Annotated in this window: 54 protein-coding genes and 2 pseudogenes (2 of these 56 cut by a window edge); 20 read left to right on the forward strand and 36 right to left on the reverse strand. The window is 72.3% G+C overall.

Annotated elements, in window-relative coordinates:
- Window positions 1-14, reverse strand: partial view of a hypothetical protein gene (locus tag IF01_RS51025; RefSeq protein ID WP_279617263.1) — the beginning only. 109 nt of this gene lie to the left of the window's left edge; the window shows 14 of its 123 coding nt (coding positions 1-14); its start codon is at window positions 12-14; its stop codon lies off the left edge, out of view.
- A 332-nt stretch (window positions 15-346) separates the two neighbouring features.
- On the opposite strand from IF01_RS51025, the gene IF01_RS0117500 reads away from it, so the two are divergent.
- The gene (locus tag IF01_RS0117500; protein ID WP_157855259.1) at window positions 347-904 is read left to right on the forward strand and encodes a hypothetical protein; all 558 of its coding nucleotides are present in this window, start codon (window positions 347-349) and stop codon (window positions 902-904) included.
- A gap of 258 nt (window positions 905-1,162) precedes the next feature.
- Here the strand turns inward: IF01_RS0117500 and IF01_RS0117505 are convergent, their stop codons facing one another.
- The 6 genes from IF01_RS0117505 to IF01_RS45575 all read right to left on the reverse strand — a co-directional run bounded on the left by IF01_RS0117505 (window position 1,163) and on the right by IF01_RS45575 (window position 8,774).
- Window positions 1,163-2,887, reverse strand: coding sequence for a thiamine pyrophosphate-dependent enzyme (locus IF01_RS0117505; RefSeq protein WP_030394363.1), 1,725 nt, complete (start codon window positions 2,885-2,887; stop codon window positions 1,163-1,165).
- 19 nt (window positions 2,888-2,906) lie between these two features.
- On the reverse strand, window positions 2,907-4,490 hold the full coding sequence (locus IF01_RS0117510; RefSeq protein WP_051755559.1) for an FMN-binding glutamate synthase family protein: 1,584 nt from the start codon (window positions 4,488-4,490) through the stop codon (window positions 2,907-2,909).
- A gap of 311 nt (window positions 4,491-4,801) precedes the next feature.
- Window positions 4,802-5,899, reverse strand: a complete 1,098-nt coding sequence (locus IF01_RS0117520; protein ID WP_030394365.1) for a carboxylate-amine ligase — start codon at window positions 5,897-5,899, stop codon at window positions 4,802-4,804.
- Window positions 5,900-6,471: 572 nt separating this feature from the next.
- The gene (locus IF01_RS0117525; protein WP_030394366.1) at window positions 6,472-6,690 is read right to left on the reverse strand and encodes a hypothetical protein; all 219 of its coding nucleotides are present in this window, start codon (window positions 6,688-6,690) and stop codon (window positions 6,472-6,474) included.
- A 901-nt stretch (window positions 6,691-7,591) separates the two neighbouring features.
- Entirely contained in the window at window positions 7,592-7,873 is a 282-nt protein-coding gene (locus tag IF01_RS0117530; protein ID WP_051742826.1) for a hypothetical protein, read from the reverse strand.
- Between the two features lie 26 nt (window positions 7,874-7,899).
- A protein-coding gene (locus IF01_RS45575; RefSeq protein ID WP_375340984.1) for an IS5 family transposase occupies window positions 7,900-8,774 on the reverse strand; the annotation gives its coding sequence in 2 pieces (ribosomal slippage) (window positions 7,900-8,382 and window positions 8,385-8,774; 873 coding nt in all).
- A 128-nt stretch (window positions 8,775-8,902) separates the two neighbouring features.
- Here IF01_RS45575 and IF01_RS0117545 point away from each other — a divergent pair.
- Window positions 8,903-9,136, forward strand: a complete 234-nt coding sequence (locus IF01_RS0117545; RefSeq protein ID WP_157855260.1) for a hypothetical protein — start codon at window positions 8,903-8,905, stop codon at window positions 9,134-9,136.
- A 520-nt stretch (window positions 9,137-9,656) separates the two neighbouring features.
- On the opposite strand, the gene IF01_RS0117555 is transcribed toward IF01_RS0117545, so the two are convergent.
- Window positions 9,657-10,361, reverse strand: coding sequence for a metal-dependent hydrolase (locus tag IF01_RS0117555; protein ID WP_037780168.1), 705 nt, complete (start codon window positions 10,359-10,361; stop codon window positions 9,657-9,659).
- A gap of 777 nt (window positions 10,362-11,138) precedes the next feature.
- Window positions 11,139-11,399: a winged helix-turn-helix transcriptional regulator gene (locus IF01_RS51030; RefSeq protein ID WP_078880072.1), complete on the reverse strand. Its 261-nt coding sequence runs from the start codon at window positions 11,397-11,399 to the stop codon at window positions 11,139-11,141.
- A gap of 434 nt (window positions 11,400-11,833) precedes the next feature.
- Here IF01_RS51030 and IF01_RS0117565 point away from each other — a divergent pair, with 434 nt between their 5' ends.
- Window positions 11,834-12,973 carry a methyltransferase gene (locus IF01_RS0117565; protein WP_030394372.1) on the forward strand — a complete coding sequence of 380 codons (1,140 nt, stop codon included), beginning with the start codon at window positions 11,834-11,836 and terminating at the stop codon, window positions 12,971-12,973.
- Here IF01_RS0117565 and IF01_RS48320 read toward each other — a convergent pair.
- A complete protein-coding gene (locus tag IF01_RS48320; RefSeq protein ID WP_157855261.1) occupies window positions 12,964-13,185 on the reverse strand; it encodes a Tn3 family transposase in 222 nt (73 codons plus the stop codon). The two genes, IF01_RS0117565 and IF01_RS48320, sit on opposite strands and share 10 nt — an antisense overlap.
- 10 nt (window positions 13,186-13,195) lie before the next feature.
- Between IF01_RS48320 and IF01_RS0117570 the strand changes: the two genes are divergently transcribed.
- Window positions 13,196-13,834: a hypothetical protein gene (locus IF01_RS0117570; RefSeq protein WP_157855262.1), complete on the forward strand. Its 639-nt coding sequence runs from the start codon at window positions 13,196-13,198 to the stop codon at window positions 13,832-13,834.
- Window positions 13,835-14,441: 607 nt separating this feature from the next.
- Here IF01_RS0117570 and IF01_RS0117575 read toward each other — a convergent pair.
- Entirely contained in the window at window positions 14,442-14,741 is a 300-nt protein-coding gene (locus tag IF01_RS0117575; protein ID WP_030394374.1) for a hypothetical protein, read from the reverse strand.
- A gap of 659 nt (window positions 14,742-15,400) precedes the next feature.
- Between IF01_RS0117575 and IF01_RS0117585 the strand changes: the two genes are divergently transcribed.
- Window positions 15,401-16,918, forward strand: coding sequence for a S1 family serine peptidase (locus IF01_RS0117585; protein WP_244215540.1), 1,518 nt, complete (start codon window positions 15,401-15,403; stop codon window positions 16,916-16,918).
- A 99-nt stretch (window positions 16,919-17,017) separates the two neighbouring features.
- Here the strand turns inward: IF01_RS0117585 and IF01_RS51555 are convergent.
- Window positions 17,018-17,326, reverse strand: a pseudogene (locus IF01_RS51555) (PIN domain-containing protein); the annotation flags it as partial.
- A 101-nt stretch (window positions 17,327-17,427) separates the two neighbouring features.
- Complete coding sequence (locus IF01_RS0117590) at window positions 17,428-18,369, reverse strand: DMT family transporter (protein ID WP_030394376.1); 942 nt, start codon at window positions 18,367-18,369, stop codon at window positions 17,428-17,430.
- Window positions 18,370-18,742: 373 nt separating this feature from the next.
- Between IF01_RS0117590 and IF01_RS0117595 the strand changes: the two genes are divergently transcribed.
- Entirely contained in the window at window positions 18,743-19,036 is a 294-nt protein-coding gene (locus IF01_RS0117595; protein WP_157855263.1) for an alpha-amylase inhibitor, read from the forward strand.
- A 67-nt stretch (window positions 19,037-19,103) separates the two neighbouring features.
- Here the strand turns inward: IF01_RS0117595 and IF01_RS0117600 are convergent, their stop codons facing one another.
- Window positions 19,104-22,220 carry an AfsR/SARP family transcriptional regulator gene (locus IF01_RS0117600; RefSeq protein ID WP_078880049.1) on the reverse strand — a complete coding sequence of 1,039 codons (3,117 nt, stop codon included), beginning with the start codon at window positions 22,218-22,220 and terminating at the stop codon, window positions 19,104-19,106.
- Between the two features lie 247 nt (window positions 22,221-22,467).
- On the opposite strand from IF01_RS0117600, the gene IF01_RS41905 reads away from it, so the two are divergent.
- The gene (locus tag IF01_RS41905; RefSeq protein ID WP_051755564.1) at window positions 22,468-23,118 is read left to right on the forward strand and encodes a DUF6192 family protein; all 651 of its coding nucleotides are present in this window, start codon (window positions 22,468-22,470) and stop codon (window positions 23,116-23,118) included.
- A 735-nt stretch (window positions 23,119-23,853) separates the two neighbouring features.
- Here the strand turns inward: IF01_RS41905 and IF01_RS0117620 are convergent.
- The 6 genes from IF01_RS0117620 to IF01_RS0117650 form a co-directional block, all read right to left on the reverse strand.
- A complete protein-coding gene (locus tag IF01_RS0117620) occupies window positions 23,854-24,324 on the reverse strand; it encodes a protease inhibitor I42 family protein (protein WP_030394381.1) in 471 nt (156 codons plus the stop codon).
- Window positions 24,321-24,710, reverse strand: a complete 390-nt coding sequence (locus IF01_RS0117625) for a hypothetical protein (RefSeq protein ID WP_244215541.1) — start codon at window positions 24,708-24,710, stop codon at window positions 24,321-24,323. The genes IF01_RS0117620 and IF01_RS0117625 overlap by 4 nt, the downstream gene beginning before the upstream one ends.
- A gap of 8 nt (window positions 24,711-24,718) precedes the next feature.
- Complete coding sequence (locus tag IF01_RS0117630; protein WP_051755566.1) at window positions 24,719-26,281, reverse strand: hypothetical protein; 1,563 nt, start codon at window positions 26,279-26,281, stop codon at window positions 24,719-24,721.
- Between the two features lie 2 nt (window positions 26,282-26,283).
- Entirely contained in the window at window positions 26,284-26,598 is a 315-nt protein-coding gene (locus tag IF01_RS0117635; RefSeq protein WP_030394384.1) for a WXG100 family type VII secretion target, read from the reverse strand.
- A 1,382-nt stretch (window positions 26,599-27,980) separates the two neighbouring features.
- Window positions 27,981-28,244, reverse strand: a complete 264-nt coding sequence (locus tag IF01_RS0117645; protein ID WP_030394385.1) for a hypothetical protein — start codon at window positions 28,242-28,244, stop codon at window positions 27,981-27,983.
- The gene (locus IF01_RS0117650) at window positions 28,241-28,495 is read right to left on the reverse strand and encodes a hypothetical protein (protein ID WP_149030630.1); all 255 of its coding nucleotides are present in this window, start codon (window positions 28,493-28,495) and stop codon (window positions 28,241-28,243) included. The genes IF01_RS0117645 and IF01_RS0117650 overlap by 4 nt, the downstream gene beginning before the upstream one ends.
- 160 nt (window positions 28,496-28,655) lie before the next feature.
- Here IF01_RS0117650 and IF01_RS0117655 point away from each other — a divergent pair, with 160 nt between their 5' ends.
- Window positions 28,656-29,240, forward strand: coding sequence for a P-loop NTPase family protein (locus tag IF01_RS0117655; RefSeq protein ID WP_051755568.1), 585 nt, complete (start codon window positions 28,656-28,658; stop codon window positions 29,238-29,240).
- Window positions 29,241-29,498: 258 nt separating this feature from the next.
- On the opposite strand, the gene IF01_RS0117660 is transcribed toward IF01_RS0117655, so the two are convergent.
- Complete coding sequence (locus tag IF01_RS0117660; protein ID WP_030394388.1) at window positions 29,499-30,137, reverse strand: dihydrofolate reductase family protein; 639 nt, start codon at window positions 30,135-30,137, stop codon at window positions 29,499-29,501.
- Between the two features lie 75 nt (window positions 30,138-30,212).
- Window positions 30,213-31,055, reverse strand: a complete 843-nt coding sequence (locus IF01_RS0117665) for a helix-turn-helix domain-containing protein (protein ID WP_030394389.1) — start codon at window positions 31,053-31,055, stop codon at window positions 30,213-30,215.
- A gap of 731 nt (window positions 31,056-31,786) precedes the next feature.
- Between IF01_RS0117665 and IF01_RS48975 the strand changes: the two genes are divergently transcribed.
- Window positions 31,787-32,551, forward strand: coding sequence for a hypothetical protein (locus IF01_RS48975; RefSeq protein WP_030394390.1), 765 nt, complete (start codon window positions 31,787-31,789; stop codon window positions 32,549-32,551).
- Window positions 32,508-32,948: an NAD(+)--rifampin ADP-ribosyltransferase gene (gene arr / locus IF01_RS0117675; RefSeq protein ID WP_279617264.1), complete on the forward strand. Its 441-nt coding sequence runs from the start codon at window positions 32,508-32,510 to the stop codon at window positions 32,946-32,948. Before IF01_RS48975 ends, arr begins: the two co-directional genes overlap by 44 nt.
- 26 nt (window positions 32,949-32,974) lie before the next feature.
- Here the strand turns inward: arr and IF01_RS0117680 are convergent, their stop codons facing one another.
- Together IF01_RS0117680 and IF01_RS0117685 are read right to left on the reverse strand one after the other, a co-directional pair.
- A complete protein-coding gene (locus IF01_RS0117680; RefSeq protein ID WP_030394392.1) occupies window positions 32,975-33,154 on the reverse strand; it encodes a hypothetical protein in 180 nt (59 codons plus the stop codon).
- Between the two features lie 37 nt (window positions 33,155-33,191).
- Window positions 33,192-33,806: a YdeI/OmpD-associated family protein gene (locus IF01_RS0117685; protein WP_030394393.1), complete on the reverse strand. Its 615-nt coding sequence runs from the start codon at window positions 33,804-33,806 to the stop codon at window positions 33,192-33,194.
- A 527-nt stretch (window positions 33,807-34,333) separates the two neighbouring features.
- On the opposite strand from IF01_RS0117685, the gene IF01_RS0117690 reads away from it, so the two are divergent.
- Window positions 34,334-34,885: a YceI family protein gene (locus tag IF01_RS0117690; protein WP_030394394.1), complete on the forward strand. Its 552-nt coding sequence runs from the start codon at window positions 34,334-34,336 to the stop codon at window positions 34,883-34,885.
- A 510-nt stretch (window positions 34,886-35,395) separates the two neighbouring features.
- The gene (locus IF01_RS0117695) at window positions 35,396-35,605 is read left to right on the forward strand and encodes a hypothetical protein (RefSeq protein WP_030394395.1); all 210 of its coding nucleotides are present in this window, start codon (window positions 35,396-35,398) and stop codon (window positions 35,603-35,605) included.
- Window positions 35,606-35,804: 199 nt separating this feature from the next.
- Here IF01_RS0117695 and IF01_RS0117700 read toward each other — a convergent pair whose 3' ends face one another.
- Together IF01_RS0117700 and IF01_RS0117705 are read right to left on the reverse strand one after the other, a co-directional pair.
- Complete coding sequence (locus IF01_RS0117700; protein WP_030394396.1) at window positions 35,805-36,386, reverse strand: TetR/AcrR family transcriptional regulator; 582 nt, start codon at window positions 36,384-36,386, stop codon at window positions 35,805-35,807.
- A gap of 69 nt (window positions 36,387-36,455) precedes the next feature.
- The gene (locus IF01_RS0117705; protein ID WP_037780107.1) at window positions 36,456-37,346 is read right to left on the reverse strand and encodes an SDR family NAD(P)-dependent oxidoreductase; all 891 of its coding nucleotides are present in this window, start codon (window positions 37,344-37,346) and stop codon (window positions 36,456-36,458) included.
- A 326-nt stretch (window positions 37,347-37,672) separates the two neighbouring features.
- On the opposite strand from IF01_RS0117705, the gene IF01_RS0117710 reads away from it, so the two are divergent.
- The 3 genes from IF01_RS0117710 (at window position 37,673) to IF01_RS0117720 (ending at window position 40,651) form a co-directional block, all read left to right on the forward strand.
- Window positions 37,673-38,314 (forward strand): DedA family protein, encoded by a 642-nt coding sequence (locus IF01_RS0117710; protein ID WP_030394398.1) that lies wholly within the window; start codon window positions 37,673-37,675, stop codon window positions 38,312-38,314.
- A 119-nt stretch (window positions 38,315-38,433) separates the two neighbouring features.
- Window positions 38,434-40,104, forward strand: coding sequence for an immunity 49 family protein (locus IF01_RS0117715; RefSeq protein WP_030394399.1), 1,671 nt, complete (start codon window positions 38,434-38,436; stop codon window positions 40,102-40,104).
- A gap of 199 nt (window positions 40,105-40,303) precedes the next feature.
- Complete coding sequence (locus IF01_RS0117720) at window positions 40,304-40,651, forward strand: hypothetical protein (RefSeq protein WP_030394400.1); 348 nt, start codon at window positions 40,304-40,306, stop codon at window positions 40,649-40,651.
- Window positions 40,652-40,732: 81 nt separating this feature from the next.
- Here the strand turns inward: IF01_RS0117720 and IF01_RS0117725 are convergent, their stop codons facing one another.
- The 4 genes from IF01_RS0117725 to IF01_RS0117740 all read right to left on the reverse strand — a co-directional run bounded on the left by IF01_RS0117725 (window position 40,733) and on the right by IF01_RS0117740 (window position 44,634).
- Window positions 40,733-41,266 (reverse strand): DUF4383 domain-containing protein, encoded by a 534-nt coding sequence (locus IF01_RS0117725; RefSeq protein WP_030394401.1) that lies wholly within the window; start codon window positions 41,264-41,266, stop codon window positions 40,733-40,735.
- A 205-nt stretch (window positions 41,267-41,471) separates the two neighbouring features.
- Window positions 41,472-42,224, reverse strand: coding sequence for a hypothetical protein (locus tag IF01_RS0117730; protein WP_037780110.1), 753 nt, complete (start codon window positions 42,222-42,224; stop codon window positions 41,472-41,474).
- Window positions 42,225-42,453: 229 nt separating this feature from the next.
- Window positions 42,454-43,254, reverse strand: coding sequence for a maleylpyruvate isomerase family mycothiol-dependent enzyme (locus IF01_RS0117735; protein WP_051755570.1), 801 nt, complete (start codon window positions 43,252-43,254; stop codon window positions 42,454-42,456).
- 51 nt (window positions 43,255-43,305) lie between these two features.
- A complete protein-coding gene (locus tag IF01_RS0117740; protein ID WP_030394404.1) occupies window positions 43,306-44,634 on the reverse strand; it encodes an aldehyde dehydrogenase family protein in 1,329 nt (442 codons plus the stop codon).
- A 116-nt stretch (window positions 44,635-44,750) separates the two neighbouring features.
- Here IF01_RS0117740 and IF01_RS0117745 point away from each other — a divergent pair, with 116 nt between their 5' ends.
- From IF01_RS0117745 to IF01_RS0117765, 4 genes are all read left to right on the forward strand, one after another.
- Window positions 44,751-45,218 carry a MarR family winged helix-turn-helix transcriptional regulator gene (locus IF01_RS0117745; protein WP_037780113.1) on the forward strand — a complete coding sequence of 156 codons (468 nt, stop codon included), beginning with the start codon at window positions 44,751-44,753 and terminating at the stop codon, window positions 45,216-45,218.
- A gap of 165 nt (window positions 45,219-45,383) precedes the next feature.
- Window positions 45,384-46,310, forward strand: coding sequence for an NADP-dependent oxidoreductase (locus IF01_RS0117750; protein ID WP_030394406.1), 927 nt, complete (start codon window positions 45,384-45,386; stop codon window positions 46,308-46,310).
- Window positions 46,311-46,372: 62 nt separating this feature from the next.
- The gene (locus tag IF01_RS0117755; protein WP_030394407.1) at window positions 46,373-46,660 is read left to right on the forward strand and encodes an antibiotic biosynthesis monooxygenase family protein; all 288 of its coding nucleotides are present in this window, start codon (window positions 46,373-46,375) and stop codon (window positions 46,658-46,660) included.
- Between the two features lie 1,209 nt (window positions 46,661-47,869).
- Window positions 47,870-49,678 (forward strand): glycoside hydrolase family 6 protein, encoded by a 1,809-nt coding sequence (locus tag IF01_RS0117765; RefSeq protein WP_051755573.1) that lies wholly within the window; start codon window positions 47,870-47,872, stop codon window positions 49,676-49,678.
- A gap of 145 nt (window positions 49,679-49,823) precedes the next feature.
- On the opposite strand, the gene IF01_RS0117770 is transcribed toward IF01_RS0117765, so the two are convergent.
- Both IF01_RS0117770 and xylB read right to left on the reverse strand, forming a co-directional pair.
- Complete coding sequence (locus tag IF01_RS0117770) at window positions 49,824-50,993, reverse strand: ROK family transcriptional regulator (protein WP_030394410.1); 1,170 nt, start codon at window positions 50,991-50,993, stop codon at window positions 49,824-49,826.
- A 75-nt stretch (window positions 50,994-51,068) separates the two neighbouring features.
- Window positions 51,069-52,499, reverse strand: coding sequence for a xylulokinase (gene xylB, locus IF01_RS0117775; RefSeq protein WP_030394411.1), 1,431 nt, complete (start codon window positions 52,497-52,499; stop codon window positions 51,069-51,071).
- Window positions 52,500-52,593: 94 nt separating this feature from the next.
- On the opposite strand from xylB, the gene xylA reads away from it, so the two are divergent.
- Window positions 52,594-53,766, forward strand: a complete 1,173-nt coding sequence (gene xylA / locus IF01_RS0117780) for a xylose isomerase (RefSeq protein WP_030394412.1) — start codon at window positions 52,594-52,596, stop codon at window positions 53,764-53,766.
- Window positions 53,767-53,854: 88 nt separating this feature from the next.
- Here the strand turns inward: xylA and IF01_RS0117785 are convergent.
- The 4 genes and pseudogenes from IF01_RS0117785 to IF01_RS0117800 form a co-directional block, all read right to left on the reverse strand.
- Window positions 53,855-54,175, reverse strand: a pseudogene (locus IF01_RS0117785) (gfo/Idh/MocA family oxidoreductase); the annotation flags it as partial.
- Between the two features lie 176 nt (window positions 54,176-54,351).
- Window positions 54,352-55,323 (reverse strand): galactofuranose ABC transporter, permease protein YjfF, encoded by a 972-nt coding sequence (gene yjfF / locus IF01_RS0117790; RefSeq protein WP_063764234.1) that lies wholly within the window; start codon window positions 55,321-55,323, stop codon window positions 54,352-54,354.
- Window positions 55,320-56,402, reverse strand: coding sequence for an ABC transporter permease (locus tag IF01_RS0117795; protein WP_030394415.1), 1,083 nt, complete (start codon window positions 56,400-56,402; stop codon window positions 55,320-55,322). Before IF01_RS0117795 ends, yjfF begins: the two co-directional genes overlap by 4 nt.
- Window positions 56,399-56,459 carry the 3' end of a sugar ABC transporter ATP-binding protein gene (locus IF01_RS0117800; RefSeq protein WP_030394416.1) on the reverse strand. Its footprint extends 1,463 nt past the window's final position, so 61 of the gene's 1,524 nt are visible here — the last part of the coding sequence; the start codon falls outside the window, past its right edge — the gene reads right to left on this strand; it ends in the stop codon at window positions 56,399-56,401. The genes IF01_RS0117795 and IF01_RS0117800 overlap by 4 nt, the downstream gene beginning before the upstream one ends.

Below are 56,459 nucleotides of genomic sequence, written 5' to 3' on the forward strand. Positions count from 1 at the left end.
TTGGTGCGGTCCACCCACACCGCCGCGCTCCCCGCGCCGGTCCCGCCCGCCGGCGCCCGTACCCAGCGTGCGCGAGAGCAGGAATCGGCGACGCCGAAGCAGCCCAGGAGACAGGAGGTCCGGGCTGGTGCGGCTCGTCGCATCGCTTGACGGAGGACCCGACTCGGCCATCGTCCGCGGGCCGCACCGCTTCCGCCCTCAGATCTCGACGTCGCCGTAACCGACCTCGCCAAGCATCAGCTGCGAGCACCTGTCACTCGGGGCCTCGTCCGTACGGGAACGACCATGGCCGGTTTCCCGGTCGCGGGGCAGACGGCGCGGGGATCGATCCGTACGCTGGGCGTTCATGTCGATCACAGCCTCGGCGATGGGGCGTGCGCGCCTCCTCCCGGTCCTGACGCTTCTCACGCTCCTTCTCACCCTGACGGGTACCGGCGGGCGGGCCTTCGCCGCCGACCCCGCTCAGCCGCACTTCACGGCGACCGTTGACGACACCACTCTGACAGCCGGCCAGATCGGCAGACTCAGTGTGACGTTCACCAACCGCCAGGACCAGCCGGTGACCTTCCTCTACGCGACGGTCGACACCGTCGACGTGAACGCGTCGTGGCTCACGGTCCGGCACGAGTTCGCGGGCTGCGCGGGCGGCGCCGGCTGGTGCAGTGCCGTGCCTGACAGCGCGAGCTTCAACCTGACGTACCCGCAGGTGCCGATCCTGCCGGGCGAGAGCCGCACCGTGGCCTTCGACTACCGCTTCACCGCGGACTCGGACTGCACCACCGGCGCCCAGTTCGGCTTCGGGGTGCAGTACTTCTACTACGAGTACGGCACGAGCACCTACCAGTCCTCCCAGAGCCTGACCCCGCCCACCATCATCACCCTGGTCTGTCCGACCGCGGCGTAACCCCTCGGACTACCGTCCGGAAGCGGACGGAAGCGGACGGCAGCGGTCCCGGGGTTCTCCAGGACGTCGGACTCCGCCATGACCCGAACCACCTCGGTGGGCCGGTTGCGCAACGGGCACCGGCGGCGACACCCCGGCGAGGGCTCCCGAATCCGCAACCGGGCCGGGCCGGGGTGTCGCCGCCGGCCCGGGGGGTCCGGGGCCGGGATTCCGGTGGGGCGTCGGTGCTGCGGACAGCAGGGCTGTCCGCGCGGTGGATCAGTCGCTGCTGGCGAGTGTCTCCTTGATCCTCGCGATCGCGAAGCCCCATCCCTGTTGGACGGTCGGCTTGCCGGGGACAGCCAGTTCCTGGGGGTTGGTCAGGACGTCGAGGAGTACCGGCCCCGGCGTGTCGAAGGCCCGCTGGACACCGTCGCGCAGTTCGGAGGGTCGGGTGATACGGATGCCGGTCAGACCGAGAGCGGTGGCGACTGCGGCGAAGTCCGGGTTGTCGAGCTCGGTGCCGAACTCCGGGAGTCCGGCCTGTTCCTGTTCGAGTTTGACCATGCCGAGGCGGCGGTTGTCGAAGACCACGAGCTTCACCGGCAGCCGGTAGGTCTTGATGGTCATCAGGTCGCCGAGCAGCATGCTGAGGCCGCCGTCGCCACAGAACGCGACGACCTGTCGGTCGGGAGCCCAGAGTTGGGCGCCGATGGCCTGGGGCATGGCGTTGGCCATGGAGCCGAGGTTGTAGGAGCCCAGCAGCTGCCGGCGCCCGTGCATGGTCACGAAGCGGGACAGCCAGACGGTGGCCATGCCGGTGTCGGAGGTGAAGACCGCGTCGTCGCTCGCGCAGGCGTTCACCGCTGCGGCCAGCGCCTCGGGGCGCACGTCGTGGTCGCGATTGTCCAGGACGCTGCGCAGGCGGCCGAGCAGGCGGTGGTCGTGGTCGGGGTCGGCCAGGCGCTGCTGGTCGGCGGTCCACCGTTCGAAGCGGTCCCGGGCGGACTCGAGGTGCGAACGGTCCCCCGCCGGCACGAGATGCGGGAGAAGTGCGCGCAGGGTGGCTGCGGTGTCACCGGCCAGGCCCACGTCGACGGGCGTCCGGCGGCCGAGGTGGCGTTCCAGGAGGTCGATCTGGAGGACCTTGCAGTCGGTGGGGTACCAGTCGCGGTAGGGGAAGTCCGTGCCGAGCATGATCAGGGTGTCGCAGGCGTCCAGTGCCTCGACGGCGGCGGGGTTGCCGATGAGGCCGGTCTGTCCGACCTGGTAGGGGTTGTCGTCCTCGAAGCCCTCCTTGGCCTTGAGGGTGAGGACCATCGGTGCGGACAGGCGCTCGGCGAGTTCCAGCACCTGTGCACGGGCGTCGCGGGCGCCTTGGCCGACCAGCAGGGTGACCCGGTCGGCGGCGTTGACAAGGTCGGCGGCCTCCCGGATTCCGGCGTCGTCGGGCCGGGTGACGGGACGGGCACGAGGGAAGCGGGCGGGCCGGTCGTCGGCCAGTTCCCGGTCACCGAGGTCCCCGGGGACGGTGAGGACCGCCACCCCGCGTTCGCTGACCGCGGAGCGCACGGCGCTCTCCAGCATCCTCGGCAGCTGGTCCACCGAGGTGACCGTGGCCCGGAAGACCGCGACGTCCCGGAACAGCATGTCGTTGTCGACTTCCTGGAAGTAGTCGCTGCCCATCTCGGCGGAGGGGACCTGTCCGGCGATGGCGAGTACCGGGGTGCGGCTCTTGGCCGCGTCGTAGAGGCCGTTGAGCAGGTGCACCGATCCAGGGCCGACGGTGCCCATGCACACACCGAGGGTTCCGGACAGCTGGGACTGGGCACCGGCCGCGAACGCGGCGGCCTCCTCGTGACGGCAGCCTACCCAGTCGAGACCGTCGGTGGTGCGGATGGCATCGGTCAGCGGGTTCAAGGCGTCGCCGACGACGCCGAAGACGTGGCGCACGCCCAGCTCCTGCAGGGCATCGACGATCACGCGGGCGACGGTACGTGCCACGGGAAATCCCTTCGAAGTGTCAGACAGTGAATCGGTCGGGGTCGGCGCTGTTCCAGTCACGCGCCCACGATGCGGGCACGTCCTGCAGCAGCTGCCCCGGGTCCAGCCAGGGGTGGAGGTCCGCGTAGGAGCGGATGGTCTGCGGATCGAGACGACGCCGGAGCATGTGCGGATGCAACTGGGACGGGCTGTCGACTCCCATGGCGGCCATGATCTGCAGAGCGCTCCTGACGGTGGCCTCCTGGTAGCGGCACACGCGCTGGGCCTTGTCGCCCACGTTCAGGGCGCGGGCCCGGCGCGGGTCCTGGGTGGCCACGCCGACCGGGCAGGTGTTGGTGTGGCAGCGCTGGGCCTGGATGCAGCCGACGGCGAACATCATGGCCCGGGCGGCGTTGGTGTAGTCGGCCCCTTGGACCAGCCGCTTCACCAGATCGCTCCCGGTGGCGACCTTGCCGCTGGCACCGATCTTGATCCGGTCCCGCAGACCGGTGCCCACCAGAGCGTTGTGGACCGTCATCAGGCCCTCGGTCAGCGGCATCCCGACGTGGTCGGCGAACTCCAGCGGGGCCGCTCCGGTCCCGCCCTCCGCGCCGTCGACGACGATGAAGTCCGGCGTCACCCCTTCTGCCAGCATGGCCTTGCAGACCGCGAGGAACTGGCTGCGGGAGCCGACGCACAGCTTGAAGCCGGTCGGCTTGCCGTCCGCGAGCGCACGCATCCGGCCGATGAACCGCACCAGTTCACGCGGGGTGGAGAACACCCGATGGTAGGGCGGGGAAACAACGGTCTTGCCCTGCGGGACACCGCGGACCCTCGCGATCTCCGCGTTGACCTTCGGCCCCGGCAGAACGCCGCCGATCCCCGGTTTGGCGCCCTGGCTGAGCTTCAGCGACACGCACTTCACCTGCGGGTGCGCCGCCTTCTCGGTGAACAGGGCGGAGTCGAAGCCCCCGTCCTCGGTGCGGCAGCCGAAGTAGCCGGTGCCGATCTCCCACACCAGATCTCCCCCGGGCCGCAGGTGGTACTCGGACAGCCCGCCCTCGCCCGTGTCGTGGGCGAATCCGCCCAGCGCGGCGCCCTTGTTCAGAGCGAGGACCGCGTTGGCCGACAGGGAGCCGAAACTCATCGCCGAGACGTTGAGCAGCGCCATGTCGTACGGCCGGGTGCAGTGCGGCCCGCCCACCCGGACCAGCGGGGCCCGCGTGGGCACGGCGACCGGAGCCATGGACGGTACGAGGAATTCGCGGCCGCTCTCGTAGAGGTCGAGTTCGGTGCCGAACGGCTCCTCCGCATCAGTGCCCTTGGCCCGCTCGTAGACGATGCTGCGGGTGTCGCGGTCGAAGGGGCGCCCGTCCACGTTGCGCTCGACGAAGTACTGCTGGACCTCGGGCCGGATGCCCTCCAGTGCGAACCGCAGGTGGCCCAGCACCGGGTAGTTGCGCAGCACCGAATGGCGGGTCTGCAGCACATCAGCCACCGCGAGGACCGTCAACGCCAGCACGGGAACGGCCGCCCACCACCACCAGGGTGACACCACGAACGCCGCCGCCACGACGACGGCCGACCCGCACACCGATCCGGCGATCCACAGAAGTCTCAGCACGAGATGCCGTCTAACCCGGAGCCCCGCTTTCAACCCCGCGCAGACGGGACCTCCGTCGGCCGCCCGCTCTCCCTGCCCACGCCGACACCGGCGCACCCGGTGACGCGACCGGATCCTGCCGGAGCAGCGCGGGCCCGGGCAGCGGGGCATCGGCTCCGGCCGCTGAACGCTCCGCCCACGGCCCCGGTGCACCGTACGGTGCTCGGACGGTCACGACGTCGGCGGGTCCGCCGGTTCGGCCCGCTGCGGGTGGAGCGTCTCGTGCCGGGACAGCATCGCGACGAACTCGGCGATCACTGAGACCGGGACCGTCACGCACCGGTGGTCTGGTCGGTGATCATCTTCACGAGTCCGTCGCGGCCCTCGGCGCGGAGCCGGCGCAGCTGGCGGGCGGCGCCGTTGCCGTCCCGCTGCATGCGTTCCAGCACAGGGACGATGTGCCGCTCGTCCGCGCTGTCCCCGATCACCGGGGCGAGGTGGTCCAGCAGGGCGGCCACCGCGTCACCGACCGTGGACAGCCCGCCGGACAGCGGGTCGAAGGCCGTGCTCGCGCAGCCGTGCCGGGCGCTGTGCCACACGGCGGCCGCTAGCATCTCCTGCTCGACGGCCGGGTGCGGCGGTCCGGCTTCCGCGTCGGTGAGCACCCGGGTGGCGAGTGCGCGGACGACTCCGGCGAGCATCACCGCTTCGTCGGGCCGCAGCTGGACGTCCATGGCGCGGATCTCGACGGTGGGAAAGTGCTCGGACAGGCGAATGTGCCAGTAGACCTGTTGAATGTCGCGAATCAGCCCGCCCTCGACCAGGGCCCGGGTACGCCGGTCGTAGGCGTCGGCGCCGTGGAAGTGCGGCGGCGGCCCGCTGACGGGCCAGCGACCGAAAACGAGGGTGCGCCAGCTCGCGAAGCCGGTGTCGGTGTTCTGCCACAGCGGGGAATTCGCAGCGAGCGCCACCAGCAGCGGCAGCCAGGGGCGCAGCCCGTTCATCACGGTGACGCGCGCGTCGCGGTCGTGGATGCCGAGGTGGACGTGCATGCCCGCGATCAATTGCTGGTCGGTGAGCAGCCGGGTGTCGCTCCGCATCGCGCGGTAGCGGGCGGTGTCCGTGACGGGGACCGGCAGACGATCGGTGAACGGCGCCGCACCGCACGCGGCCAGGCGGCAGCCTTCCTGCCGGGCGGCCTCGCCGAGAGCCAGGCGCATCCGCAGCAGGTGCCCGCCGGCTTCCTCCAGGTCGTGGCAGACGGGGGTGGCGACCTCCAGTTGTGCCTGGAGCAGTTCTCGCTGGACCTCGCCGCGATCCAGGGCCGGCTGGAGGCGGGCGGCCTCGCGCACCTGGGCGGCGCGGGCCACCGGGAGCCCGGTGGCGGGGTCGAGCAGGAGGTACTCCTCTTCGATGCCGAGCGTCAGCATGTGGAGCGTGTACCCGGGAGCGGAACACCCATGCGGGGCGGCCACAACAGGGGGCGGGGTCGGGGAATCAGCATGAGTACGGCGGGGCGGACGCAGGACGGGCCGGAGGGCCGGGTGGTCGCGGCGGCATCCGGTGCTGTCAGGCGCGCAGCGGACCACCGGCAGGCCCTGCCCGTGCTGCGACCGCGTCCCTTTGGTGGCCCGCTGCCTGGGGGGCGGTGAGGAGTGGACCGGTGGGTCGGGGCGGTCGGGTTCGCGCGTGTGCCGGGAGTGGGCGGGGCTGGGGTGGCTGTCGTCGGGGTCGGTCGTCAGCGGCAGGTCCCGGCGGGTGGGTCGCAGCGTCGGACGTCGGTGACGCCCGGCAGGTCGGTGATCAGGCGGCGCAGGACGGCGAGTTCGGCGTCGGGGGTGCGGGGGTCGAGGACGACGAGAAGTCGTACGGTGTCGGGCTCCCGCCTGGAGACCCGGGTGGCGCCGTGGCCGAGGCCCGGGCCGTCGTGGAGGAGTTCCGGGTGGGGGCCGGTCCCCCGGAGGGGGCTGTCCGTCCGGACGGTGGCGGCGAACGCGTCCGGTTACTGGGACCAGGGGGCGGTCCAGGTGGTGCCGATGTCCCAGCCGGCGAAGCCGAGGGTGGTGGCGGACACCAGGGTGCCGATCAGGAGCGGCAGGCGCCCGGGTTCGGGGCGTGTGCAGCTCGCCGCGGTGAGGAGGACGATGCCCGCGGGTGCCAGCGTGAACATCCTGTACGGGAGGACGAGGACCGAGAAGGCCAGCAGTCCGCAGCCGAACACCAGGCAGGCCGGAAATCGGTGCTGTCCCGTGCGAGAAGCGGTACGGCGGCGGAGAGTGAACCGAGGATCATCGGCATTCCGACCACCGTTTCGAAGGATTGGACCCCCCAGATCACGGCCGGCGCGGCACACAGCGCCGCCGCCACCGCCAGGACCCGCCCCGCCCGCGGAATCGGCGGGTATACGCGCACGGTGTCGATGACTTCCCCCATTGTTGAACATGTTCAAACTCGGTGGGGGCACACTACCAGGCAGTCCCGGCTCCACGTCCACCGAACCATCGGCCCCCACCCGACCCCGGTCCGCACGGTCCCCGGCCGCGTGGCCGACCTCCGCGATCGCGGCGCGGACGTAAGGTCGACCCCGTCCGCGCGCCGGGCGCCCGGGCCGGCCGGTTCGAGGGCGCCCTCCCGGCGAGGGCGAGCACGGCAGCGGCACCGAAGCCGCATCCGCGGCATCCCCGCGCCGACCGGGCGCGGCGACCGCCTGCCGTCGAAGACGTGGTGGGCCGCGCGATCGGGCACCGTCCACAAGGCCACCGACCAGCTCTTCGAAGCACCGGAATCCAGCCCTGCCCGACCATCCCGACGCGGGAACCTGCCAAGTGCCGGGACGGCGCCGCCGCTCTACAGGCGGTGTTCTTCCTCGGCCGCTACGCCTGCCCCAACCGCTGGCGCACGGGGGTCTCACGGCGGGAGACCGACTTGTTCGCCGAGCTTCAGCCCGTCCGCCGCGCGGCCGGAAGATCTGTTCCAGGGGCAGTGGCAGAACCGCAGGACCAAACTCGACGACTTCAAGGCCCACCTGCACGAGCGATGGGCCGAAGGCTGCACGAACGCCTGGACCCTCACGAACTCGGCTAGGATCTGTTGCGAAAGTGGATCAAGGTCGCCCGCGTGGCTCACAGACCACGAATGGCTTCGGCCAGGTCAGGGCCGTAGGACGCCCAGCAGATGATTGAGCCGTCGGCGGCGAGCTGTCCCATGAACCACTCGTCGTCAGCTCGGGCGAGGCACAGTTCATGGAACGACACGATGACGTCAGGCTGGAGGACGTCGTAGTCTGCGGAGCCGGGCTGTTCAACAACGACGAGCCGTTCAAGCGAGAGCAGATCCGCTTCGGCGTCGCCGGAGACGGATCGGACCCGCTCGATCGTCCATCCGTCGGGGAGATCTGCGTTCACTACCGCATGGTCGCACCCAGGGCGCCTCACAGCCATTCGTTTATGGCGGCGACCAGCACCGTCGCGTGATGGCGGACGGCGAGCTTGTCGTACCTCGTGGCGACCGCGCGGTGACGCTTGAGCCGGTTGATCCCGCACTCGACCGCGTGCCGCTGCTCGCAGTCGCCCTTGTCGAACTGGGGCGGGCGGGCGCCTCGGGAGCCGAGCTTCCGCCGGTTGCGGATCTGGTCCGCCTTCTCCGGGATGGTGCACTTCACGCCGCGTCGGCGCAGGTAGGAGCGGGCCGCGCGGGAGCCGTACGCCCTGTCCGCGCGGACCCTGTCCGGCTTCGTGCGGGGCCGACCGGGGCCGGTCCTGGGCACTCGGATGGCGTTCAAGACTGGCTGGAACTGGGGACTGTCGTGCCGCTGGCCGGCGGTGACGAGCAGGGACAGCGGCTTCTGTCCCTGCTCAACCGCCAGGTGCAGCTTGGTGGTCAGCCCGCCGCGCGAGCGTCCGAGTCCGTGATCATCGGGCTCAGTGTCGACGCCGCCGGGAGGCTCCTTCTGTAGATCCCCTTTTTACGCGCTCCAGCGGCATGCTGGTGGGCGCGCGCGATAGTCGAGTCCACGCTCACGTCCCACGTGATCAGGCCTTTTGCGTCGGCATCGGCCTGCAACTGCTCGAAGATGCGCTTCCAGGTGCCGTCGCGTTGCCACCGCCGGAACAGGTCGTAGGCCCGGTCCCACGGCCCGTACCGCTCAGGCAGGTCACGCCACGGCGCCCCGGTCCGAGTCCGCCACCGGATGCCATCGATCAACTGCCGACGAGTCCACGTCCGCGGGCGGCCCGGCTTCTTGCCCACCGGCAGCAACGGCTCCAGACGCTCCCACTGGCCGTTCGCCAGGTCACCACGTCCCACAGACCGTGATCATCTACGACCTGGATCCACTTTCGCAACAGACCCTCGTCCTCGGGACCGCTGCGGCATCCGCCCTCGCCGGGGTCGGGCAGCTTCGCAGGGGACGCAGCCGCGGGAGCCTGAGGACCGTGGCCACCGTCGCGAACTGGCTCTCCATGCTCTGGGCGGGACTGTCCGTCTACGCCGTCACCTACTTCGTGCTGGACCGCGGAATGGGCGCCTTCATAGGTCTCGGCAGTTTCCACAGGACCCTGCTGGCGGGCGGGTGGACGTACATCATCGCGAACGCCCTGATCCTGGCCGCAGGCTGCACCGCAATCGGACGGAAGAACCCGAGGACCAGGAGACCGAAGCACAACTGACCGAACCCGTCGCTGACGGTTCCGGGTTGCTCCCTGCGCGCGGGAGCCGGGACCGGTTGCTGATCGTGGTGCCTCGATGCCGTCCTCGTGTGGCCTCGGCGCAGGCGGCGCCGATGGTGATCAACTGCGCGACCTGGAAGGACGACAGCACGTTCGGTGTGTCCCGCAGGCGGTTCGTGCGGACGCTGAGCCGGCCGTAGCGGTGGACCCGCTGGGTGAACAGCGGACCCGTCTCGAACGGCTTCGCGCCGCGAGGAGATCCGCGTCAAGGCCGGGCAAGGCTGGGCGGGGAGCTGCTCGCAGGCCACGCGGGCGGTGCAGTGTCCAGGCGGATCCCGTCGTCGCATGCCGTGTGGAGACAGCAAGTCTTCTGCGGCGGGCCCTTGATGAGCAGCCGGACGAGCGGGTCGGTCACCAGGGCGCCGCCGTCCGTCCGCTTCCTCCCGACCGATCTCGGGCAGGCGGCCGCCCGCGCGCCCGCCGATCACCTCCTCCGCGCCCGGTTCGCCCCGTCCCGGCCTCAACTCACGGCCAGCAGCGGGGAGAACACCGTGCACCACAGGGCCGCGACGGTCGCGACGGTCATTACGGGCACGAACACCCGGGTTTCCAGTTTTCCCCCGGTCCGCCGGACCAGCACCAGTTCGAACCGACGCCGCCACGGCCAGAACAGGGGCACGCCGCGACGGGTGAGGAAGTCGCCGAGCACGTGGGTGAGAGCTCCCAGGCCCACCGTGTAGGGCAGCCAGGCGGCGATGCCGGGGACCCAGGCCGCCACCGACGCCGTGCCGATCCCGGCCAGGCCGACGGAGGTCAACCACGCGGTCGGCCCGTGGCCGGGCGGATGCAGGTGCAGGGCCCGCCCCGCGAGGAAGAGCAGGACGAACGTGAGCGCGTGGGTGAAGCCGTCACCGAGCCGGGTCACACCCGCCCAAGTGCCCGAGCCGGCGAGCGCGACGAACAGCAACGAGTGCGTGGCATGGCGGTGGCCTCCGCACAGCCTGCCCACCAGCCGGCACAGCGCCCTGGACACCGGACCCAACAGGTGGGCGGGGGTCGCGTCCTGGTGGTCGACGTCAGGGAGCAGCGCGGCGCCCGCGCACAGGAGCGTCCCCACCAGGATCTCGCTCGGCCCGGGCACCGTGCCGAACACCTTCTCCGGGAGGAACGACGCCGTCGCCGCGTACACCAGGGCTCCGCTGATCGCGTGCGACTGACCCATCATCGACGCCCCCGCCTTCCTGTCCGTCCACGCGACCACCACCCTGCCGGTGGCACCGGACCGGACGGAGATCGTTCTGCTACCCCCCGCCGCGCCCCGTACTCCACCCGAGCGTGACACCGGCCCGCCCCCGGCCGACGAGACGTTCCGGGCGGGGGGCGACAGGCAGCGGAGCGCCGGTGCCCGTCGAGCGTGGCCCGGCGTGCACCCGCCCCCGACCGTCGCGTCAGGCCTCAGGACACCGGCGGCGGCGTTGGTCGGAACGGTGCGCCGCAGGGTCGGGAAGAACAGCAGCAGGGGGACGGCGGCAGCCGACGTGCCTGCCATCCGGGTAGTCGCGCAGCAGGCTGGAGTCGCCTCCGCCGCCGCTGGCGACCCCGGCCCGCCGTCGAAGAGGCGACCGGCGCTTCCCGTCCACCCGCCGGGCACGCTGCCGCTCGCGCCGTACGAGGTCGGTGTCCCGTGCCCGTGGCGAGCGGCGCCGAGGGCTTGCGGCAATCGGCCGTTCGGCGCGTCCTTGCCGCCCGACTGCCGTGTCCGCGGGCGTCGCCACGGCATCCGGGATCGACTGGAGGGATCTCGGATGAGACGCTGCCCCTGAACCTGGGTGAGGAGCTGCTGGAGCAGTTCCTCACCGCCGGACGAACCCTCGACCCGAAGGACGCGCCCCGCATCGCCGAGCAGTACACCCGCGCACTCGGTCTCGGATCGCGCGTCGACACCGGCCTCGCCGTAGCGGTGGTTCCCCGCTCCGCAGCCGGCGTTCGCCCCAGCCAGTGCTCACCTGGCCCGGTTGCTGTGCTCCGTGGAGGCCGCCCGGTCGTGGGCGGTGCGGTGGCGGTGGATCTCGACGGCGTGGGTTTTCGCCCAAGCCCGGACCGCGAGGAACGGCTCGATCAGGCTGCCGCCCAGCGGGGTGAGGCTGTACTCGGTGCGGGGCGGGACTTCGGCGTAGACGGTGCGGGCAGGCGCTGCCCTCTCGGAGGCCTGGCGTCCGGTGCGTTGCGTCCGCAGCTGAACCTCGGCCCCCGCGCCTGGCAGACCCTCTCATAGAGGCACGGTCTGGTCGAGCTGGTTCTCGGTGGCCCGGGCGGTGACGGCGAGCAGGTCCAACGTCATTGACCGACTCGGCGCTCGGGTCGCGTCGGGAGCGACGGCGAGCGCCGCTCGGACCGCAAGGACACCGCCGACGAGAAGTGAACCGCGGTGGGCCGGGACAGCCCTCCCCGACTCAGCCCATTGGCTGGGTTGCCTGCGGACAGCGGGCTGTGCGAGCCTCTTACCTCATCTCTCTGAAAGGGCTGGTCGTGACGCTCGGCATGGTTCTCGGCGACTCCTCCTCTCGCGCTTCGACGCGGGAGCGGTAGCCCCACCTGCCCTGACACACGCGCCCGTGCTGCAGCACGGGTCGTTTGCCCTGCTCCTCGTCGAAGTGCTCTTCGTGCCCCTGCACGTTCGACCACGAGGAGTACGTGGTGTCCACGATCCACTGGACCGAGATGAACACCCCCCGTTCCGCCCACTGGCATTCCGAGAGCGCGACACCGCCTCCCAGCCGGGTCATCGGCGCGGACGACCGTACGAAAGCCGACACTGCGTACCGCCTGGCCTGTGAGGGAGGCGCCTTGTTGTGGCGGGGCGACTTCCACAACGCACGTCAACTCCTGCAAGCCCTGGGCCGTCGCATCGACCGGAAACCTTCTCGGCAGGGCGGCAGCCCAGCAGAGTCCTTCCACCTGCACCGCAGGGCCCGCGGCCACCGTGCCCGTGTGCTCGGCAAGCTTCTCGTCCTGTTGGATGGCGACTACGTCCTGAACCTGCGCAGGGCCCCCGATGTGCGCCACGCATGCGCCGAGGCGTACGGTCCGCCGGCCGAGCCGATGGCCGTCTCGCTCACAGAACTACTGGGCGTGATCGGAGCTCATCAGTGGCGTACGAAGGGCGTGGAGGTACCAGCCCTCGGTGCCCGCATTCACCCGCACTACGGCGTGTTCTCCCCGGTCAGGGGCGAATACGTCGACCTCGTTGCACAAGCACCGTTCCCCGCGCTGGTGGCCCGTCGCGCGGGTCGCCTTACCGCATTCGACCTCGGGACGGGGACGGGAGTGCTCGCCGCCGTCCTGGCCCATCGGGGGATCGACCATGTCGTGGCCACCGACATCAGCCCGCGTGCCCTGGCCTGCGCACACGAGAACATCCGCCGACTGCACTTCACCCGGCACATCGACATCGTGGGCCCCGGCCTTTTCCCCGAAGGCCGGGCGGACCTTGTCGTCTGCAACCCGCCCTGGATTCCAGCCCTCCCCACGTCCGCCGTAGAACAAGGGGTCTACGACTCGGGAAGCAGCATGCTCCGCGACTTCCTGCACGGACTCACCGCGCATCTCGAACCGGGAGGCGAAGGATGGCTGATCCTCTCGGACTTGGCCGAGCGCCTAGGACTCAGGACGCGCAGCGAACTTCTGGACGACATCAAGGCAGCGGGCCTGCACGTGGTGGACAGGACTGACATCCGGCCGCGGCATCCACGAGCCCGGGACACAGCAGATCCCCTCCACTCCGCCCGCTCCTCGGAGGTCACTTCGCTTTGGCGCCTGGCCAGCACTCAACGGTGAGCGTCGGCCGTCGCCGGGGCGAGCAGGCTTGTGGCCCCGGCGATCGCCTCCGGGGAAGGGGGAGAGCATTTCCGCACGTTCTCCGGGCGGAAGATCTTCCGGGCGAGCGCGTGACGGCCCTCCTGCAGATTGGCCAGCGTTCTGATCTGCCGCCGGTAGCCGGGCTCGTCGGCCAGACGCAGAATGCGCGCGGCAACGGATGTGTCGCTCAACCTGGACCGGTTGCTGGACTCCGACCAGCACCGACGCACCGGCGCGCTCGACTTCCTGCACCACGTGGTGCACCACCAGAACACGCTCTACGAGGCGACGGTGCCGGCCGCCCTGTACGTGGTGGGGATCCTGTCCGACCCGCGCACCCTGCGTCCGATCGACCGTTCCCGCAAGGATCTGCCGGGACCGATGCGGGCCGCACTCCTCGGCTGGCTCGGCGCGGTGGCATCCGAGGCGAACGACGCGGCAGCGGATGCCTTCCGGCGGCACGGTTTCAGACCCGAGGACCACCTCCCCTTCGTACAGACGAACCGGCTGCTTCCGCTGCTCCTCGGCCCGGTTGCAGCGCACACCCGGGACCCCGACCTGTCGGTCCGGGAGGCCGCCGTCGCCGCCTGCATCCCCCTGGTCGACGACGCCCGGCTGCGGCACCATCGCACCGCGCTGATGCCCTCGGTGCGTCAGGTTCTCGCGGCGAGCGCCCAATGGCAGTACCGGGAGCGCGCGATCAACGCCTTGGAGGAATGGGGCGAGGACACCGCAGGCCTCGTCGGCCGGGACCCGTGGGCGTTCATCGACGCGGACCTCCCCCGCCGTGCACCCCGCCCGGGCCGGCCCGTCGAACCGTCGGAAGAACCGCCGTTCTGAGACCAGGCGTTCTGTCGCCGGAGACGACGTTCCTCCGCGACCGCCGAGCGCGGCGAGCCCCAGGCACCACCCGCGCCCGGGCCCTGCACAGCACGCACGCGTCGACACCGGCCTCGCCATAGCGGTGGATCGGTGCTCCGCAGCCGGCGCCCACCCAAGCCAGTGCTCACACGGCCCGGTCGCTGTGCTCTGTGGAGGCTGCCTGGTCGTGGGCGGTGCGGTGGCGGTGGATCTCGACGGCGTGGATTTACGCCCGAGCCCGGATCGCGGGGAACGGCTCGATCAGGCTGAGGTGGCCGGTTCGGAAACCAGTTGCTGCAGAACGCCCTTGCAGGATCCTGCGGGGCAATCAGGCAACCGACCCGCGAGACGGCCGGCAGCGGCGCACCGTCATCTGCCCCAAACCGGACCGGACGGATCGTCGCCCGCCTTGTCCAGCCGAGGCCCGCGAGCAAAGGGTCAACCTGCGTCGACAGCGTCGGACGCCCTCCCCGCGCCCGCGGGGCGTAGCGGCCCGGCAGCCGATCGGCGTCCTGGTCGCCGTGGTCGCCGACCTCGCGGAGCGCCTCACCGACCACCCGGGCCGCCTCGAGCTGCTGCCAGCGGTTCATCCACTGCTCCAGTCAGGTACCTGGAGCTGGAGCAGGACCTGGTGGATCTCGGCACTCACCGTCAGTGTGGGCAGGCCGGAACTCTTGTTCGTCGGGTTGGCCAGTCGCTGGGGGACGTCCCCGACGTACTGCCCTCTCTCGGAGGCCTGGCGTCCGGTGCGTTGCCTCCGCAGCGGGCCGGTGCTGCTCGGGTCCGTCCAGGACGTGAGCCGCTGCACGGCCGCGAGCGGCGACTTCCAGCCGGTGGTCGCCTCGACCGCGAGGCCGTCGTCCCGCCCTCGGGCCTGCCCGACCACCGCACGCCGTCCGTGGCCACCGGGAGTGCGGAAGCCTACGGGGACCTCGGCAAGGTCCCCGGCTGCGGCGTACCGGTCTCCGCCGACCGGCGCAGCGCCACGATCCCGCTGCCGCAGACCGACCGGGCGAAGGCCTGGTACCTCACCGCCCGGGGCGCGGCAGTGGCGGCGCCGGCACGAAGGGCCGGGGCCTGCCCGCCTTGCCGCGCATGCCCCGCACCGGCGAATTCGGGTCGGTGATGGCCGCCACCTCGGCAGCGTGGCCCGCGCCGTCCTCGCGGACCCCGTGGACTATCACGCCGCCGGCCGTGTCGGCCATCGCTCGCGCCGGCAACCGCGGCGTCCCCCACCGGCACCCCCGCCCGCGCACGGCGCAGAAAGGGCCGCCCCCGACCGGGGCGTCCCCTTCCACTGGCTCCCTGTCAGGCTTCCGGCCGACCCTCGCCGAAACACGTTCGCGCGGTGGCCGCAGTGCGCCTGAAGCACGGGTGAAGTCCTCCCGATACCGCCCGCGTTCAGGATCGTGGCCATGCGGAACGGCCCGGCGCCGTTCCTCCGTACATGCCCGCCCGGCCTCGTGCCCGGCGGCGGACGAACGGGAGTCACACATGCGCACGTGGACGAGCCGAAGGACGGCCGCCGTCCTGACGACGGGGGCCGTGGCGATCACGAGCCTGGCCACCGCCCTGCCGGCGCAGGCCATCGTCGGGGGGACCGAGTCCACCCGGCCCTACTCGTTCATGGCCTCGCTCCAGTACGACGCTCCCCGCCCGGACGGACACCGGTGCGGGGCCGTGCTCGTCGCCCCGCAGTGGGCACTGACCGCAGGGCACTGCGCCAACACCCCAACGGGCCAGAAGACGGGCGTCCCCCGCGGTTGGAAGGTCCGCGTCGGATCACTGGACGTCACCGACGGCGGCGAGGTCGCCGAGGTCGACAGGTTCTACCGGCGTACAGCCAAGTACGACCCCCCGGGCGAGGACATCGCCCTGCTGCACCTGCGCACCCCGGTGCGGGCCCAGCCCGTACGGCTGTCCGAAACCACGCCCCCCGCAGGGACACCCGCCCGCATCCTCGGCTGGGGCCCGTCCTCGGCCGACTGCGACGACTTCGCCGACCCCACGTGCTTCTCCAGCCGACTGCGCGAGGCCGACACCGAGGTCGCGCCGCTCGGGGTGTGCTGGGACAAGTCCGACGCCACTGCGCCCCTGTGCATCGGGCGCCTCGACCCTGCGGTCGGGCCGGGGACGACGGACTCCGGCGGGCCCGCCCTGGTGCGCGCCGGCGACGAGTGGGTACTGGCGGGAACGGTCGTCGGCGCCGGCAACAAGGACGCCAGCTTCCCCGGCCTGTACACCGATGCCGCGAAGAACTCCGCCTGGATCAACGGCATCGTGAGCGGAACCGACGTGCCGCCGATCGACCCGATCCCGAACGTGGAGGGCGCGGCCAAGGTCGGCAACTGCCTGGGGTCCGTGGTGCGTCCCCCCACCGCGCGCCCCAACGACCCGGCGCTGGTGCTGACCAACGGCCACTGCGTGCCCAGCGGCCGGCCCGCGCCCGGAACGGCACTGGTGGACCGGCCCGCCGATCTGAGGAACCCGGTCACCGTCAACGACTCCGCCGGCTACACCCGCACCACCGCCCGCGCGACCCGCCTGGTCTACGCGACGATGTCGGGCACCGACATCGCGCTGTACCGGCTGGACAAGACCTACGCGCAGCTGGCCGCGGAGGGCGCGAAGGTCTTCCGCCTGTCCACCACCCCGATGCGCAAGGGCGACCGGCTGTCCATGGCCTACAGCTTCAACCGTCCGGCGTGCACGGTGGAGGCCGTGGTGCCGCACCTGCGCGAGGGCGGCCACCAACAGGACCACGCGGTGCGCTACGCCACCAGCGACAACTGCGTCAGCATGCCCGGTCACTCCGGCAGCGCACTGCTGGCCTCCGACGGGGAGACCGTCGTGGGCATCAACAACACCCACAACCGCGACGGCGAGCAGTGCACAGAGAACAACCCCTGCGAGGTCGGCCGGGACGGATCCGTGACCGCGGTGCAGGGCCGCAGCTACGGCCAGCAGGTCCATCGCATCGCCGCCTGCCTCACCGCGGGCTCGCGCCTGGACCTGCACCGCCCGGGCTGCGCGCTGCCCCGTGCCGCAGCAGGACCTCGCTGACACTCGCGGCAGAGTCCGCTCCGGGGCAGGGTACAGGTCGGTGTGGTGCGGCCTGCCGCTTCCGTCCGGCCAGCGGGGGACGATCCCGTCCAGTTCGGCGGCGCAGCGGAGGATCTCCCGATCCGGCTCGGCGCGGCGGTGTCCGGGGGAATCGAGGCGGACCTCCAGGGTGACGCCTTCGCGCAGCTTCACCGCTTCTGCGGGGGCGGCGCCGTCGAGCTTGCGCTCGAGACGGCGGATCGCGGTGGCGGCCTTGGCGGCGAGGAGACCGTTCCCGTACTTCTGCCGGTCGAGCTCGTCGATCACCACCAGCGGCACGACCAGGCGGGCGTGCTTGCCGTCCAGCCCCTCCCCGGCGAGCAGCGTCTTCCAGTCGATGTTCTCCGGCTGCTGCCAGTGGTTGAGCATGTTGGTGTCGAACGGCGCAGCCTTGCGACCGGCTGGTCAGCCGACCCGACGTGGCTGGCCGGCCCGAGGGAACGAGCACGCCGACCAGCCACGTCGCTTCGTCAGTCTGTCGCGTTCGGCCGGGACTCCGCGACAGCGAGGCCGGCGATGGCGGCGAGCATCAACGCCGTGCCGATGACCGTGGCCGCGGTGAGCCGCTCGCCCAGGAACAGTACGGCGAGCAGTGCCGCGCCGACCGGCTCGATGAGCATGACCACCGACGCGGTCGCTGCCCTGACGGCACCCGCTCCGGCGAAGTACAGCGGGTAGGCGAGTGCCGTGGTCACGGTGGTGACGTAGAGCATCAGCAGCACTACACGGCCCGGGTCGGCGGTGTGCGGCACAAGACCCTCGCCCCAGGCGAGCGGCAACACGACGGCCGCGCCGACGGCGAAGGAACCCATCGTGAGGGTGTACGGGTCCTCCCCGGCGCTGTGCCGTCCGGTCCACCGGCCCAGGAGGTTGGAGGCGGCGTACCCTGCGGCGGACAACAGCGCCATCGCCACCCCGCCGGGGTGGACGACACCTTGCTGGTTGCCCAGCACCAGGATCGCCAGGCCGGTCAGCGCGCCACAGATCGCCAGCAGGGCGCCGTGTCCGACGCGCTCGCCCAGGAACACGCGGCCGCCGCCAGCGGTGAACACCGGGGTCGCCCCCAGGGTGACGATGGTGCCCACGGCCAGCCCCGTGTCCTGCACGGAGGCGAAGTAGGCGGTCTGGAAGACCGCCAGGCCTACGCCGGTGCCCGCGAACAGCAGCACACGTCGGCCGATCGGCCGCGGCGTCCTGGACAACTTGCGGGCCGGGCGGACGACGCTTGCTGCGAGCAGCAGTGCCGCGCCGGTCAGGAAGCGCCAGAACGAGAGGGCCGTCGGCCCGAAGTCGCTGGACCGGTAGATGATCTCCACGGCGGCGCCGGTGGTGCCCCAGGTGGTGGCGGCGAATGCCAGGTAGGCGAGGCCGCGGCGCACGGATCGGGGCGCCGTCACGGGGGCAGGGGTCATGGCAACAGCAGTTTTCGACACGGAAGGGGTCTCCAGACGGAGCAGGTGGTCGTGGACTCGCGTCTGCGGGCACAACCACCGGGCGCGTCGCGGCCCGTGGCCTACCTACGCGCTGGTGTCGATGGCGACCCGCCTCAGAGGGCGGGAGGCGCGAGAACTGCTGCACACATGAGGGCACTGTACGACATTGCGCACGGCGCATGTGCCCGAGAAGCGGCCGCCAACCAGCCAAGAACCGTGCAAGCTCTTTGCAAGGCACGCCCTGGAGAGTTCTGTCATCCGGTGCGGGCAAGCCGGGCAGTCGAAGGGCCGGGCTGTGGGCCTGCCCGCCATCCTCGTACGAATTACGGAAGGGACCCGTACCATGCCGAAGATGTCCAAGGCCTGGCCGGCCGCCATCGCCGTGGCGGCGATGATCGGCGGAGGCGCTCCGCTCGTCCTCGCCGGCACGGCGTCGGCCGCCGGCGGCACCGCGCCGGCCTGCGTCGAGAGGATCGTGCGCACGTACCCCGGCGGGGGAACGGTCGACCTGACCAACAACTGCGGTAGGACCATGCGGGTGCAGGTCGTCTACCAGAACAGCGTGGGCACCTGCTACGCCCTGGCGTCCGGGCAGCACAAGGGGCTCAGCTACGAAGGGGTGTACGTCCGCACCGCCGTGTGCTGACGGGCCGGGCTCCTGGCCGGTCCAGCTGACCGGACCCGCCGCAGGGGAACAGGGCGCTCCCGCGGCGCTACGGAGCCAGGCCGTCGAACATCGCCCGGGTCTGCCGGGCGTGGCCCTCGCCGTCCTCGGTCCGTCCGAGGGCGGTGAGGGCCCGGGCGATGCCCGAGCGGGCCCGGGCCTGTTCGTACGGATCCTGGGCGCGTTCGGCATGGCGCAGCCCGTCCCGGTAGTGGGTCAGTGCCTGCGCGGGGCGTCCGGCGGCGCGGTAGCCGTCTGCCCGGCCGTTGCCGAGCCGGCTCAGCTGCCCGGGGTCGGTCAGGCCCGTGGCCACCTGCGCCGCCTGGTCGTGGGAGTCGATGGCCGCCGTGTGGTCGGCACGCGCGGTGTGGAGCAGTCCCAGTGCGCAGAGGGCGTCGGCCTCGAGTGCGCGGTGCCCGAGCGCGCGGACGGCCGCGAGGCCCAGCAGGCCGTGGTCGAGCGCGTCCTGGTGAGCGCCGAGGGCAGTGTTGACGAGGCACAGGTTGATCGAGGAACTGGCTTCGCCGTGGCGGTCCCCAGTCTCCTCGAAGAGTGACCGGGCGCGGTGGCAGGTGTCCAGGCACTCGCGATGGCGTCCGAGACGGAGCAGGATCCCGCCGAGAACGGTCAGGGCGGCCGCCTCGCCGTGCCGGTCGCCCTGTTGTCGTTTGATCTCCAGAGCACTCCGGCCGGTCTCCAGGGCGTCGTCGTAGCGGCCGGTCAGGAAGCTCACCACGGCGAGGTTGCTCAGCGTAGCGGCCAACGCCGTGGGATCGCTGTCGTACCTGCGCAGGCGTTCCGCGTGCCGGAGCGCGTCAATTGCCTCCGGGTAGCGGCCGGCCTGCCAGTAGGCGGTGCCGAGATTGTGCTGGGTGTCGCCCTCCGCCTTCGGGTCCGCGAGCTGGCGGGCGCAGGCAAGAGCGGTGCGGTGGGTGTCGATCCACTCGTCGTGGTAGCCGCGGATGTAGAAGAACATCCAGAGCAGATGGGCGAGTTGGGTCGCGCACCGGTGGGATCCCACGGCGTGGGCGAGCTGGACCGCCACGGACAGGTTCTCCCGCTCGCTCTCCAGCCACTCGAGCGCCCCGTCGTAGTCGGCGAAGTCCATCCCGGCGGGATCCGTGCCGCTCCGGGGCGCGGACCGGGCACGGTGCGGGCTGAGGAGGGCGTTCGCCCTTCCGGTGGTCGCCACGTACCACTCCAGGAGCCGGTGTTGGGCTTCGTCGGCACAGGACGGGGCGAGCGCCGAAGCCTCCTCGGCGGCGTAGGTCCGGAGCAGGTCGTGGAACCGGTAGCGGCCGCAGCCCGGCGACTCCAGGAGGAAGCTGTCCACCAAGGTCTCCAGCGCCCGCTCCGCGGTGCCCTCGGCACAACCGAGGAGGGCGGCGGCGGCCGGGAGCGCGAGAGTGGGACCGGGCCAGATTCCGAGCACGCCGAACGCGTTCGCCGGGTCTCCCGCGCCTGCCACCCTCGGGAGGCTGCGCTTGGAGACCGCCAGACCGGCCCGCACCTCGAGGTCGCCCAGGGCCAGCTGGTCGAGGCGGCCGTGCTCGTCGGCCAGACGGCGGGCGAGGTCCCGGACCTTCCAGGAAGGACGCGCGGCGAGCCGGGCCGCGGCAATGCGGATGGCCAGCGGCAGCCCTGCGCACACCCGCAGCACGTCCGTGGTCGCCTCCGGTTCGGCTGCGGTCCTTCGCTCCCCGACGATGCGCCCGAAGAGGCCGGCCGACTCCTCGCCGCTCATGTAGTCCAAGTACAGGGCCCGGCCGCTCTCGAGGTCGTTCAGTCGACGGCGGGAGGTGATCAGCACGCCGCACCCCGGGTCACCCGGCAGGAGCGGGCGGACCTGCGCGGCGTCGGCCGCGTTGTCGAGAACCAGCATGATGCGCCGGCCGGCGAGCGCGGAGCGGTAGCACGCCGCACGCTCGGCGAGCCCGGGAGCCACACCCTTGGTGTCGAACCCGAGGTCGCGCAGCAAGCGGGCGAGCACCTCGGCCGGAGGAAGCGGCCGCTCCTGGCCACCGTGGAGGTCGACATACAGCTGGCCGTCCGGAAAGCGATCCAGGACCCCGTGCGCGACCTGCACGGCCAGCGCCGTCTTGCCGACGCCGGCACCGCCCGACACGATGCAGACACCGTCGCCGCCGGAGGTCAGAATGTCGCGGACCGCCTTCAGCTGGGCTGCGCGGCCTGTGAAATCCCCAGCACCTCGCGGCAGTTGCGCGAGCGGCCGCACAGGTCCCGGCGTCACGGGAACCTCGGTGTTCGGCGTGGAGCGGTCGCGGCCCGGCCCGGAGGTCGCCTCGGACGACACCTTGGCACCAGGGACCTCTACGGGCGGGTGGGACACCGTCGCGGGCTCGCGCGGAGCCCGCGACAGGCCAGGGTCGCTCCCCAGGATCCGCTCGTGCAGCAAGCGCAGGTCGGGCCCCGGCTCCACGCCCAGCTCCGCACGAATGTCCCGGCGCACACGGTCGAAACAGGAGAGCGCCTCGGAGGCCCGACCACTTCGGTACAACGCCAGCATCAACTGGGCTGCCTGCTTCTCGGCCAGCGGATTCTCCGCCAACAGCTTGGCGAGCTCAGCGGCAGCCTCCACGTGGTGGCCCAGAGCCAGTTCCGTCTCGTAGAGCCCTCCCAGCAGTCCCAGCCGCTCCTGCGCGAGTGTGGCCCGTACCCGGTTCGCCCAGTCACCGCCGACACCGGCCAACGGCTCGCCCTGCCACGCCGCGGCAGCCTCCCGGTAGAGGTCCCTGGCCCGGAGGTGCTCCGAGCGTCCGACCTCACCCGCCGCGCTCACGGCGATTCGGCGCACCCGATGCACATCGACAAGATCCGCTTCGACCTCGAGAACGTAGCCGCCGGCACGGCCGACGAGCACCGCGAGCGGAACGGCGGTGCCCGAGCGATGCAGCAGTTTTCGCAGGCGGGTGACATAGCTGTACAGACTTGAACGCGCCGCAGGCGGGGGTCGGTCTCCCCAGATCCGATCCACCAGAAGGTCCGTGCTGACCGGCTGGTTCGCGTGCAGGGCGAGCACGGACAGTGCACACGCCTGTTTCGCCGACCCGGCCGACACCGCCCCGCACTCCGCCGACGCCAGCTCGACCCTTCCGAGCAGGCGGACGACCGGCCGCCGTCCCTCGTCGCTCTGTGCACCCTTCATCAGGATCCATCTGAGCGCAGACTCCCTTATTGTGCAACCCCGACTTGGTGGAACAACTTTGACGGACCGTCCGATCGGCAACGACGACACTGCTCACCGCGTCTCGAGATGGCGGCCGGCACCACTGCGGTCAAGTTCGCACGGGAGGCGTCCGGCGGCCTTGTCGCCGCCCTGCACGCGCACCTGGTCCTCACCGGCACGAGGCAGGTCACGGCCGGTCCCCCACCGGAAGGCGTCGCTGGCCAGGATGGCCGACGATCTCGGGCTGACCTACTCACTGGTCAAACGGGCGAGGTGGGCCGCTTCAAGGTGGCCGAAGGAGCGCCGGCAGAGCGGGGTCTCCTTCACGGTCCACGAGGTTCTGGCGAGCGTCACGGACGAGGCGGAGCGGTTCGAGGTGATCCTCGCCCCGCCCAGGCCCCGGGGCAGGTGGACGCCGGACGAGGCCAAGCGCAGGGTCCGCCGGCAGGTCGAGCGCCCGGTCTCGCCGGAGGAGAAGGTCCGCGCGATCCACACTCTGGCCGCGTCGGAGGAGGTCTCCGCGAAGGTGACCGGCGGCCTGCTTCGGCAGCCCGGGGTGATGGCGAACGTCGAGCCGAAGAACAAGGTCCGGGCGGTCGAGGAGCTGACCCGCGACAACCGGCTTGCGGACGACCGTGAGCCACAGGAGTGCCGCTACGTCATGCGGTTCTGGTGGCAGCTGGTCGTGTCGTACACGGAGGTGTCAATGGACGAACTCGCCCTGAACGTCGGCGGGTCGAAACTGGAGGCCATCGAGGAGCTGATCGGGGCCATCAGGTCTTCCCACGACGCGATCGATGCATGGATTGCCGCCACTCAGCAAGCCTTCCCCGTGGTCCAAGACCGTGGCTGGACAGCCTCGGAAAGCGACGGCTGACCCGTCTGCGCGGGGATTCATGGGCGCGGCCGGGTGACAGGCATGCCGAGGTCGGTGACGCCACGACCTTTGCCGCGGGTCCGTTCCAGGCTTCGGTCGAGGGTAGTGAGCTTCTCCCGGGCTTTGGTCAGGCTGACCTGGAGGCCAAGGAGGCCCACGGCAGGCCCCCGTTCTCGCGCCCGCCCGAAGGGCTGCCGCCCCTGCGGCGAGGTGGCGGGACACCGTGGGCATGCACGTACCGGACAGTGTGGAGCTGCGGACAGCCGGAGCGTTCAGCTCTTCTCGGGCTCGCCGAGGGTCCAGCCGCTGACCGCGGCAACCGGGCCGCGCCAGAAGGGCAGGAGGTGGCTGGCCCGACCGTCGCGGTAGGTGACGTCCCACAGGTGAAGGAAGCGGGCGTCGGCTCCAGCCGCCGGCCCTTGTCCCGGTTCTCCTCGATCCGGTCGCGGGCGACCCCGCCAGCTCGGCGCAGGTCGTGGTCGTCCAACCCCCGGACGAACTTCTCCTCCCAGGCCGCAACCGGGACGAGGGTGCCGGTGACGAGCCCGCCGGGCACGATCAGAGTCACCACCACCTCGGCCTCGATGTGCCCGCTCGCGGCCCCCAGACGCAGCAGCTCCAGAGACGGGTCGCTGGGGACCGCGGCCGAGCAGGCGCACGTGATCCTGCGTTGAGCGCCGGCAGCGGGTTGGTACGGGGCGGGCGTCGAGAGTGGTGCCCGCCCCGACCGACGGCTCAGCGGACGTCGACGGTGAACTGGCGCTTGGTCTCGTTAGGCCCGCCGGGGAAGGACCCACCGAGTTCGTCACGGTAGGGGACGTGCACGGTGATGGTGGTGCGGCCGGGGCCCTGGGCGCGGAAGGTGAAGTAGTAGTGGCCGCCCGTGCCGAGGTTTCCGGTCCCGCCGAAGCCGAGCAGGTCCTTGAGGCCGGCGTTGCCGACGTATTCGTCGCCGGCGGCGCGGGCGACGGCCGGATCGGGATCGGGGACGGCCATGGTCCAGTTGTCGCCCGCTCCCCGGTAGCCGAACACCTCGATCGAGAAGAGCTCACCGGACTTGACCACCAGGTCGCCCGAGGTCTGTGAGAACACCGTGCCGTGATCGAGCTTGCCGGTGGTCTTCCGGTGGATCGCCACCGCGCCGCCGGCGACCACCAGGAGCACCGCGGTTGCCCCCAGCAGGATCCGACGCCACCGCCTGCTCATGGGGTTGCCTCGCGGTGGGTGACCCGCAGTGCCAGGAGGGCGGCGACCGCATCGAGCCAGCGGGCGACCAACTGGTCGCCCTGCGGACCCTGTACGACCGTTGAGGCTGCCTCCAGCCAGCCACGGGCCGCGGCGGCGGCCGGGCCGGGCAGCGGCTCGGGCAGTGCGGCCGCGAAGCGGGTGCCGCCGGCCCGGACGACTTCGCCCAGGAAGGTCAGGGCGCGCGGCACGACGCCGAGCCGGTCGACGGTGATCGCGGCGGCCACCGCGCCGTCGCCGAACAGCGTGGAGCGGTGCGGTCCCGGGTTCGGCAGGCCGAACCGCAGAAGGATCTCGATGTCCAGCTCGGCCAGCCGGCTGTCGCTCCGGGGTTGTGGGGTGTTCACCTGGGACCTCATTTGGGCAGCCGGATGCTCTCGACGTTGGGGAGGCTGGCGTCGGAGGCGCCGCCCATGTGGTTGTTGACGAAATCCGCCTCGCTGACCCAGACGGTGTAGCCCCAGGGGTTGTAGATCTCCAGTTGGTCGCCCCGGTGCCCGATGATCATCATCTGGTGGCCTCCGTCCCCGCGGACCGACACCGGGACCGGCTTGCCCTCGTCGATCACCCGCTCGATCTCGGTCAGCGCGCTCTGGCGCTTGTCGCGGCTGTCGAGATCCACATTGCGGTACTCCGCACCGGTGTGCTTGCCGATCTCGTCGTCGGCGATGTCGTCGGACTCCCAGTTCCACATCCCGCCCTTGCCGAAATGCCACCAGGCGCGGGTGTCGTAGACCCGCCTGGTCTCCTCGCCCCACCGCGCCTTCGCGGCATCGCCGTTGTCGTAGGCCGGGTCACCGGGGCGGCCACCGGTGGTGAGCTGGAAGGCGAACAGCGGGTCGACCATCGCCCGGGCGGTCACCGTCGACGCCGCCACGCAGGTCGGGTACTGGCCCTGGCTCCAGTTGACACCCTTGTAGCCCGTCGACGCCTTCTGGTCGGAAGTCGCGTCGAGCTGCACCGGGGAGATCCGCTCGCCGAGCCAGCCGGGGTCGTCGGCATGCTCATGGATCAGGTCGTCGAAGCTCTTGACCTCGTCGTAGCTGTGCCCGGCGGCCAAGGCCTTCATCAGGTAGGCGCGTTCCTCCGGGGACTTGCAGCCGGCCAGCAACTGGTCGAAGCGGACCCTGTCGGCCTCGCTCATCCTGTCCATGGCCTGGCCGGCACGGGTGACGTCGTTGGCCGTCAGGATGCTGCCGTACACCTGCTTGCCGTCGAGAGCGGCATCGACGAGGACCAGCTTGTCCGCAGCGCCCAGCCCCTTGTTCTTGAACCTGCCGGCCAACGCCTTGCTCGCCAGCGCGTTCAGCTCGCGGACGGCGGCCCGACCTGCGGTCTCGGCCTTCACCGCGGCATCGACGATCGGCTTGATGCCCTCCTGCGCCCGCGCCTTGGCGGTGTGCATCTTGTCGTCGTCCCAGTGGAACGGGTCCGGCGCGCCCGCAACGGTGATCTCGTGCAACAGCGCCAGCGCCTCGGCGAGCGGTGCGTGGCCCCGGCCGTGCAGTGCCTGCGCCTCGCTCAGGGCACCGGCCAGCGCCGTGAGCTGGCCGGCGCCCTTGCCGAGCATGTCGCGACAGCGGGTCAGGTCGTCGGCGGACGCCTTGACGACCTCGGCCGCCTTCTCGCCGACCTGCCCGGTCCAGGCATTGGGCAAGCTCTCGGAGGCGACCTTCTCCACCTTCATCTGGGCCTGGTCCAACCGGCTGCTCGCCGTGTTGTAGGCCGCGGCGAGTTCGCCGAGCCTGCCCGGGTCGCCCTGCGGGGCAGGAAGCCGCAGGGCATCGTGGACCGCGTACTTGAGGTCGCCTGCGCCCCACATGCCGTGGGACTCGTCAATGACTTTCTTCAGCTTCTCGGCCTGCTGGCGCTGACTGCCCGCCAGCAGGGTGGCCAGGTCCGTGCTGTGGTCCGCCACGGTCAGGCCCCCTGCTGGTACTGCTGCTGCACACCGTGGTCCGTGGCGGAGTAGTTGGCCGCCGTGGTGTGCACCTTCCCCCCGAGGTCCGAGAGCGCGTCGATGTTCACCTGGAGCTCGTCCTGCCAGGCCTGCCAGAACGCCTTCGCCGCGTCACCCGCGTACTCACCGAGAACCGCAGCATCCGACATGTTCAACCGGTCCAGGACCGCTTTGACGCCGCCCACGTCCCCACCGGCCGCGATCAGCCGATCGGCCGCGTCCCCCAACTTCGCCGGGTCCGCACTGAACCCCGTCCCCACCCCGCCGATCCCCATGGCCCCACTCCCCAGCCCCCGAAACGGTCCGTAGACAGCCCATCACCATAGCATCGACCAGACCGACCCCGACGGCGCTTGGCCCCACCAAGGCCACCAGGTGCCGTCGGCCGCCCGCACAACGCCTGTCCTCTGCCCGGCGCGCCGGAAGGCGAGGCCCCGGCAGCACCCGGCCGATCGCCCGGTACGGCGACGGCCCCGCACGCGCCCGGGCCGCAGTCGGCACCTGGTGAACTCGGTGGGCGTCATCCGGCAAGGCGGCCGGAGCGAAGGCCAAGGCCGCGACCGAGGCGGCAACCGAGCGGCAGCACCTGCAAGAGGTGGAGCGGGCCGAGAAGGCATTGGGCCGGGCAGAACAAGCCCGGCCCAACGCGACCCGCCGGACCGAGACCGCCGGGCGCGCGCTCGAGGAGGCCGAGGCAGGGCAGCGGGACGCGGAGGTGGAAGCCGAGCGCGCCCGGGCCGCACTACCCACTCCGGCGGGTCCAGGAGGCGGGGCTCGTCGGCGGTTGCTTCGAGGTGGGTGAAGAGCACGGGGCCGGCCCGCAGGAGACCGGTGTGCCAGATCCGGGGTGCGCGAAGGGTGGGAGGAGCCAGGAGCGCCGGTTCGACGACCCAGGTGGCGTACGGGGACGGCGAGGCGGGTGCGTCGAGGAAGAGGCTTGCCGGCCGTGGCAGGTCGGGGTGGTGGACGGCCATGACCGTCCGGTCGTGGCCGGATGCGCGGCCGAAGACGCAGACGACGATCTGAACGCCGTGGTCGGTGTCGGCGAGCACGGTCGGGAAGGCGAGGGTCGCGTCGCGGCGCCCGGGTCGTGCGAGATGGACGAGCCAGGCCGGGGCCGCGCCGGCCGGGGGTGCCACGGGCCGGCGCTCCAGGACGAGGACGGTGACCAGGCCGGCCGGTGTGTCCAGGAGGCCGCCGTGGGACAGGCGGCCGGCGCGGTCGTCCAGCAGGGTCTCGGGGCCCCGCAGGACGCGCAGTCCGTCGCCCGTGGTGATCGTCTCGCCCATGCCGTGACGGTAGCCCTGCGGTGGTGCGGCTGCCAGCTGCCGCACCACCGCGTCGGCAAGTCAGCGGCCGTGCACGGCGCGGAGGCGCTACCCGGCTCACCCGCGTGCAGTCCTCGCCGAACGGGCTGCGGACCGGGCCGGCGACGGAGGTGTAACGCCGGGCGCACAGCGCTCCGTCACAGGTGACCTTCTCCAGCGTCGCCGCCTTACTGCCAGTCCCCTCCGCGGGGCACGGCGACCCGCCACCGCGTGCCTCCGCCAGCTCGGGCCCGGCAACGGCCTGCTGCGGCGGGCCGAAGGAGTTCTCCCTGATCCGGCAGGCCGAAGGCGGGCCGAGCCGCAGCACTGATGGCCGGCCCTGCGCGGGGCTACAGCACGGTGAGTGTGATCACCCACAAATGCGGAACGGGCGGGTCGGGCAGGATCACGTAGTGGGCGACCAGGTCGGGCAGGACGATCTGCCGGATGCTGTCGTCGAGGTCGTCGCCGTCACTGGCCGGCCAGGACCACGGATCGGCCATCGCCCGCTCCAGACCGTCCTGGAGCTGCTTGACCTGGTCGTCGGTCAGGGCAGTGCGCACCAGGGCGGCGGCCTCGGCGGACAGCCGGGCCCGGTAGGGGTGGGCGGTCACCGCAGGAAGAGGTCGTCGAAGTCGACGCCGTCGTCCTCGGGGCGGCCGGCGCGGTTCCAGTCGTGGACGGCGGCGGCGGCCAGCGCGGTGGCGCGGGCGATCCGCTCCTCGCGGGTGCCGCTGGCGGCCAGGTGGTCCGCGGTCAGGACGCGGCCGATCAGCGTGTCGACGTCGATGCCCGCACTCGCGGCCCGCTCCCTCAGGTCGCGGACCAGCTCATCGTCCAGCCGGGTCGTCAGCTCTACGGTCATGAGCCGATGGTAGAGCCCGCCCGCGCCCCGGCGCAGGGGGCCGGGGAAGCCGCGCAGTCCGCCGGCGCCCCGGCGAGGCATGCGACGGTCGATAGCCGCTTCAAGTGTGAACGACCGGCCCGGCCGAGTCGCTCCCCCTGTCGTGGGTAAGGACGGCGGTATGGACAACGGCACGGAGAAGCCCCCCGCCGTGAGGGCCGGAACGGGTAGCACCGACACCGTACTGGTGGTGGTACGCGGACCGAGCGGCGCCGGGAAGTCGAGCACCGCCGCCCGGATCCGCTCCGCCTACGGCCGCGGCCTGGCCGTCGTCGGACAGGATCTGCTGCGCCGTGAGGTGCTGCGCGAGCGGGACGTCGCCGACGGCGCGAACATCGGCCTGATCGGCCTGATCGGCCTGGTCGCCCGGCACGCCCTCGACAGCGGCTTCCACACCGTCGTCGAGGGCATTCTCGACGCCGGCCGGTACGGCGCGATGCTCACCGACCTGGTGGCCGGCCACCGCGGGCGCAGCTTCCTCTACTACCTCGACGTCGGCTTCGCCGAGACGGTGCGTCGCCACGCGACCCGGCCGCTGTCCGCCGAGGTGAGCGCCGAGCAGATGGCCGACTGGTACCGGCCGCTGGATCTCCTGCCCGGCGGCCTCGAACACGTCATCGGCGAGGACAGCACCCTCGACGACACGGTCACGCGGATCCTGACCGACAGCACGCTCACCCCGCCGGGCTGGACACCGCCCCCCTGAACGGGACGGACCAGCCGAACCCGCCGGGCACCTGAAAAGCAGCCTCACGGCGCTGGGGCTGTGGGCGTCAGTGTCACGGGAGGGTTCTCGGCGGGAGGACCGCTCGGTCGGAAGCGGGTGGCCCGGGCGGGGGTTCGCGAGGTCATTGGTTCCTACGTGCCGCGGCGCTCGACGAGGCGCCGACGAGATCGTCCGGTGTGACGCCACGCGTTTCGGGCCGGGCATCAGCATCCGGGCCCACCGGATTGCGGCGCGGCTTCACTGACGGCGCACCCTGAACCTCAGGTGCAGCACCCGGTTGCCCTGGATGACCACGTGGGGATCCTCCAGCAGCTGCTGCCCGTCGAAGCTACCGAAGAAGCGCTTGCCCGACCCGAACACCACCGGCACCACGTCCATCGCCACCTCGTCCACGAGGCCGGCGGCGAGGATCTGGCCGCCTGCTTCACCGGCGCTCACGGCGACGACCCGGTCGCCGACGAGCTCCTGGGCCTTCTCGATCGCGGCCTTCACACCGTCGACGAAGTGGTAAGGAGCCCCGGGGTGCCAGCCCTCGGGCTTGGGCCGGTGGGACACCACGACCACGTGGTCACCCGCGGGCGGCCGGCCCTCCCAGCCGTTCACCAGGTCGAACTGGTGGCGGCCCATCACGATCACACCGATCGAGTCCCACACCGACTGGACGTACGCCGCCGAGACACGTGAGAGCTTGAAGCCGCCTCCACCCTCGGAGTGGTCGTAACCCCCGTCCCCGTCCCCGTCCCCGGCGCCGGCGCCGGTTTCCGTGAGCTGGGTGTCTCCGCTGAAGTACCAGTCGTGGAGCGGCCCGACTCCGTCGTTCTTGTCGGCGATGAAGCCGTCCACCGACACGACGTTGTGCATGATCACTGAGCCCATGAGAGTCTCCCTGAATCCTCGGGAACGGTCACCTCCGATTGTGTGGTCCTCCGGACGGGCTGCGCTTGTAGAAAATCAAAGAGCAGGCATCGGACCCTCGTCCGGCGGGAACTCCCGCTCGGGAGGGATCCGGCGTCTCAGCGCCAGGTACTCCGTCGGGGTGTGACCGGTGAAGTCCTTGAACTCCTTGCCGAAGTGAGCCTGGTCGAAGTAGCCCGCGACGAGAGCGAGCTCCGACCAATCGACCGGGCGCACGGCGTCCACGGACCTGATCAGCTGGGCGAAGCGGTACATCCGCGCCACCTTCTTCGGGGTGACCCCGACGTTCGCCTTGAACTGCGCGGCCAGAGTGGTGCTGCTGACTCCGGCGGCGTCGCTCAGCGCACCGACGGGGACCGCGCCGTGGGAGGTCTCCAGCCATCCGCCGGTGTGCTGGACCAGGTCGAGCCCGCGCGACGGCGCCTCGATCAGGCGCGAGCGCAGCTCCTCCTCCAGGATCCGCAGCGTCGCGGCGGTGGACGTGGCCTCGCCGACCCGGTTGCGGATCCGATCCACGGACCCTCGCCAAACGGCGTCGACGGGCACCCATCGGTCCCGCAGCTCGGTCGCCGGCATGTCGACGAACGCCGCCATCCCCCAGGGCTTGAAGTGCACCCCGACGAGCCTTACCCGTGTGGGGTACTCATAGAGGAAACGCCTGGTCCACAGACCCACGAACCACCCGTCCGACACCACTTCCGAAGGCACCGAAGGGTCGGAGTCCCACAGGCGGGCAGGCTCGCCCAGGTTGATGACCAGGTGCGCCGACGGCATCGGCGGAACGACCATGCGGCGGTGACCCGGCACACCGGTGAGGCAGTAGATGTCGTCGATGAACCGGTCGAGCGGCGGGGCGGGCACCCGGCCGACGTACTCCATGGACCCAGTATCGCCGACGACGGTTCGGCCCGCCCCGGGCGATCTGCACTCGCGCCAGGCATCGACGATCACGGGTGGCATTCGCCGCCGGCGAGGGGCCCGGCTGCCGTCCGACAACCGCACGTCGCAGGGCACCGTGATGACCGTCGCCGGGACGACCGCCCGTACGGGCGGTACGACGTCCTCCCACGCGGCGGACGCCCGACGGGACCGGCAACGGGTGATCCTCACGGACGCGTGCAGGTCATGGGTCGCGGTCCACGAATACCGGCTGGTCGAGCAGCCGTCAGGGGCTTGATCCACTCGACGACCGCACCCTCGACCGCCCGTGACCGGACGGGCGCTCGCTGGCCCGGCCCCGGATGCCCCGCGCGGGGGCGGGTCCGGGGCCGGGATCGCGACGGGGTGTCAGTGCTGCAGGATCTCTCCCATGTAGCCGTGCACCGCTCCGCGACGGTCCTCTCCGAGGCGGCCGGCGGGATGGACCTGCCGACCTGGGCGACCGTCGAGGCATTCCTGGAAGCCTGCGGCGAGTGCGACCCCGCGCCGTGGCGCGACCACTGGGAACGGGCCCGCGACGCCCTGGACGAGCCCTCACCCCCGGCCGACAGCCCCGCGCACGAACCCGCACCCGCACGCACGCCCTGCTGGTGGTTCTCGCGCTCCGCCGCCGCGACGGCCGCCCTGCTCGTCGGCCTCGCCGCAGGCCTGCTGGCGGGCCGTCAACTCCCATGCACCGGAACGGCCACGTCCTCACCCCAGCCCACCACCCCTCCCGCACGCTGTCGACCGTCGTGGTCGTCCCGGCACCCGTGCCGCCGCCCTGGCCGGCGGCCGGGTCCGGCTGCGACGCCCGCACCCACTGGGTGTACCAGTACGACCACGCGTACCAGGGGCAGGTCTACGCCCTGCTCGCCCGCCCCGACGCCACGCCCACCGACACCACCGTCACCCTGACCTGGGGCGCCTGGCGATGGCGGCACCCGGTGACGGTGCAGCCCGGCACCCCGGAGCGCACCACCGGCGGCACCCTTCTGCTCTACGCCAAGCTGGACACCAGCCTGCGCGACCCCCTGGTCACCCTCGACACCCCCGACCCCGTCTGTGCCGCCTTCGGCACCGCCGGCCCCACCTCCGTGGCACCGCTGTCCACCGTCGACGCCAACCAGGGGTGGACCGGCGCCGACCGATGGCCGTCCGCGGGGCCCGCCCACCGGTTCGTCCTACGGGTGGGGCGAGGGGAAGTCGGTGTCGCGGCCGGCACGAACATTGCCGGCGAACCGGTGGAACCGCGCGCACGGCCCGTCCAGGCGCCCCGCTGCTCCTCACGCCGTCAGCGGCGTGCGGAACTTCGGACGATCACGGCGGCCCAGCGTGAGGGCAATGCCCGGCCTGCCCGGGGTCGACCGGGGCTCCGTGCTGGAATGGTCGCAGTCGCAGGTCCGTCGAGTGGTGAGGGAGTGCATCGTGAACGCGCCGATCCGGTGGGGCAGTGAGGATCCCGGGCCGTTCTTCCACGGCACGAAGGCCGAGGTCGCGGTGGGTGCCCTCCTGGAGCCGGGGTACAGCTCGAACTACGGCGAGGGCGCCACGGCGAACTTCGTCTACCTGACCGCCACCCTGAACGCCGCCGTCTGGGGCGCCGAACTCGCGGCAGGAGCGGGGCGCGAGCGAATCTACCTGGTCGAGCCCACCGGACCGTTCGAGGACGACCCGAACCTCACCGACAAGCGGTTCCCCGGCAACCCGACCCGCTCCTACCGCACCCGTGACCCTCTGCGGGTCCTCGCGGAAGTCCGGGACTGGCAGGGGCACTCCCCCGAGGAACTGCAGCACATGCGCAACCACCTCGAAGAGCTGAGGGCCCGGGGCGTCGAAGCCATCAACGACTGAGCCCCGAGGCCCGCCCGGCTCCATGATCACTTCTGACTGGTGCCTCCGCGGTACTGGTGACTCCGCGGCACCACCGCCGTCGCGCCCTTGCCCTCGCCCTGGCGGGTATCGCGGTCGAAGGGACGCCCGTCCACGTTGCGCTCGATGAAGTACTGCTCGGCCTCGGACCGGATGCCCTCCAGTGCGAACCGCAGGTGCCCCAGCACGGGGTGGTCGCGCAGCGCGGCGCGGCGGGTCGGGCGGTCACGACGTCAACGGGTCCGCCGGTTTGGCCCGCTGCGGATGGGGCGTCTCGTGCCGGGCCAGCATCGCGACGAACTCGGAGATCTTCCTGGTGCGCGTCTCGGCCCGCTTGACAGCGTTGACCCGGTTGACCAGGGCGAAGCGGTTGGTCCTGGTGAGCACCTCGAACATCGCCTGCGCGGACGGGACTTCGGCGATCGCGGCCAGCAGGTCGGCCGGCACCTCCGCTTCCGACGACGGCGCGTAGGCCGCCGTCCAGCGCCCGTCGGCCTTCGCGGCGTCCACCGCGGCGCGGCCCGCGGGCAGCATCAGGCCGGCCGCCTCCAACCGGGCCACGTTGTCGACGTTGCGCCGGGACCAGACGCTGCGGGGCCGGCGCGGGGTCAACCGCCTCCAGGAACTCTCCTCGTCGCGCTTGCGGGCCTGGCCGTCGATCCAGCCGAAGCACAGCGCCTCGTCGACCGCCTGCTGCCAGGTCAGCGCGGTGACGGAGCCGCCCTTCCTGGTCAGGGCGAGCCACACTCCGGGAGAGGCGGCGTGGTTGTCCAGCAGCCACGCGCGCAGCGCCGCGCCGTCGGCGACGATCAGCTCGTCCAGCTCGGTTCCGGTCACCAGCACAGGTTAGTGCCACAACCCGGTGCCGCGACCGGGCTCCCGACTGCGGACACGGATCCGTTCGACGCCGGCCGCGAAGACCGGTCACGGCACAGGCCTGGACGCCATCGGTCAGCACTTCGCGGAGGCCGCCGATGTCAGCCGAGTACACGGCGCGCCCGCTCACCAGCACGGTGATGGCCGTCCGCACCCGCGAGGGGGCGGCGAGGATCCGGTCGACCGGTACCCACAGGGGTCGACTACGGTCGTGCGGCCGCAGAGCGGCGGCCAGGAGCCCGAAGGCCGGGACAAGAGGATCCCGGGGAGTTCGGAGGAGACGGCCAGGACGGCGGTGGTGCCGTCGCGCAGGACGGCGATGCGGTCGGCGAGTTGGAAGGTCTCTTCAACGTTGCGCAAGGAAAGTCAGCCATTCGGCTCCGGCACCGCCCGCGCGTTCAGCCGAGCCCAGAACCGCTTGCGCCCTAGCGTGGCTCGGGAACGATCCGGGCACATCGCCGCCCGGATCCCCAATTCTTGTGGAGTCAGCCTTGACCCTCACCCTTGCCGAGCTCACCGGGGACTACGTGCTCGACCCCGCCCACACCCGGATCGGCTTCATCGCCCGCCACGCCATGGTGACGAAAGTCCGCGGCGCGTTCCATCAGTTCGAGGGCACCGCCCATCTGGACGGCGCCGATCCGTCCAGCTCCAGCGGCCAGGTGGTGATCAAGACCGAGAGCATCGACACCGGCGTCGAGCAGCGTGACCAGCACCTGCGCACGAACGACTTCCTCGACGCACCCACCTTCCCCGACATCACCTTCCGTACCACTGCGGTCGAACAGAAGTCCGACACCGACTACCGCGTCACCGGCGACCTCACCGTCAAGGACACGACCAAGCCGGTGACGATCGACTTCGAATACACCGGCAACGCCGTCGACCCGTACGGCAACCTGCGAGTCGGCTTGGAAGGCTCGGTGACCATCTCCCGGAAGGAGTTCGGCGTGACCTGGAACGCGGCTCTGGAGGGCGGCGGGGTGCTGGTCGGCGACAAGGTCGTCCTGGAGTTCGACATCTCCGCGATCAAGCAGAGCTGACAACGCCTGTCGACCGACTCGCCCGCGGCGCGGATCCGGCAGGAAGCGATCGTACGGCGGGCACCTCGGCGTCCGGGCGTGTGCCCACTGCCGGCGCGCACTGTGCGCCGGGCACTGTGCGCCGGGCACGGGCGGCCGGGAGAACGCATCGCGCCGGCCGGACCCGGATCGGCTGCGCACGCACGTCGGCCCGGACCGGCCGGGCCGGTGCGAAAGCTGCAGTCGGCGTGCCGGGTGCCAGGCATCCCGCCGCCCGGCGCCCGCCTGGTTCGCGACGTCGAAGTCTCCAACGGAAGCCCTTCAGATACTGGACGGTGAATCCACGGGCGCGCCGCCGCCGGGTCTCCGGGATCGGCATCGCCGTCGACAGGCCCGGCGGCATCGTGATGGGCACGCCGTGCGAAGCCGCACCCGACCCGCTTCGGTCGGGCCGCAACATCGAGGTGGACTTCCCGCCACGCGCCGCACGCCGAGTGGCGAACCCTCCCCGGATCCAGGAACAGTCGATGCATGACACAAACCACATGGACCGAAGCCAGAATTGAGCTCCCCGCCACCGAGGGCGGCCACGCCGCGGACACGGGCCTGGCCCTCATCGGCCCGGACGGCTGGGTGCACGTCAAGCCGGACAGCAGCGGCGGCGGGGGCTTCAGGTCCTACCCGCCCCAGACGGTCTTCAAGATCACCTGGAAGACCGATCCGTGGTCGGCGGACCAATAGCGCAGGCGGCAGGGACCGGGGTACGGGCACCTGAGCCGGCGCCCGGGTCGGCCCCGGCCCGCCACGGACCCTCCCCCGCTCGGCGACGGGGAGGGGAATCCGCACGCCCCTCGGTCCTCCGACCGAGGGGATCACGGTCCGCCTCGACTCGACGCCGGCTACGACTCGGCCGGTTCCGGGCTGGGGCCCAGGGGGGATCTCACGCCGCCGTCGGCGCGGCCCACAGGCCGCCGAGCAGTGCCGTCAGGTAGCGGTGCGCGGTGTCGATCCGGTCCGCGGAAGCGCCGCCGCGTATGTCCACGGCGTAGGCGATCCCGCACATGAGCGGGACCAGATCGGCCGCGGCCAGATCGGGACGGACCGCGCCGGCCGCGCGGGCCCGGTCGAGGAGGGTGGCGCCGGTCGACCACAGAGTCTCCTTGAGTTCCGTCGTCCGCGGCAGGGCGTCGGCCGAAGCGGCGGCCACCGGCGCCAGGGAGGCGTCGGTGACCTGCGCCTCGATGGTGCAGGTCAGGAAGCCCTCCAGTGCCCGCCGGGGGTCGGTGTCGGCCAGCGCCCGCCTGCCGTGGGCGGCCAGGTCCTCCAGGCAGGGGGTGGCGAGGGCCTCCAGGAGCGCCTCGGGTGTCGCGAAGTGGCGGTAGACGGTGCCGACTCCGAGCCCGGTGCGGCGGGCGACGTCGTTGAGCTGCAACGGCGTGCCTCGGTCGACGAGCTCGCGGGCGACGGCCACGATCCGGTCCCAGTTGCGGGCCGCGTCCTTGCGCAGTGGTGTCGACGTCATGGGGACATCGTAATCGGATAGCCCATCCGGATGACCCGGCCGCCCCCGCCAGGCCGGGTACGGCCCGACTCAGGGTGCCACCAGGGGTGCGTGCTGCCGGCTGAGTCGGCGCACGGCATCGGCGACACGGGGGTCGGCGGCCGCGCGCAACGGCGTCACCGGCTGCGCCGCGGCACCGATGACGATGCCGGTCCGGCCCGCCAAGGACTCGTCGGTGGCGGCGACGACGGAGGGCCTCGCAGCCTCGGACGCCGGGCCCGCGGTGGAGCGTTCGAACTTGCGGCGCACCAGCGGCCACAGCAGCCGCAGGGCCGGCGAGACGATCCTCGGGTCGGTCAGGGTGCCGGCGGTCATCTCGGTCGCGGCGCCTCCGGGGTCGGCGGCGAGGACCGAAACGCCCGTGCCGCGCAGGCGCGACGCCAGGTCGAGGGTGTAGGCGAGGTTCGCGAGCTTGGCGCGGCCGTACCAGTGGAAGCCGTAGTAGCCACCGGGCGGCTCCACGGCGTCGAACACCCGCTTGGCGACACCGACCGCGCCCGAGGTCACGTTCACGATCCTGCTCGGCGCACCGGCCGTGAGCGTGGGCAGCAGCAGTTCCGTCAGCAGGTACGGCGAAAGGTGGTTGACGACGAACGACGCCTCGATGCCGTCCAGCTCCCGCCGATCCGCGAACATCGCCCCGACGTTGTTCACCAGCACGGTCAGCGGTTCGCCTGAGGTGGCGTGGTCGCCGGCTATCCGGCCGGCGAGCGCGCGCACACCGTCGAGCGAGCCGAGGTCGGCGGAGAGGAACCGGGCGGGGCGCGCCGGGTTCACCGCGTCGATCCGCTCCACCGCTCGAGCACCCCGCTCGGCGCTGCGTCCGATCACGGTGACGGAGAATCCGGCGGCAGCCAGGCCCAGAGCTGTCTCCAGGCCGATACCGGCGGTCCCGGCCGTGACCACAGCCGTCTTTCCCATGCGCTCCTCCAGCCAGTGATTCGGATAGGTCATCCGCTTGATGCGTGACGGTAGCACAAGCGGATGACTCATCCGTTTGCAGTGAGGGCGGAGGAGCGACTTCCTCGCCACCGTCCCGACCACCCCGCAGGCCGACCGTTACGGAGAGCCGAACACCCGCGGCTCGCGATCCTGGGCGCCCGGCGCGAAGGCACCCGCCTGCTGATCCAGGCCCTCGAACCCGAGCCCCTTCCACGGGGCCGCGTGCCTCCCGCAGCGCGGGGCGACGCGCGAGGAAAGCACTACATTTGGGCAGAAGGGACACCGTCGCGATGGGGTGTGGGCCGATGCACTCGATCACCGACTGGCTGCGCGGCCTTTCCGGTTCCGTGGTGTACGCCGTTGTCGGTGGCATGGTCCTCGTCGAGGACGCCCTGTTCTTCAGTTTCTTCGTCCCGGGCGAGACCGCTGCCGTACTCGGTGGCTTCCTCGCCCACCAGGGCAGGGTCTCCCTCGGCTGGATGGTCGTGGTCGTGGTCTGCGCGGCCGTCCTCGGTGACTCCGCCGGTTACGAGATCGGCCGCCACCTCGGTCCGGCGATCCTGCGCACCCGCCCGTTGCGGCGCCACGCGAAGCGGGTCGGCACGGCGCAGGACCTGGTCCGCCGACGGGGGCCGGCCGCCGTTTTCGTCGGACGGTTCATCGCCTTCTTCCGCCCGCTGGTGCCTTCGCTGGCCGGGATGTCGCGGATGCCGTACCGCCGGTTCCTGCTCTACAACACCCTCGGCGGGGTCGCCTGGGGCGTCGGATTCACCCTGCTCGGCTACTTCGCCGGAGCCGCCTACAGCAGGGTGGAGAGCACGGTCGGCCGGTTCACCGCGATCGCGATCGGCGCGGTCGTCGCCCTCGCGCTGCTGGTCCGGTACCTGCGGCGGCACCGCTCGCGCGGCCGGGGCCGGTCGGACCGCGACAGCGGCCAGGAGCCCTGAACCGACCCGGCAGCGGTCCGCCGGCGGTACCGGGAGCGGCCCCGGTGTCGGACCCGCGAACCCAGGTGTCGGACCCGCTGCCTAGGCTGGGGGCAGCCGATGATCAAGGGAGCAGGACTGTGCGGATCGAACGTCACCAGGTGGACGGGGCGCGGGTGGCGGAAGCCCGCGAGGACTTCGTGAACCGGATCGGGAGGCAGGTCCACTCCTACTCCCGCGCCGGTCTGATGACCACCACCGAGTGGCAGCTGATCTCCGACTCCTTCCTCGACTACCTCGGCGCCCTCTCCACCACCCGGCCCGACCTGCACTCCGCCGAGGCCAGGGCGGTCCTCAGGGACGCCGCCGCGGCCGCCGCCGGCGCCGTTTCCTTCGCCGCCTACTACCCGGTCGACAGCTTCCACGTCTTCCTCGACTACCCGAACTTCGGGATGAGCTACGACCGCGAGCACGGGCAGGAGCGCGACCCCCACCACCGGGTCACCGCACGGGACTGGCTCGACGCCTTCTGCCTCGCCATCGTCTCCGACCAGGTCTCCGTCCACGGTGAGGCCTTCGGCTGGGCCCGGCAGCTGATGCCCGACGGACCGGCCACGCCGACCCTCGAACTCGTCGACGGCCTCCTGACCCACTTCTTCGAGGCCGACGGCGTCCCGGCCGCCGGCACCACCCCCGTCGCCGAACTGCAGCCCGGCCTGCGCGCCCTGCGCGCTCTCGGCACCGGGGACCGCGAGGTCTTCGACGCCGCCCTGCTCGCCCTGCTCCAGGACGGGCCGCACGGTACCGGCCCGGCGAGCCTCCTGCCGCTGGTCCCGATAGCCCTCGCCGCCCTCGCGTACCGCACCCACGGCTGGACTCCGGCAGTGGACACCGACTACCTCCCGCACGCCCTGGTCACCGGTTTCGAGACGGCCGGCCCGCGCGTCCACGCCTTCGGCCGCGACCCGCGCCCCGACGCCGTGGCCGCGCTCGCCGCCGGGCCCGTCCACGTCGAGCGGACCAGCACGGACCGCCCGTACAGCCCGGAGAGCGAGGCGCGGTTCGAGCGGCGCACCCTGGAGGCCGTCACGGCCGCCGAGGGCGAGCCGCTGGACGCGTGGGAGCTCACGGGCGCCCTGCGCTACCAGACCTACCTGCTCGCGGCGCGCGCCTCGGAGTGCGACGACGCCACCGACGCCGTGATCGCCACCCTGCGGCGCGGCTCCCAGCTGGGGGCCGCCGTGTTCCGGGCCGCCCTCGCCGAGCCGGGTACCGAGGCCGAGGCGACGATCGACGGCCGCGCCCTGCGCTTCCCCGCCCGCCGGGACCGGGACTTCGGTCCGGCCTTCTGGCAGACCGCCCTGTCCTTCGCCCTGATCACCGGCTCCCCCGAGGACCTCGAACCGCTTGTCCTGGCCGGCCCCACGATCGCCGCCGAGGACCGCTCCCCGTCCGCCTCGTACCGCGCCGCCCTGCACGACCACCTCCGCGGCGCCGACCCGCGCCCGGCCACCGAGCGGGCACTGAAGGAGGCGGAGCGCATCCGGGAGGGCTGGCTCCCGGCTCCGGCCGTCCTCCTCTCGCAGCTGATCGGGGGCGACGCGACCGGTTTCGACCTCGCCCTCCTCGACGCCCTGGAAGCCCATCGCGACCACCACAGCGTCGCCGACCGCGACACCGACGCAGCTGCCCCGCTCAGCCTCGACGTGCTCGCCCTCGCCTGCCACGCCCGCCGTACCCGCGGCTGGGTCACCCGCGTCCGCTCGCCCTACCTCCCGCCCCGCCTCCTCGAAGCCGCCGGCCGGCCCTGACCCCGCCCGACCCGGTCCGCCGCGGCCACCTGCGCGGTCGGAGCGGCAGCGGCCGGGGCGGCCGCGTCCGAGGTTGCCCGGACCCGGGCGGCGCGGTGCCGGAAGCGGTCCCCGGACGGCACGGGGTTCGCATGCTCCGGTCCGATCGGGGAAGTCGACCGTCGCACCACGCAGACCGGCGACCGCGCAGGAGGCACCCGTGAACAGCGGACTGTGGGACTACAGCAACGCCGAGGGCTACGGCGCGACACTGGACCTGACGGGCTACCGGGTCGAGGCGGAGGACGGACCCGTCGGGAAGGTCGACCGGCACAGCCAGGACGTCGACTTCGCGCACCTCGTGGTCGACACCGGCCCGTGGATCTTCGGCCGAGAGATCCTCCTGCCCGCCGGAACGGTCCGGCGGGTGGACGCCGAGGAGCGGGCGGTGTGGGTGAACCGGACGAGGGACGAGATCAAGAACGCCCCGGAGTACCACAGGTACCGGCACGCCGACGACCTCGACTACCACCTCACGGTCGGCGCCTACTACAGCGGTGCCGCCTGACCCGCCCGCCCTCTGTCGTCCGCCGGGCCCCGACCGCATGGTCGGGGCCCGGCGGACGGCGCTCCGGTCGGGGCCGTCCGCTCACACGGGAGGCCCGGGGAGGGCAACCGGGCCGGCCCTGCGGGCGAGGGCCGAGGTGGTGTCCTGCTCGGCCCGGCGCGGGTGGCGGTGCCGCCAGTACGGATTGTCCAGCGGCAGCTTGCCGCTCACCCGGCCGTACATGCCGAAGGTGGCGATCACCAGCCCCATGACGAAGCTGAAAAGCACGTTCGGGATGCGGAAGGCCAGGAGGTTGGCCGAGGAGTCCAGCAGGGCGAGGTTGACGAAGCCGCTGAGGACGAACAGCGTGCCGACAGTGATGTTGACGGTGGAGGCCACGTTGCCGCCGATCACCGCGCCGCCGATCAGCACCACGGCCGTCACCACCGACACGAGGCTCAGCAGGCCGTTGCTGGAGAGTCCGGCGACCCGTTCGCCGCTGGTGCTGAAGACCGGCAGTCCGTCCGCGAGGCCGAGGCAGCCGAAGACGAGCAGGGCCACCCCGCAGAGCCCGGCGCCGATGCGGTAGACCTGGGACAGGTGGTGGTCGACCGGAAGGTCGTCGTGCAGTTTCATCGCCGGCTCCTTGTCGGAGGAGAGGATCAGTGCACGCCGTGCGGTGCACGGCCCTGTTCCGGAGCCTCGGGCCCGGTGGCGGCCGGGCCCAGTCGCAGCGATGCTGCAGCGTTCGGAAACCGGTCGTGATTCGGCGGCCGGTGGTTGGCTGCGGCTGGTGGACCGGGCGGGCGCGCCGTGTGCGGGGCTGGCGAAACCCGGCGGATCAGCCCGGTTGCAGGGCCCGCGCCAGGTCCTCGGCCTCGCGGAGCTGCTCGACGCCCAGCCGGCGAAGGCCGCGCAGCAGCAGGGCGGCGTCCGTCGCGGACGCGTCCGGCCGGGGTGCGTCCGGCGGCAGCGGCATGCCGAGGAGCGCCGCCGGCACGGACGCGGGCAGGCCGAGCACGGTGGCGAAGTCGACGAGCAGATCCGGGGTCAGCCGGTCCTCCCCGGAGGCGATCCGCCCGTAGGCGGTGGACATCCAGTAGCGGCCGGTGAGCAGGTGGAACACCTTCGCCGTCCCGGTCCAGCCGAGGTTGCGGGTGGCGACCATCCGCATCAGCAGGTTCCCGGCGGCCCGCGGGTCGGGGGCGGGGGCCGAGGCGGGCAGGCCCTCGATCCGACCGGTCGCCCGGGCGGGCGGCAGACCGGCGACGAACGCGCGGAGTTCGGCCCGCCGGTCGGCCGGCAGCGCCTTGCCGAACCGAACCACGCTGACGATGGAGGTGGTGGCCATCCCGCCGGCCGGTGCGAGGTCCTCCGGCAGCGGGACGGCCGCGATCTCGAACAGGTCGGCGGTGTCCAGGCCGAGCGCGGGGGCGAGGCGGCGCAGCAGCGCCTGGTCCGGCGCGGCACCGTCCAGCAGCGCGACCACGTCGGCCTCGCCGGCCCCCGCCCCGTGGGCGAACTCGGCGGGCTCCTGACCCTGGTGGTGCAGCAGGCGGGTCAGCAGGACGGCGAAGCCTGGAAGCTCTGTCATGGCGCCAGCATAGGGCGAGCCGGCCGGCCGGCCGCACCGCCGCCCACCTGGGCGGATGCCGCGGACGAGCGGCGGCGGGCAACCGTGCGGCCGGGGCGGTCGAACGGCCGCCCTGGGCGCAGGAGGCCGAGCTCCTGTCCGGACCGCGTGCGCCGGGAGTCCCGCCGAGCTCGGGGGGCCGGCCGAGCTCGGGGGGCCGGCCGGGAGCACCGGCGGGCCGGCCGACGGCTCAGAAAGCGGAGTTGGTGGTCCAGTGCGCGAGCAGCTCGTCGTCCCCCCGCACCTCGAACCGGTCGGCGGACCGGTCCAGTCGGCCGTAGAGGAGGAGCAGCAGGTCCGCGGCGGTGCCCCGGACCGACGCGTCGGCGCTCGCTGCGGCCTCCCGGGCCTCCCGGTCGAGCCCGACGAGCCCGAAGCCGTCGGGGCGCAGCCGGACCAGCCAGTCCCCGTCGCCGTCGGTGCGGGTGAACCGGATGGTCCGGTCCGCGCCCCGGAGGGCGGCCGTTCCGGGGGCGAACCCGGCGGCGAAAGGCAGGTTGGTCAGGAACTCCGAGACGCCGTCGGCGGCCAGCACCGGGTCGATGTCGGGGTCCAGGCCCAGGGCGAGGTCGGCGTCGACGCGGTGCACCAAGGTCTCGAACAGCATCCGGCGCACCCAGAAGCGGGCGTGCTGGTCGGCGCCCCAGGCCCACATCGGCGCGTCGAGGTCGGCCGAGGCGAATTCCGCGCCGGCCTGCGCCGCGGCCTCGGCCAGCCAGGCGGGGTAGCCGTCCGGCGTCGGCGGCAGGTGCAGTTCGACGTCCCTGCTGCGCGGCGGCTCCTGGAGTTTCTGCCGCAGCAGGACGGTGAACCAGCGCTGCACGCTGCCGGTGTGGCGCACCAGGTCGGACAGCGTCCAACCGGGGCAGGTGGGCACCGGGGTGGCCGGGTCGGCGGCGCGGACGGTGGCGACGAAGCGCGCGGTCTCCGCGGCGACGGCGGCGGCGTGGTCGACGGGGCTGGTCACGGGTTCGTTCTCCGGGGTGGTCACGGGTTCGTTCTCCGGGGTGGTCGGTCGGCTCGGACGGCGGCGCCGCTCGGCTCAGGTGAGCGGCTTGTCGACGACGGCCTTGGCGTGGCTGAACGTGTCGATGGAGTACTCGCCGTGGTAGCGGCCCATGCCGCTCTCCCCCACGCCGCCGAAGGGCAGGTCGGGCATGGCGAGGTGGGAGACCGGCAGGCCGAAGGAGAGCGCGCCGGAGGAGGTCTCCTCGGTGAGCCGCCGCTTGGTCCGCTCGGACTCGGTGAAGGCGTAGAGGGCGAGCGGCTTGTCACGCTCGTTGATGAAGGCGATCGCCGCGTCGAGGTCGGGCACGGCGACGATCGGCAGGATCGGGCCGAAGATCTCCTCGCGCATCACCGGCGCGTCCGGGGAGACGTCCGCGAGGACGGTCGGGGCGAGGTAGCGCTGACCGCGGTCGTGCCCGCCGCCGGTGACGACCCTCCCGTCGTCCAGCAGCGCGGTCAGCCGGTCGAAGTGGCGGTCGTTGACGATCCGCCCGTACTCGGGCGCGGCGGCCGGGTCGTCCCCGAGCAGCTCGCGCACGGCGTCGGCGAGGTGCCGCTCCAGTGCGGTGGCGCTCTCGCCGATGGCGAGGACGTAGTCGGGGGCCACACAGGTCTGGCCCGCGTTGAGGAACTTGCCCTGGGCGATCCGGTTCGCGGTGACCACCAGGTCGGCGCCGGGCTCGACCACGACCGGGCTCTTGCCGCCGAGTTCCAGGGTGACCGGGGTGAGGTGGCGGGCGGCCGCGGCCATCACGATCCGGCCGACCGCGCCGTTGCCGGTGTAGAAGATGTGGTCGAACCGCTGCTCCAGCAGGGCGGTGGTCTCGGGGACGGCGCCCTCGACCACGGCCACCGTGTCCGGGCCGAGGTAGCGCGGCAGCAGCCGGGCCATCGCGGCGGACGTGGCGGGGGCGAGCTCGCTGGGCTTGACGACCACCGTGTTGCCGGCCGCCAGGGCTCCCAGCAGCGGGACCAGCGCCAGCTGCAGCGGGTAGTTCCAGGGTGCGACGACCAGGACCACGCCGAGCGGATCGCGGACCACGCGGGCCGAGGCGGGCCGGAAGAACCCGGGGACATCGGCGGGCTTCGGCCGGAGCCACTCCTCCAGGTGCGCGACGGTGTGGTCGAGCTCGTTCAGCGTGAACCCGATCTCGGTGCGGTACGCCTGCGCCGCGCTCTTGCCGAGGTCGGCGGCCAGCGCCTGCTGGAACACCTCGGCCTGCTCGGTGAGCATCGAACGCAGGGCGGCGAGCCGCTCCAGGCGCCGGGCCAGGGGCTTGGTCCGGCCGCTGTCGAAGGTGGCGCGCAGGCGGGCGACCGGGGCGGAAACGTCGGCCGCATCGGAGTGCGGGGTGTGCGTCATGAGGGTCACGCGGTCCTTCCAGGGGCTTGAAGACCTGGATGGTTGATGTCTTCAAGTAATTTCGACGGTAGACCTCGATGGTTGAGGATGTCAACCGATCTCCCTATGCTGGACCCATGCCCCAGACGCCCCGGCCCGCACCAGCACCCTCCCCCGAAGAGCTGATGGACCGGCTCGCGCGGGTGGCGGCGTCCTACTACCGCCACTTCGCGACGGTGGCCGCCGAGCACGGGCTCACCCTGATGCAGGGCAAGACGCTCAGCCTGCTGGTCCGCCCCCGGCCCATGCGCGCCCTCGCCGACCTGCTGGCCTGCGACGCCTCCAACGTCACCGGCATCGTCGACAGGCTGGCGGCCCAGCACCTCGTCCGCCGGGAAACCGACCCGGCCGACCGCCGGATCAAGAACATCGTGCTGACCGAACAGGGCGAGCGCACCGTCCGCGGCATCCGGGCCGAGCTGATGTCCGGCCTCACCGCGCTCGAGCACCTCGCACCCGACGAGCGCGACACCCTGCACACCCTGCTGGGCCGCGCCTTCCCCGAGACCGCCGCCCCTGGGGACCGGGTCCCTCGTTCCGCCTGACCGGCAGACGGACGGGTCGCGGGGCTTCACGGGCACCCGCGTCGCGCCCGCCCTTCCGGCGGGGCGGCCGATTGCTTGACATTCTCAATCATCCAGTCCTACTGTCATATTGCTTGAGGACCTTAAATATCGATCACCTCAATACTTCTTGCAAGGAGCACCGCCATGAAGGCCATCACCTACCGCAGCTACGGCGGACCGGACGTCCTGGAGTACGGCGACGTGCCCGAGCCCAAGCTCGGCCCGGACTCCGTGCTGGTCCGGGTGGTGGCGGCCTCGGTCAACCCGGTCGACTGGAAGATCCAGGCCGGCTACCTCGACGGCGTGCTGGACGTCGTCTTCCCCGTGATCCCCGGCTGGGACGTCGCCGGGGTCGTGGAGCGGGTCGGCGTCGCCGTCACCGAGTTCGCCCCGGGCGACGAGGTGATCGGCTACGCCCGCGAGGACATGGTGCGCCGCGGCACCTTCGCCGAGTACGTCGCCGCGCCCGTGCGCACCCTCGCCCGCAAGCCGGCGAACCTCGACTTCGCCCAGGCCGCCGGCCTGCCGCTGGCCGGCCTCACCGCGTACCAGGCACTGACCCGCGCGCTTGAGCTCAAGCCGGGCGAGACCGTGCTGGTCCACGCGGCCGCCGGCGGGGTCGGCTCGCTCGCCGTCCAGATCGCCGTCGCCCTGGGCGCCCGGGTGATCGGCACGGCCGGCGAGCACAACCACGACTACCTGCGCACCCTCGGCGCCGAACCGGTGGCCTACGGCGACGGCCTGGCCGACCGCGTCCGCGCGCTGGCCCCGGACGGCGTCGACGCCGTACTCGACCTGGTCGGCGGCGAAGCCCTCCGGATCTCGCCGGCCCTGCTCACCGGCGGCGGCCGCCTCGCCTCGGTAGCCGACGGCGCCGTCCTCGCGCTCGGCGGCCACTACGTCTTCGTACGCCCCGACGCCGCCGACCTCACCGCCCTGACCGAGCTCGCCGAGAGCGGCCGGCTCACCGTCGAGGTCGCGGCGACGTTCCCGCTGGAGCGGGCGGCCGAAGCCCAACGACTCAACGCCGCCGGCCACACCCGCGGCAAGATCGTCGTCACCGTCCCCTGAACCCGACACCGGGGGCCCGCCCGGGCTCCGGAGCCGCCCCGTACCACCCGGAAGGACCTGCCGTGCCCCTCGTCGTGATCAGCGACTGGCTCGCCGACACCGGCGCCGAGCAACAGGTCGCCGACCTGCTCCCCGCCCTCACCGAGACGGCGCTGACCGAGCCCGGCGTGCTCTCCTTCCGGGCGGTGCGCTCCCTGCGCGACGGGTCCGCATTCGTCGTCTTCGCCGAGTACGAGGACGAGCAGGCGCTGGTCGCCCACCGCGAGAGCGCCGCATACCGGCGACTGGCCCTCGCCGGCATCAGCCCGCTCCTGATCGACCGCCAGGCCGAGGCCTACGCCGTGCTGTGAAAGGAAGGTGCACCGGCACGGGAGGCCGACCGCCCGTGCCGCACAGCACGGCGGGGCAGCCGCGGTACCGGCGGCTCGGCCGGTCCGGTCGCCCCTCGGTCGGGGCGGGCGGTCAGGAGGGTGGGACCGGACGCAGGTCCCGAGTCGGCGGCGGCCTCGCCGGACGAAGGGCGCAACCGGCGCCGGGGCCGGCAGCCGTCGCACAGCCATGGGGTCCTCCCGTTTGTCTGCGGTCTGCGGAACGGGACTGCGCGACTGCCGGCCCCGTGCGACCCGGCAGGCCGCCGAGGCCGGCACCGCGAGGGGTCGCCGAACCCGCCGGCCGGGCCGGCCGCCGCGCAGAGCTGAAGCCGCGAACCTGCCAGGCCCGCTGCCGAGTTGAATGCCGGATCCTTTGCTGCACAGCAGTCCTGGAAGGACAACGTTCGAACCAGTGGGAGCGCTCCCACTGTGAAGGATGCCCGCAGGTGGGTCAAGAGGCTTGAAGAGTCGAACACCGGAGCCGAGAAATCCCTGCAACTCCTCTTTTCCTTGGCGGAAGTTGACGCTACGGTCGGTGCCCACCAGTGGGAGCGGTTCCGTCAGTCGACGCGCCGGGAGCGGCGCGTCCTCGCTGCAAGGAGTCGCTCATGCGACACCCTCCACGTCTCACGGCACCGCTGGGCGGCGCGGTCCTCACCCTGACGGGCGCCCTGTCCGCACCGTGCAGGTGCGGGCCCTGGGCACCGCGCCGTCGTCCGGCTGCTCCGTGGAATGCTCGCAGGACCTCGTGGACGCCGCCCGGGCCACCGGCTCGCGCAACGTGGCGCTCGTACCCGGGATCGCCTGCGCGAACGACCTGAGCGGTCGGCTCCGCCACCCCCCGCAGACCCGGCCCGCCAGCCGGCCGCCGTCTGACACGTCCACAGCTTCAACTCCTGTGGCGGCGAGAGCTGCTGGACCTCCACCCTGGCTCCGGTCGCCGCCCGCGTCCCACTCGTGGCGGGCGAGATCGGTGAGAACACACCTGCGGGCACGCGTTCGTCGACCGCGTCATGAAGTGGTCCGACGACCACGGGCTCTCGTACCCGGGCCGGCCCCGGAACACCTGGGACTGCTCCTCCGGTCCTGCCCTGGTCAGCGGTTACGACGGTACTCCCACCGCATTCGGAATCGGGTTGCGCGACCACCTTCGCGCCCTGAACGGACACTGAAGGGAACCCCCGCACCATGAGCATCCTCCCCCGGGCCAACCGGCCCCACCGCCCCGGCGCCGACCGGCTGCGCAGCCGGACCGCCCTGCTCGCCGCCCTCGGCCTGCTCACGGCGACCGGCGCGACGGCCACCGTGCTGACCACCTCGGCCGGCGCCGCCCCGGCCGGCTGCAGGATCGACTACCAGGTCTCCAACCAGTGGGGCACCGGCTTCGGCGCCAACGTCTCCGTCACCAACACCGGTGATCCGCTGAGCTCCTGGACCCTGGAGTGGACCTTCGCCGGCAACCAGCAGGTGACCCAGGCCTGGAACACGACCGCCAGCCAGTCCGGGGCAACCGTCACCGCGCGGAACGTCTCGTACAACGGCACGCTGGCGACCGGCGGCTCCACCTCCTTCGGCTTCAACGGCTCGTACAGCGGCGCCAACCCGGTGCCCACCGCGTTCAAGCTCAACGGCGTGCTCTGCGACGGCGGCGGCACCTCGACACCCACGCCCACGCCCACGCCGACCGGCACCCCGACCACCACCCCCACGGCCACCCCGACCGGCACGCCCACGACGCCGCCCGGCAGCCGCGTCGACAACCCGTACGCCGGCGCGAAGGTCTACGTGAACCCCGAGTGGTCCGCGCACGCCGCCGCCGAGCCCGGCGGCGGCAAGGTCGCCGACCAGCCCACCGGCATCTGGCTGGACCGGATCGCGGCCGTGACCGGCGCCAACGGAAAGATGGGCCTGCGCGCCCACCTCGACGAGGCACTGCGACAGAAGGGCAGCGGCGAACTCGTCGTCCAGCTCGTGGTCTACGACCTGCCCGGCCGGGACTGCTCCGCGCTCGCCTCCAATGGTGAACTCGGTCCGACCGAGATCGGCCGGTACAGGACGGAGTTCATCGACCCGCTCGCGGCCATCCTCGCCGATCCGAAGTACGCGGGGCTGCGCATCGTCACCGCGGTCGAGATCGACTCCCTGCCCAACCTGGCCACCAACGTCACGCCGCGCGCCACCGCGACCCCTGCGTGCGACGTGATGAAGGCCAACGGCAACTACATCACGGGCGTCGGCTACGCGCTCAAGAAGCTGGGTGCCGTGCCCAATGTGTACAACTACGTCGACGCCGGGCACCACGGCTGGCTCGGCTGGGACGACAACCTCGGCGCGTCCGCCGAGCTGTTCAAGCAGGCCGCCACCGCCGAAGGCTCCACCGTCGCCAACGTGCACGGCTTCATCGTCAACACCGCGAACTACAGCGCGCTCAAGGAGAACAACTTCACCATAGACGACAGCGTCAACGGCACCTCCGTCCGCCAGTCCAAGTGGGTCGACTGGAACCGGTACGTCGACGAGCTGTCCTACGCGCAGGCGATGCGCAACAAGCTGGTCTCGATCGGCTTCGACCCCAAGCTCGGCATGCTGATCGACACCTCGCGCAACGGCTGGGGCGGCACCGCCCGGCCGGCCGGCCCCGGGCCCCGGACGGGCGTCGACGCGTACGTGGACGGCGGGCGCTACGACCGGCGGTTCCAGACCGGCAACTGGTGCAACCAGGCGGGCGCCGGCCTCGGCGAGCGCCCGCAGGCGGCACCGGCGGCGGGCATCGACGCCTACGTCTGGATGAAGCCGCCGGGCGAGTCGGACGGGGCCAGCAAGGAGATCCCGAACAACGACGGCAAGGGCTTCGACCGGATGTGCGACCCGACGTACACCGGCAACCCGCGGAACAACAACAGCATGTCCGGCGCGCTTCCGGACGCTCCGCTGGCCGGTGACTGGTTCTCCGCCCAGTTCCAGCAGCTGCTGAAGAACGCCTACCCGGCGCTGTAGCGCGGCACGCCCGCCGACCGTCCGGAGCCCGAGCCCGCGGGGTTCCGGACGGTCGGCGACGTCGTCGTCGGCCACGCCGTCGGGCACGTCGTCGGCCACGGTCCGCGCGCGTCGGCCGAGGCGGGCCCGCCACCGGACGAGCCGCTCACCCGGCGGGCAGCAGGGTGGGATCCGCCCTGATCCGGCGGACCGTCGTCAACGCCGCACCCAGCAGGGGCCCGCGCCGGCCCAGGGCGGACGGGCGCAGCGCCTCCGGAGCCCACGGCCGCACGGTGACCCGGGCCGCCAGCTCGGCCCGCACGGGCGGCACCAGCCATTCGGCGAGTTCGGCGTAGGCACCCCCGAGGACGAGGCTGTCCGGATCGACGAGGTCGACCGCGGACGTGAGCGCCAGGCCGAGCGCGCGACCCGCGCGGTCCAGGGCCCGCAGGGTGGGCACGTGCCCGGCTGCCGCCCGCTCGGCGAGCAGCGCGACGGGGTCGCCCGGGCCGGTCCCGGTGGGGCCGCCCGCCAGGCCGGCCTCGCGTCGCACGGCCGCCTCGCCCGCGTACTGCTCCAGGCAGCCTCGGGCACCGCATGCGCACTCGGGTCCGTCCGGGTGGACGGGGAGGTGGCCGAGTTCGCCGGCGAAGCCGCGGGCCCCCCGGAACAGCCGCCCGTCGATGACCAGGGCGGCGCCGATCCCGCTCCCGGCGGAGACGTGCACGAAGGTCTCCTCGGGGCGCCCGGCGTTCCAGTACTCGGCGAGCGCCCCGAGGTTGGCCTCGTTCTCCGGCTCGGGCACGGTGTCCGGGTCCGGCCAGTGGTCGGCAAGCCGGACGCCGCACCAGCCGAGGTTGGGCGCGCGTTCGACCAGGCCGCCGGGCTGGTTCGGCACCACTCCGGGCACGGCGAGGAGGCGTCCCTCGACGCGCAGGCCGAGGGCGGCGGCCTCCGCCTCCGTCTCGGCGGCCAACGCGGCGGCCTCCGCCAGCACCTGCCCGGCCGGGCGGCCCGCGTTGGCCCGTTCCACCCGGCGCCAGACCCTCGGCTCGCCTCGCAGGTCCACCACGCACGCGCCGAGGTGGGTGACGCCGATCTCCAGGCCGAGGCCCGCCGGCCCCTCGTCGCGCAGGGTCAGTGCCCGTCCGGGGCGGCCGACCCGTCCGCTGGCGGTGGCCGCCGCCTCGGTCACCGCGCCGCGGCCGATCAGTTCGTCGACCAGGGAGGAGACGGCCGCCCTGGTGAGCCCGACCCGCCCGGCGACGTCCGCGCGGGAGAGCGGGCTGTGCGTGGCGACCGCGCCGAGGACGACGGCGAGGTTCTGCCGTCGCATGTCCTGTTGCGACGCGGGGCCGTGCTCCGCGCTCCTGTCCGCCGCCCTTCCGACCACCGTCACGTGCCGCCCCTCCTACCGGTCCTCGGCCGGGGCATCCTGCAAGGCCCCGGCCCGACGCAGGGTATCGCCGATCCGCGTCAGCGCCTCCTCGTCCTTCGTGACCGGCTCCAGCACCGGGCCGTGGGCCGTCCGCCAGCGGCGGGCCACCGCGTCGGCGGGTTCGCCGGTGAGCAGGGCGGCGGCCTGGGCGGCGGCGCCGAGCGCGACCAGCTCCTGCGCCTCGGGCACCTGGACCGCCCGGCCGGAGAGCCGCAGTACGGTCCGCTGCCAGGTCCGGCCGCGGGCGCCGCCGCCGATCAGCAGCAGGGGCGCCTCCCCCGCCGGGTCCGCTCCGCCCGCGCTCAGCACGCCGTCCAGGGCGGCGAGCAGTGCGTGGGCGGCGCCGTCGTAGGCGGCCTGGAGCAGTTGTCCCGGGGAAGTGTCGTGGCGCAGTCCGTGGACCAGGCCGGAGGCGGCCGGGAGGTCCGGGGTGCGCTCGCCGTCCAGGTAGGGCAGGACGACGACGGTCCCGCCGTCCTCGACCTCGTCGCGACCGCGGCCGAGCAGGGCGGCGAAGCGGTCGACCGCCAGGGTGCAGTTGAGGGTGCAGGCGAGCGGCAGCCAGCCGCCGAGCGCGTCGGCGAAGCCGGCCACGGTGCCGCTCGGGTCGGCGGGCCTGGTGCCGCCGACGGCGTAGACGGTGCCGGAGGTGCCGAGGCTGAGTACCGGCTGCCCGGGGCGCAGGCCGAGCCCGAGGGCGGCGGCCATGTTGTCGCCGGTGCCGGTGGCCACCGGTACTCCCGCGCGCAGCGGCGTCCCGGGGCGGACTGCACCGGCGGGCGTGCCCGGTGCCAGGACATGGGGCAGCAGGGCCGGGTCGAGTCCGATGCGGTCGAGCAGGGCGAGGTCGTAGCCGTCCGGACCCCACCAGCCGGTTCCGGAGGCGTCGCCCCGGTCGGTGACCGCCTCGCCGGTCAGCTGTTCGGTCAGGAAGTCGTGCGGGAGGCGGACGGCGGCGACCCGGTCGGCGGCGGCGGGTTCGACGGCGCGCAGCCAGGCCCATTTGGTGGCGGTGAAGGCGGCGGTCGGCACGCTGCCGGTGCGGCGGGCGAGTTCCGCCGCACCGATCGCGGCCTTCAGTCCGGCGGCCTGGGGCGCGGACCGGACGTCGTTCCAGAGCAGTGCCGGGCGGACCGGTGCCCCGGAGGCGTCGAGGGTGACCAGTCCGTGCTGCTGGCCGGCGACCGAGACGGCGGCCGCCCGGTCGGCCCAGCCCGTTGCCGCCGCGGCGTCGCCGAGCGCCTGCCACCACTGCTCCGGGTCGCTCTCGCGGCCGGCGCCCGTGCTGACGGTGTGCGGCGCGCGGCCCTGGCCCAGGACTGCGCCGGTGTCGATGTCGACGGCGAGGGCCTTGGTGGACTGCGTCGAGCTGTCGAAGCCGATCACAACACGCTGCTCAGCCATGCGTTCCTCCGGAGGGGTTCCTTCTGACGTTCCGGCATACTAATTTGTTGAGAGCCCTGACAAATACCCCTCCGCACGGATCAGGAGCCGCTCCATGTCCAGCGACCCGCTCACCCCCACCCCCGCGCACAAGTTCACCTTCGGCCTGTGGACCGTCGGCTGGCAGGGCCGCGACCCCTTCGGTGACGCGACCCGCCCCGCCCTCGACCCGGCCGAGTCCGTCCGGCGGCTGGCCGAACTCGGCGCCTACGGCGTCACCTTCCACGACGACGACCTGATCCCCTTCGGCTCGAACGACGCCGGCCGCGAGCGAGCCGTCAAGCGCTTCCGCACCGCGCTGGACGCCGCCGGGCTGAAGGTCCCGATGGCGACCACCAACCTCTTCACCCACCCCGTCTTCAAGGACGGCGCCTTCACCGCCAACGACCGTGACGTCCGGCGCTACGCGCTGCGCAAGACCGTCCGCAACATCGACCTGGCCGCCGAGCTCGGCGCGTCGGTCTACGTCGCCTGGGGCGGGCGCGAGGGTGCGGAGTCCGGCGCGGCCAAGGACGTGCGCACGGCGCTCGACCGGCTCAAGGAGGCCTTCGACCTGCTCGGCGAGTACGTCGAGCAGCAGGGCTACGACCTGCGCTTCGCGATCGAACCCAAGCCCAACGAGCCGCGCGGAGACATCCTGCTGCCCACCGTCGGCCACGCCCTGGCGTTCATCGACCGGCTGGAGCGCCCCGAGCGGGTCGGCGTCAACCCGGAGGTCGGCCACGAGCAGATGGCCGGGCTGAACTTCCCGCACGGCATCGCCCAGGCCCTGTGGCACGGCAAGCTGTTCCACATCGACCTCAACGGCCAGTCCGGCATCAAGTACGACCAGGACCTGCGCTTCGGCGCGGGCGACCTGCGGCAGGCCTTCTGGCTGGTCGACCTGCTGGAGTCGGCCGGCTACGACGGCCCCCGGCACTTCGACTTCAAGCCGCCGCGCACCGAGGACTTCGACGGCGTCTGGGCCTCGGCGGCCGGCTGCATGCGCAACTACCTGCTGCTGGCCGAACGTTCCCGCGCCTTCCGCGACGACCCCGAGGTCCGGGCCGCGCTGGCCGCCTCCCGCCTCCCCGAACTCGCCCTGCCCACGGCCGGGGACGGGCTCGCCGGGCTGCTGGCGGACCGCTCCGCCTTCGAGGAGTTCGACGTCGACACCGCAGCCCGCCGCGGCATGGCCTTCGAGCAGTTGGACCAGCTCGCCCTCGAACACCTCCTCGGCGCCCGCTGACCCGACCGCGGCGAAGCCGGGTCGTGCGACTCGCACGACCCGGCTCGCGGCGCCCACCGGTCGGCCCGCCGCCCCGGAGGCCGGGCTGTCAGGCGGTTCGGGGGCCGTCCCCGTGGTCGGGGACGGGCAGCCGCACCCCGCCCTGGCGGGCCGATCGGTGGGCGACGATGCCCGGGAGGGTGTAGCGGGCGGCGGTCCAGGCGTTCAGCGCCGGGGGTGTCCGGGTCGTGACCGCGGTGGCGAAGTCGTCGGCGAGGAAGTGGTGACTGCCCTCGTGCCCGTTGGGCGCGTGCGCGAACTCGCGCGGGAGCCGGGAGCGGTCGTGCACGGGAGCGGTGCCGGAGGCGAAGGCCGCGCGCAGCTCCGGGGCCACATGGGCGAGCGCCGGGTCGTCCGGCGTGAGCGTGGGTGCGCGGTGGAGGCGGTCACCGCTGGGTCGCCCGGCGAAGCGGGGGGCCGGTGGACCCGGCGGGGACCATCGGGCGGTGTCGCCGGCGCCCACCGACCGCTCGTCAGGACTCCCGGCACGGCCGGGGCAGGCCGTGCCGGGTCGGTCGGGCAGATGTGACGCGTCGGAGCGCCGGGTCAGCGACGGCGGACGGTGATCAGGCGCTGCAGGACGATGAAGACGAACAGCAGCCCGCCGATCACGATCCTGGTCCACCAGGAGCTGAGGGTGCCCTGGAAGCTGATCACGGTCTGGATCAGGCCCAGCACCAGCACGCCCAGCACGGTGCCCAGCAGGTAGCCGGAGCCACCGGTGAGCAGGGTTCCGCCGATCACCACGGCGGCGATCGCGTCCAGTTCCAGCCCGACCGCGTGCAGGCCGTAGCCGGAGAGCATGTAGAAGGTGAGCAGCACACCGCCGAGCGCCGAGCAGAAGCCGCTGATGGCGTACACGGTGGTCCTGGTCCGTCCCACCCGCAGGCCCATCAGCAGGGCGGAGTGCTCGCTGCCGCCGATCGCGTAGACGTTGCGCCCGAGCCGGGTGTAGTGCAGTACGACGAATCCGGCCGCCACCACCAGGAGCGCGATCACCACGCTCGGCGAGACGAACAGGTCGCCGAGCGGGATCCGGGTCTGCGCCATCGCGGTGTACGACGGGTCCGTGATGGAGATCGACTCGATGCTGATCGTGTAGCACAGGCCCCGAGCCAGGAACATGCCCGCCAGCGTCACGATGAACGGCTGGATCTCGAAGGTGTGGATCACCCATCCCATCACCCAGCCGGCGGCCGTGCCCATCAGCAGCACCAGCGGGATGACCAGCAGCGGCGGCCAGCCGTGCCGCTCCACCAGCCAGGCCGAGACCATGGTGGACAGGGCCACCACCGCGCCGACCGACAGGTCGATGCCGCCGGTCAGCACGACGAAGGTCATCCCGACCGCGACCACGAGCAGGAAGGCGTTGTCGATCAGCAGGTTGAGCAGCACCTGCCCGGAGAAGAAGCCGTCGTACTGCGCCGAGCCGACGGTGAACATCGACACCAGCAGGACGGAGGTGACCAGCAGCGGGATCTGTCCGCGCACTCGGGTCACCAGGGCGTTGGCGTTCACGCGCCGACCTCCCGGTTCGTGGTGGTGGCAGGACGCGGCCGGTCGACGCTCCGGCGCCCGGCGCCGCGCCGGGCGACCTCGGCACGGAAGTTGGGCGACTGGATCAGACAGACCGTGATCACCACGAAGGCCTTGAAGACCAGCGTGGTCTCCGGCGGGATGCCGATGGTGTAGACCGTGGTGGAGAGGGTCTGGATGATCAGCGCGCCGAGGACCGTGCCGCCGATCGAGAAGCGGCCGCCGTTGAGCGACGTCCCGCCGATCACCACCGCGAGGATGGCGTCGAGTTCGATCCACAGGCCGGCGTTGTTGCCGTCCGCCGCCGAGACGTTGGAGGAGACCATCAGTCCGGCGACCGCCGCGCAGAGTGCGCTGAACACGTAGACCAGACCGACCAGGCGCATCGCCCGGATACCGACCAGCCGACTGGCCACCGGATTGCCTCCGACCGACTCCAGCAGCAGGCCGAGCGCGGTGGAACGGGTGAGCAGGGCGGTGAGCAGGGCGACCAGCCCGCTGAGCAGGATCGCGAACGGCATCGCCAGCCAGTAGCCGCCGCCGATGAGCTTGTACGGCTCGCTGGTGACGGTGATGATCTGGCCGTCGGTGATCAGCTGGGCGACGCCGCGGCCGGCGACCATCAGGATCAGGGTGGCGATGATCGGCTGTACTCCGAGCCGGGCCACCAGCACCCCGTTCGCGACGCCCAGCAGCACCGCCGTACCGAGCGCGATGCCGATCGCGCCGAACACCGTGCCGGGACTCGCGGGGTCGGCGGCCTCGCTGATGTGCAGACAGGCCAGCGCGCCGGCGATGGCGACGGTGGAGCCGACCGAGAGGTCGATGCCGCCGGTGGCGATCACCAGGGTCATGCCGAGCGACACCAGGATCAGCGGAGCGCCGAAGTGCAGGATGTCGACCGTACTGCCGTACAGGTGGCCGTCCTTGATGTGGACGGCGAAGAAGTCCGAGGTGAAGGCGAGGTTGGCGAGCAGCAGCACGGCCAGCACCACAGCCGGCCAGAACAGCCGGTACCGGGTCAACGCCTTGGCCCTCGCGGTGGTCGACGCCGTGGTCATTGTTCCGCTCCACTCGCGATGGTGGCCAGGACGCGCTCCGGGGTGAGCGCGTCGTCG

Origin of the sequence: Kitasatospora purpeofusca (assembly GCF_000718025.1) — a bacterium.
GTDB classification, from domain to species: domain Bacteria; phylum Actinomycetota; class Actinomycetes; order Streptomycetales; family Streptomycetaceae; genus Kitasatospora; species Kitasatospora purpeofusca.

Coding starts and splice junctions, on each gene's coding strand:
- IF01_RS0117500 (WP_157855259.1), top strand. CDS start 347: ATGTCGATCACAGCCTCGGCGATGGGGCGTGCGCGCCTCCTCCCGGTC.
- IF01_RS0117520 (WP_030394365.1), bottom strand. CDS start 5,899: ATGCTGACGCTCGGCATCGAAGAGGAGTACCTCCTGCTCGACCCCGCC.
- IF01_RS0117555 (WP_037780168.1), bottom strand. CDS start 10,361: ATGATGGGTCAGTCGCACGCGATCAGCGGAGCCCTGGTGTACGCGGCG.
- IF01_RS0117590 (WP_030394376.1), bottom strand. CDS start 18,369: ATGACCCCTGCCCCCGTGACGGCGCCCCGATCCGTGCGCCGCGGCCTC.
- IF01_RS0117595 (WP_157855263.1), top strand. CDS start 18,743: ATGTCCAAGGCCTGGCCGGCCGCCATCGCCGTGGCGGCGATGATCGGC.
- IF01_RS0117600 (WP_078880049.1), bottom strand. CDS start 22,220: ATGAAGGGTGCACAGAGCGACGAGGGACGGCGGCCGGTCGTCCGCCTG.
- IF01_RS41905 (WP_051755564.1), top strand. CDS start 22,468: ATGGCCGACGATCTCGGGCTGACCTACTCACTGGTCAAACGGGCGAGG.
- IF01_RS0117620 (WP_030394381.1), bottom strand. CDS start 24,324: ATGAGCAGGCGGTGGCGTCGGATCCTGCTGGGGGCAACCGCGGTGCTC.
- IF01_RS0117635 (WP_030394384.1), bottom strand. CDS start 26,598: ATGGGGATCGGCGGGGTGGGGACGGGGTTCAGTGCGGACCCGGCGAAG.
- IF01_RS0117650 (WP_149030630.1), bottom strand. CDS start 28,495: ATGACCGTAGAGCTGACGACCCGGCTGGACGATGAGCTGGTCCGCGAC.
- IF01_RS0117655 (WP_051755568.1), top strand. CDS start 28,656: ATGGACAACGGCACGGAGAAGCCCCCCGCCGTGAGGGCCGGAACGGGT.
- IF01_RS0117660 (WP_030394388.1), bottom strand. CDS start 30,137: ATGGGCTCAGTGATCATGCACAACGTCGTGTCGGTGGACGGCTTCATC.
- IF01_RS0117665 (WP_030394389.1), bottom strand. CDS start 31,055: ATGGAGTACGTCGGCCGGGTGCCCGCCCCGCCGCTCGACCGGTTCATC.
- IF01_RS48975 (WP_030394390.1), top strand. CDS start 31,787: ATGCACCGGAACGGCCACGTCCTCACCCCAGCCCACCACCCCTCCCGC.
- IF01_RS0117695 (WP_030394395.1), top strand. CDS start 35,396: ATGACACAAACCACATGGACCGAAGCCAGAATTGAGCTCCCCGCCACC.
- IF01_RS0117700 (WP_030394396.1), bottom strand. CDS start 36,386: ATGACGTCGACACCACTGCGCAAGGACGCGGCCCGCAACTGGGACCGG.
- IF01_RS0117705 (WP_037780107.1), bottom strand. CDS start 37,346: ATGGGAAAGACGGCTGTGGTCACGGCCGGGACCGCCGGTATCGGCCTG.
- IF01_RS0117710 (WP_030394398.1), top strand. CDS start 37,673: ATGCACTCGATCACCGACTGGCTGCGCGGCCTTTCCGGTTCCGTGGTG.
- IF01_RS0117725 (WP_030394401.1), bottom strand. CDS start 41,266: ATGAAACTGCACGACGACCTTCCGGTCGACCACCACCTGTCCCAGGTC.
- IF01_RS0117730 (WP_037780110.1), bottom strand. CDS start 42,224: ATGACAGAGCTTCCAGGCTTCGCCGTCCTGCTGACCCGCCTGCTGCAC.
- IF01_RS0117740 (WP_030394404.1), bottom strand. CDS start 44,634: ATGACGCACACCCCGCACTCCGATGCGGCCGACGTTTCCGCCCCGGTC.
- IF01_RS0117745 (WP_037780113.1), top strand. CDS start 44,751: ATGCCCCAGACGCCCCGGCCCGCACCAGCACCCTCCCCCGAAGAGCTG.
- IF01_RS0117750 (WP_030394406.1), top strand. CDS start 45,384: ATGAAGGCCATCACCTACCGCAGCTACGGCGGACCGGACGTCCTGGAG.
- IF01_RS0117765 (WP_051755573.1), top strand. CDS start 47,870: ATGAGCATCCTCCCCCGGGCCAACCGGCCCCACCGCCCCGGCGCCGAC.
- IF01_RS0117770 (WP_030394410.1), bottom strand. CDS start 50,993: ATGCGACGGCAGAACCTCGCCGTCGTCCTCGGCGCGGTCGCCACGCAC.
- xylB (WP_030394411.1), bottom strand. CDS start 52,499: ATGGCTGAGCAGCGTGTTGTGATCGGCTTCGACAGCTCGACGCAGTCC.
- xylA (WP_030394412.1), top strand. CDS start 52,594: ATGTCCAGCGACCCGCTCACCCCCACCCCCGCGCACAAGTTCACCTTC.
- IF01_RS0117795 (WP_030394415.1), bottom strand. CDS start 56,402: ATGACCACGGCGTCGACCACCGCGAGGGCCAAGGCGTTGACCCGGTAC.